Genomic DNA, 55,659 nt, shown 5'->3' on the forward strand with positions numbered 1-55,659 from the left:
GCCGGCACCGCGCCGGGCTGGCTCTGGGCTGGGCCGGCGGCGCCGCGCCGGGCTGGCTCTGGGCTGGGCCCGGCCAGCTCCGCGCCGGGTGCCCACCCCCTTCGCCGCGCCTTTGCTCTGCTTCAACCCACGCAACGGCCGGCGTCCGATATCCGGACACCGGGCGGTGCGTCCGTTGAAGCAGAGCAAAGGCGGCGAGGGAACCGCCCGACCCGGCCGCCTGACCACCACGGCCCGGCACGTCCGCGCCGGAAAGAGGAGTACGCGTGACACCCGAGGAGATCCTGGCCACCGACCGGGCGCACGTCTGGCACCCGTACGCCGCGCTGCCACCGGCGAACCCGCCGTACGTGGTGGAGAGCGCCGAGGGCGTACGGCTGACCCTGGCCGACGGGCGCGAGCTGGTGGACGGGATGTCGTCCTGGTGGGCGGCGATCCACGGCTACCGGCACCCGGTGCTGGACGCGGCCGTGACCGACCAGCTCGGCCGGATGAGCCACGTGATGTTCGGCGGACTCACCCACGAGCCGGCCGTGCGGCTCGCCCAGACCCTGGTGGAGCTGGCCCCGGAGGGTCTGGAGCACGTGTTTCTGGCCGACTCCGGCTCGGTGAGCGTCGAGGTGGCGGTGAAGATGTGCCTGCAGTACCAGCGGGCCGTCGGCCGGCCCCGGCGACGCCGGTTGGCGACGTGGCGGGGCGGCTACCACGGTGACACGTTCCACCCGATGAGCGTCTGCGACCCGGAGGGTGGGATGCACCACCTCTGGGGCGACGTGCTGCCCCGGCAGATCTTCGCCCCGGTGCCGCCCGGCGGCTTCACCGACCCGCCCGACGAGGCGTACGTGGCGGCGTTGGTGGAGACGGTGGAGCGGCACGCGGACGAGCTGGCCGCCGTGATCGTCGAGCCCGTCGTCCAGGGCGCCGGTGGGATGCGGTTCCACCATCCGGGTTACCTGCGGGTGCTGCGCGAGGTGACCCGCGCGCACGGGGTGCTGCTGATCTTCGACGAGATCGCGACCGGGTTCGGCCGTACCGGCGCGATGTTCGCCGCCGAGCACGCCGGGGTGGCCCCGGACGTGATGTGCGTGGGCAAGGCGCTCACCGGGGGCTACCTGACCCTGGCCGCGACGCTGTGCACCGCGGAGGTCGCCCGGGGCATCTCCGCCGACGGCGTGCTGGCGCACGGGCCCACGTTCATGGGCAACCCGCTGGCCTGCGCGGTCGCCAACGCCTCCATCGGGCTGTTGCGGGCCGGGGACTGGGCGACCCAGGTGTCCAGGGTCGGCGCCGGCCTGCGCGCCGGCCTGGAGCCGCTGCGCGCCGCCCCGGGCGTGGTCGACGTGCGGGTGCTCGGGGCGATCGGGGTGGTTCAGCTCGACCACGAGGTCGACCTCGGCGCGGCCACCGCGGCGGCCGTGGAGCGCGGCGTGTGGCTGCGGCCGTTCCGCGACCTGATCTACACGATGCCGCCGTACGTCACCGACGACGCCGACCTGGCCCGGATCGCGGCCGGGGTGGCGGCGGCGGTGGCGGCCGGCTGAACGGTTCCGGTCAACACGTACGCCGAGGCGGTCCGCCGCCCGGACGAGAAGAGGGGAAGTACGCCGATGGAGAGCTTCGGCAACCGACTGCACCGGGCCGTCGCGGAGCGTGGACCGCTCTGCGTGGGCATCGACCCGCATCCCGGTCTGCTGGCCCGCTGGGGCCTCGCGGACGACGTCGACGGCCTGGAGCGGTTCAGCCGCACGGTGGTGGACGCCCTCGGTGACCGGGTTGCGGTGGTCAAGCCTCAGTCGGCCTTTTTCGAGCGGTTCGGATCCCGCGGTGTGGCGATCCTTGAGTCAACTATCCGACAGTTACGAGAAGCCGGTTCGCTCGTTCTGCTGGACGTCAAGCGTGGCGACATCGGCTCAACGGTCAGCGCGTACGCCTCCGCGTACCTTGATCCATCCAGCCCGCTGTATGTCGACGCGGTCACGGCCAGTCCCTACCTGGGAGTAGGTTCGCTGGCGCCGATGTTCGAGTTGGCCGCGAAGCACGGCGGCGGGGTCTTCGTGCTGGCCCTCACCTCGAACCCCGAGGGCGCGGCCGTGCAGCGGGCCCGCACGGCCGACGGGCGGACCGTCGCGCAGACCGTGATCGACGAGATTTCCCAGCTCAACCGGGGTGCGGACCCCCTCGGAAGCTTCGGTCTGGTGGTCGGCGCGACCATCGGTGACACCGGTCATGACCTCTCCGGCGTGGGGGGTCCGCTGCTCGCTCCGGGGCTCGGCGCGCAGGGTGCGGGTGCCGCCGATCTGCGCACCGTCTTCGGTTCCAGTCTCGCCGCGGTGCTCCCGTCGTACTCCCGGGAGGTCCTGTCGGCGGGACCGGACGCCGACGCCCTGCGGGCCGCCGCGGACCGGGTGTCGGCCGAGTGTCGGGCCGTCCTGGCTGCGCGGTGACTGACTGACGGCTCGGTCACTTTGCGATGATCATCGCGCGCCCACGTTGCCGAAAGCTCCGTTGACCGCTAGTTTTCCCCGCGCTGGGAACCACGGACCCCTTGGTTCACAGCGACACCACGTTTCACAGATGCGGCGGTGCGCCCCGCCCGCCGCGATAGGGACCTGAGGAGAACTGGTGCCGCTCCCGTCACTGACCCCCGAACAGCGCGCTGCCGCGCTCGAGAAGGCCGCGGAGATCCGCAAGGCCCGTGCCGAGCTGAAGGAGCAGCTCAAGCAGGGCAAGACCACCCTCGGTGCCGTCCTCGAGCGGGCCGAGAGCGACGACGTCGTCGGCAAGCTCAAGGTTTCGGCCGTCCTGCAGGCGATGCCGGGCATCGGCAAGATCCGGGCTACCCAGATCATGGAGAAGCTCAAGATCGCTGACAGCCGTCGCCTGCGTGGCCTCGGCGAGCAGCAGCGCAAGGCACTGCTTGGAGAGTTCGCCGCCAACTGAACCTGGCAGCGTGTAGAAACAAGCAGTGAGCACGGATGACGAGGCGCGCCCGGCGGCTCGGCTCACTGTCCTGGCTGGACCTTCGGGTTCCGGCAGGGAGAGTGTCGTCGAGCTCGTTCGGGCGCGTTTCCCGTCCGTGTGGATCCCGGTGCCGGCAACGACCAGGCCGCGCCGGGAACCGGAGGTGGACGGAGAGCAGCGGGTGTTCCTCGCCCCGGCCGAGTTCGAGCGCCGGGTGGCCACCGGAGACCTGCTGGAGTGGTCCCGGATCGGCGCGTACCACCGGGGCACCCTCGACCCGCCGCTGCGCGCCCGGCTCGACGCCGGGCAGCCGGTCCTGCTGCCGCTGGACGTCGCCGGGGCCCGGCTGGTGCGGGCGCGAGTGCCCGCCGCCCGGCTGGTGCTGCTGATCCCACCCGGACATCGACCCGACGCCGCCGTGGCCGCCGCCTTCGGGCACACCCTGACGCACGACCACAGCGATCGGGTCGCCGACGAGCTGGTAGGCTTACTCGGTTCTTCTTATCCGGATCCGGCCTGGTCGCGTGTACGCGGCTGACGGCCGGCCGCCGTTGAGACTCAGCACCGCGTCCGCGCGGCTCGAAAGACGCAGAGGTTAATTCGTGGGATCCATCGCCAACCCCGAAGGCATCACCAACCCGCCGATCGACGAGCTCCTCGAGAAGACGACGTCGAAGTACGCGCTGGTCATCTTCGCCGCCAAGCGCGCGCGCCAGGTCAACGCCTACTACAGCCAGCTCGGTGAGGGCCTCCTGGAGTACGTCGGCCCGCTCGTCGAGACCACCCCGCAGGAGAAGCCCCTCTCCATCGCCATGCGCGAGATCAACGCGGGCCTGCTCACCGCCGAGCCGACCGACCAGCCGTAAGCCCGCACCCGTCGATGTCCGCCTCGATCGTCCTCGGGGTCGGCGGCGGCATCGCCGCCTACAAGGCGTGTGAGCTGCTGCGACTGTTCACCGAGTCGGGTCACCGGGTCCGTGTCGTGCCGACCGCGTCGGCGCTCCGGTTCGTCGGGGCGCCGACCTGGGCGGCGCTCTCCGGTCAACCGGTCGCCGACGACGTCTGGTCCGACGTGCACGAGGTGCCGCACGTCCGCCTCGGCCAGCAGGCCGACCTGGTGGTGGTCGCGCCGACCACCACCGACCTGCTCGCCAAGGCCGCCCACGGGCTCGCCGACGACCTGCTGACCAACACGCTGCTGACCGCCCGCTGCCCGGTGGTGCTGGCTCCGGCCATGCACACCGAGATGTGGGAGCATCCGGCCACCGTCGCCAACGTCGCCACGCTGCGGTCCCGGGGCGTCCGGGTCATCGAGCCGGCCGTCGGGCGGCTCACCGGCGCCGACAGCGGCAAGGGCCGACTGCCCGACCCGGCGGAGATCTTCGCGGTCGCCCGCCAGGTCCTCGCCCGGGGCGTCTCCGCCCCCGCCGACCTGACCGGCCGCCGGCTGGTGGTCACCGCCGGCGGGACCCGCGAGCCGCTGGACCCGGTCCGCTTCCTCGGCAACCGCTCCTCCGGCAAGCAGGGCTACGCCTTCGCCCGGTCGGCTGTCGCCCGGGGCGCGCGGGTCACGCTGATCACGGCCAACGTCTCCCTCGCCGACCCCGCCGGGGTCGACCTGGTCCGGGTGGGCACGACCGCCGAGCTGCGCGAGGCGACCCTCGAGGCCGCCGTCGAGGCCGACGCGGTGGTGATGGCGGCGGCTCCGGCCGATTTCCGACCGGCGACGTACGCGCCTGGCAAAATCAAGAAGTCGGACGACGGTGTGGCGCCCACCATCGAGCTCGTGACCAACCCGGACATCGCGGCGGAGCTGGGCCAACGCAAGCGACCGGAGCAGGTGCTTGTGGTGTTCGCCGCCGAGACCGGCGACGCGGAGGCCAACGGCCGGGCGAAACTCGCCCGGAAGCGGGCCGACCTCATCGTGGTCAACGAGGTCGGTCCGGACCGGGTCTTCGGCGCCGACACCAACACGGTGACGGTCATCGGCGCGGACGGCTCGGTGAGCCGTCTTCCGGAGCAGGCCAAGGAGGCTGTGGCCGACACCGTGTGGGACCTCGTCGTGGCGCGGTTGGCCAACCGCTCCTGACGGGTGGAACAGCGCGCGACCGACCCCGACACCGGCCGCAGCGGTGACTAGACTGCCGCGGAACGACCTCACACGCTTAGGAGTGCCGTGACACGCCGCCTCTTCACGTCCGAATCGGTCACGGAAGGCCACCCGGACAAGATCGCCGACCAGATCAGCGACGGCATCCTCGACGCGCTGCTCACCGAGGATCCGCACAGCCGGGTCGCGGTCGAGACCATGATCACCACCGGCCAGGTGCACATCGCCGGTGAGGTCACCACGAAGGCGTACGCCGACATCCCCACCATCGTCCGGCGCACCATCCTCGACATCGGCTACGACTCGTCGAAGAAGGGTTTCGACGGCGCGTCCTGCGGGGTCAGCGTCTCGATCGGCGCGCAGTCCGAGGACATCGCGCAGGGCGTGGACAACGCCTTCGAGCTGCGCACCGGTGCGTCGGAGAGCGCGCTGGACGCGCAGGGCGCCGGTGACCAGGGCATGATGTTCGGCTTCGCCTGCTCGGAGACTCCCGAGCTGATGCCGCTGCCGATCGCGCTCGCCCACCGGCTGGCCCGCCGCCTCGCCGCGGTGCGCAAGGACGGGACCATCCCGTACCTGCGTCCGGACGGCAAGACCCAGGTCACCATCGAGTACGAGGGGCTGCGCCCGGTCCGCCTCAACACCGTTGTGGTGTCCAGCCAGCACGCGGCGGACATCTCGCTGGAGTCGCTGCTCACCCCGGATGTGCGCGACTCCGTCATCGCTCCCGAGCTGGAGAGCCTCGGTCTGGACACCGACGGCTACCGGCTGCTGGTCAACCCGACCGGCCGGTTCGAGATCGGCGGCCCGATGGGTGACGCCGGCCTGACCGGTCGCAAGATCATCGTCGACACCTACGGCGGGTACGCCCGCCACGGCGGCGGCGCGTTCTCCGGCAAGGACCCGTCCAAGGTGGACCGCTCGGCCGCGTACGCGATGCGCTGGGTGGCCAAGAACGTGGTCGCCGCCGGCCTGGCCGAGCGGTGCGAGGCGCAGGTCGCCTACGCCATCGGCAAGGCGCACCCGGTGAGCCTTTTCATCGAGACGTTCGGCACCGAGACCGTGCCGGTGGCCTCGATCGAGAAGGCCGTCGCCGAGGTGTTCGACCTGCGCCCGGCCGCGATCATCCGGGACCTCAACCTGCTCCGCCCGATCTACCAGCAGACCGCCGCGTACGGCCACTTCGGCCGGGAGCTGCCGGACCTGGCCTGGGAGAGCACCGACCGGGCCGCCGACCTCAAGTCGGCCGCGGGAGCCTGACCGCCACCAGGCGTAGCGACCGGCGACCCGCGGAGGGGTCGCCGGTCGCGCGCGTCTGCGTGGATGTCCCGCTGGCGCACCTGGACCGGCCGTTCGACTACCTGGTGCCCGCCGAGCTGGACGACGTGGCGGTGCCCGGCACCCGCGTGAAGGTGCGCTTCGCGGGGCAGCTCGTCGACGGGTGGTTGCTGTCGCGCGCCGACGACTCCGGGCACACCGGCCGGCTGGCCTACCTGGAGAAGGTCGTCTCGCCCGAGCCCGTGCTGGCACCCGAGATCGCCCGGTTGGCCCGGGCGGTCGCCGACCGGTACGCGGGCAACCTCGCCGACGTGCTCCGCCTCGCCGTGCCACCCCGGCACGCCCGGGTCGAGAAGGAACCCCACACGACCGGCGCGTCCGTCCCACCGGACGCCACCGCCCTCGACGGGGTCGCCGCCAACCCGGCGACCGCCCGGGCGGGGTCCACCGCGCCCGGGCCCGCCGTGCCCGAGCCCGCCGAGCCGGCTGTCGGCGCCGAGCCGGCTGTCGCCGCCGGACCGGCTGTCGGCGCCGGACCGGCTGTCGGCGCCGGACCGGCTGTCGGCGCCGGACCGGCTGTCGCTGCCGGACCGACTGTCGGCGCCGAGCCGGTCGACCCGCGCGGCTGGCGGGACTACCCGACCGGGCCGGCGCTGTTGCGGGCGCTCACCGACGGCCGGGCGCCCCGCGCGGTCTGGTCCGCGCTGCCCGGCGAGGACTGGGCCGCCCGCTACGCCGACGCGGTGGCCGCCACCGTCGCCGGTGGGCGCGGCGCCGTGGTCGTGGTGGCCGACGCCCGCGACCTCGACCGTCTCGACGCCGCGCTGACCGGTGTGCTGGGTCCGGGGCGGCACGTCAGCCTCTCCGCCGCCCTCGGCCCGGCCCGGCGCTACCGGGCGTTCCTCGCCGCGCGGCGCGGACAGGTGCCGGTGGTCATCGGCACCCGCGCCGCGATGTTCGCCCCGGTGGAGCGGCTCGGCCTGGTCGCCGTCTGGGACGACGGGGACGACCTGCACTCCGAGCCCCGCGCGCCCTATCCGCACGCCCGCGACGTGCTGCTCACCCGGGCGCAGCTCGCCGAGGCCGGCGCGCTGGTCGGCGGGTACGCCCGCACGGCCGAGGCGCAGCTGCTGCTGGAGACCGGCTGGGCCCGGGAGGTGGTCGCGGACCGGGCGACGGTACGGGCCCGGATACCGGCAATCGCACCGACAGGTGACGACCCGCAGCTGGCCCGTGATCCCGGTGCGGCCACCGCCCGGCTGCCCAGCCTGGCCTGGACGGCTGCCCGCGACGCCCTCCGGGCGGACCTGCCGGTGCTCGTGCAGGTGCCCCGGCGCGGCTACCTGCCCTCGATCTCGTGCGCCGACTGCCGTACCCCGGCCCGCTGTGCGCACTGCGCGGGCCCGCTCGCGCTGCCGTCGGCCGGCGGCACCCCCGCCTGCCGGTGGTGCGCCCGGGTCGCCGCCGCGTACGCCTGCCCCGAGTGCGGCGGGCGGCGCCTGCGGGCCGCGGTGACCGGTGCCCGGCGTACCGCCGAGGAGCTGGGCCGGGCCTTTCCCGACGTGCCGGTGCGGACCTCGGGACGGGAGGAGGTGCTAACCGACGTGCCCGGCGGGGCCGCCCTGGTCGTCGCCACCCCTGGCGCCGAGCCGACCGCCGAGGGCGGTTACGGCGCGGTGCTGCTGCTCGACTCGTGGGCCCTGCTGACCCGGGCCGACCTGCGGGCCGGCGAGGAGGCGCTGCGCCGGTGGCTGGCCGCGCGCCTGGCCGCCGCGCCGGCGGCCGCGTGGTGGTGGTCGCCGACGGCGCGCTCGCCCCGGTGCAGGCGCTGCTGCGCTGGGACGCCGCCTGGTTCGCCGGCCGGGAACTGGCCGAGCGCCGCGAGCTGGGTTTTCCGCCGGCGGTACGGATGGCGAGCGTCACCGGCCCGGCCGAGGCGGTGGCCGACCTGCTCGCCGCGGCCCGGCTGCCCGGCGACGCCGAGGTGCTCGGGCCGGTGCCGGCCGACGAGGGGCGGGAGCGGATGCTGGTCCGGGTGCCCCGGGCGCGGGCCGCCGCGCTCGCCGAGGCCCTGCACTCGGCCGCCGGGGTGCGTGCCGCCCGCAAGGCCGCCGACCCGGTTCGTCTCCAGGTCGATCCGCTGAGCCTGTTCTGACCGTTTTACGGGTTGTGGAACCCGGCCCGGAAGACCCTGACCGCACACCGCGTCCGGCAGGGCGTTGGCGTCGAGGTGGTAGCATCGCCCGTCATGCTCGGGCGTACGACGGCCCCAGGTCACGGCACTGCCGGAACGGGCGGGCCGGGAACGCGTCGGTCGGACGCGATGTCGATGATGTCAGGAAGCCGGTTATCAGGGGTGGACCAGTCGTGACCGTTCGACAATCGATCGTCTTCAACGGCGACCTCGGCAGTGGCAAGAGCACCGTTTCGGTGGAGATCGCCAAGCGGCTCGGGATGCGCCGGGTCAGCGTGGGTGACCTCTACCGGGAGATGGCGCAGCAGCGGCAGATGACCGCCCTGCAGCTCAATCTGCACGCCGAGCTGGACCAGGCCGTCGACGGTTACGTCGACCAGCTCCAGCGCGACATCGCCGCCTCCGGCGAGCATCTGATCATGGACTCGCGGCTGGCCTGGCACTTCTTCACCGACGCGCTCAAGGTGCACATGATCACCGAGCCGGGTGAGGCGGCCCGCCGGGTGCTGGCCCGCCCGTCCGGGCCGGCGGAGAGCTACGCCTCGCTCCAGGAGGCCAAGGCCAAGCTCCGCGAGCGCAGCGAGAGCGAGCGCAGCCGGTTCATCGTCCGCTACGGGGTGGACAAGGCGCGGTTGCGCAACTATGACCTGATCTGCGACACGACCCGGGCCTCCGCCGCCGAGGTGGTCGAGCACATCATCGCCGCGTACGAGGGCACGCTCGGCGCGGACGTGCTGCGCGACGGCCAACCGCTGCTGCTGCTCGACCCGGCGCGGGTCTACCCGACCGAGGACATCGCGACCCTGCGCGGGCTGTGGGACAGCGAGTTCGTCGGCGACGTGGCCGAGGCCGGCGACGAGTCCCTCGAACCACTGAAGATCGGCTTCACCGGCGAGTACTTCTTCGTCGTCGACGGTCACCGTCGGCTCAGCGCCGCTATCCAGAACGGTTTCTCCCTGGTCCCCGCCCAGTTGGTCGCCGAGGTCGACGAGCCGGTGGTGGGCGGGATGAGCGCCGTGGACTACTTCGCCGCGCAGGTCCGTCACGGCCTGGTCTACGACTGGGAGGCGGCCCACAAGATCCAGCTGCCGCTGCCCGAGCCGGCGCTGCTCGGCGGCGACGCCGTGCTCGCCGCGGACCGGGGCGTCGGCGCCTGAGCCCAGCGCGGAGCCGGACCGGCGCGCGGGGTGCGCGCCGGCCCGGCCGTCGGATCGAACGACGGAACGCCCCGTGGTGTCAGCCCAGGACCACGCCCGAGGCGCCGACTCCGGCCAGGCCGGAGAAGATGTCCTCGTAGTAGATCCGCCAGGCGCACACCCGTCCGCTGGTGACGTAGCCGGTACAGGTGGTTGCGGTGTTGGTGTCGTCGATGGCGGTGTTGGTCCCGGTCGCCCAGACCTGGAGGGTGTTCGCCGCGTTCACGATCTCCACCGGGCCGCCGCTGTCACCCTGACCGATGGCGTTGGTGTGGGTGGTGTTCTCGGCCTGCACCTGACCGCAGACCGTGCCGAAGTTCCGCACGTTGATGCACAGGTTGCGGGCCTTCACCTGGATCGAGCACCGGGTGCCGGAGTACGCGCCGGAGGTGCACACCCAGTTACCGACCTGGCTGGCCTGTGCGCCGATCACCTGGTTGCTGAACTCGCTGACCACCGCGCCGGCGGCGTCGGTGCTGTTGTTGAAGACCCGGCCGCCCCCGCTGCCCGCGATGAGCAGGGTGTCGCTGCTGACGTTGCGGGTTCCGACGGTGCCGATCGTCTGCCCGGTCGGATCGGTGGCGAGGACGCCGAGGTTGGCGCAGTGCGCGGCGGAGAGCACCCGCGACACCCCGCCCTGGTAGACCCCGAAGCCGGTCGAGCAGCCGCCACCGTTGGCGGTGTTGCGCCACGCGGCGCCACCCCACCACGCCGGCGAGTCGTCCCACCGGGTGGCGGGCGCGGCGGCGACACCGGTCTGCACGGTCACCGGCACGCCGGCGAGAGCCGTCGCGCCGAGCAGTCCGCTCTGCGTACCGACGAGCAGGCCGGCGCCGTCGGCGCGCGGCCCCACCGTGGTGATCTTGTCGCCGGCCGAGGCGCGCAGCCGGTCGGCCGCGACCATCAGCTCCCGCTGCGAGTACGCGGCGGGAAGCACCGTCGTCGCGACGGTGGCCCGGGCGTTGGCCACCAGGCGCGCCGGCGGCTCGCCCTTCCAGTAGACCTGGAGGTGGCGGGTGGTGGGATCGGCGACGACACCGGCGAAGCCGGAGTTCGCGCTGCGCTGCGCCGCGTTCGTGATCTGGGCGGCGGCGGTGTTCATCCGCTGCTGCAACCGGAGCAGCTCGGACCAGGAGGCGAAGCCACCGGGCACGGGCTCGCTGTCGACGAACGATCCGGTGGTGGTGGCCTTACCTCCCGGCGCGGCGGTGGCCGGTGTGACGCTCACGCCCGCGACGAGCAGCGTGAGGCCGCACGCGGCGACGGCGATGCGACGCAGCATGGCCGCGGACCGTCGGGCGGTCGGGTGTGGACGGATCATCTGGTACCCCTTCCCCAGGGTTTCGTGGCGCGGGCCGGGCCCGCACCAGGACGGTGGCACGAGACGTCGGTTCAGCACGGCGATCCTGGACGGGACTGGACACCGCCGGACACCGCCGGACGGGGGAAACGTCTGATGTGGAACTGTCAGACATCGGCCGCCTCCTATCTAGCCGTGTGTGACCACAACTAACCTGCCCGTGTCGGCACCCGGGTCGCCCGGGTGACCGGTAGGGGGTGGGGGCCGCATGTCCGACCAACGGGTACCGTCCGGGTTTCGACCAGCACCACAGGGGCCGCCAGCGGAGTTCGACGTGGCCCGCGGCGGCGTCGAGGCGCAGACCCTGCAGGAGCTGGCCGGCCTGCTGCGCCAGCTGCGCCGCCGTGAAGCCCGGCAGCAGGGCGAGACCCGGTTGACGTACCGGCAGTTGGCGGCGAAGACCGGCTGGTCGCGCGGCATCATCGGGGAGTACTTCGCCGGCAACATCCTGCCCCCGCCGGAGCGGTTCGACGCGCTCATCCGGCTGCTCGGGGCGACCCCCACCGAGCAGGGGGTGCTGGCCACCGCGCGGGACCGGATCGAGGAGCGACGTCGACGCCCGACCCGAGACCACGCGGCCACCGGCCGGGCGGGCGCCGGGGCCGTACGGGCCAGGAGCGGCGGCGCCCGGGCCGCCACCGCCCCGACCCGCTTCCCCGTGCCCCGCCAACTACCCCCGGCGCTGCCCGGATTCGTCGGACGTGCCGCCCAGCTCGCCCAGCTCGACGCCGCCTGCGCCGGCCCGGACACCTCCGGCGACGACGACCGGGCACCGGCCACTGTGGTGACGCTGTCCGGCACGGCCGGGGTGGGCAAGACGACGCTCGCGGTGCACTGGGCGCACCGCGTCGCCGACCGCTTCCCGGACGGCCAGCTCTACGTCGACCTGCGCGGATTCGACTCCACCGGAACGGTGGTGACCGCCGTCGAGGCGGTCCGGGGCTTCCTGGAGGCCCTGGAGGTGCCGCCCGAACGGATTCCCACCCACCTGCCCGCGCAGGTGGGTCTCTACCGCAGCCTGCTCGCCGGTCGCCGGATGCTGGTACTGCTGGACAACGCCCGCGACGCCGACCAGGTTCGGCCGCTGCTGGTCGGCAGTCCGACCTGCCTGGTCCTGGTCACCAGCCGCAACCGGCTGGCCGGTCTGGTCGCCGCCGAGGGCGCCCGGCCGGTCGGCGTCGACCTGCTCAGCGCCGCCGAGGCCTGGCAGCTGTTGGCCCGGCGGCTCGGCGCCGACCGGCTGGCGGTCGAGCCGCAGGCCGTGGACGAGATGATCGAGCGGTGCGCGCGGCTGCCGCTGGCCCTGGCGGTGCTCGCCGCGCGGAGTGCGGCGCATCCCGCGTTCCCCCTGGCCACCCTCGCCGCCGAACTGCGCGGGGCGCCGCGCCCGTTGGACTCGTTCGACGCCGGGGACGCCGGCACCGACGTGCAGGCCGTCTTCTCCTGGTCGTACCGGAGCCTCACACCTCAGGCGGCGCGGCTGTTCCGGCTGTTCGGCTGCCACCCCGGCCCGGACATCGGGGTCGCCGCGGCGGCCAGCCTGGCCGGGCTGCCCCGGGAGCAGGTGCCCCGACTGCTGACGGAGCTGGCCCACGCGCACCTCGTCACCGAGCACGCCCCCGGCCGGTTCGGCGCGCACGACCTGCTCCGGGCGTACGCCGCCGAGCAGGCCGAACGACTCGATCCGGCCGAGGCCCGGCGGGCCGCGATCCGGCGCGGGCTGGACCACTACCTGCACACCGCGCACGCGGCCGCACTGCTGCTGCAACCGGGCCGGGATCCGGTCACCCTGGCGGCGGCCCCGCCGGGTGTGGCGCCCGAGGAGATCACCGACCACGCGCAGGCGCTCGCCTGGTTCACCGTCGAGTACCCGGTGCTGCTGGCGGCCGTCGCGCACGCGAGACGCGCCGGGTTCGACGGCCACGCCTGGCAGCTCGCGTGGACGCTTGTGGACTTCCTGCAACGCCGGGGACGGTGGCCGGACCTCGCCGTCGCCCAGCGGACCGCCCTGGCCGGGGCGCGGCGGGCGGGGGACCGGCTCGGGCAGGCGAACGCCCACCGCGACCTCGCCCGGGTGCTGTCCCGGCTGGGGCGGGTGGACGAGGCGGCGAGCAACTACCGGCAGGCCCTGGCGCTCTTCGGGGCGCTTGGTGACCACACCGGGCAGGCGCGTACCCACCGGGCGTTCGGCGCGATGCTCGACGGTCTCGGCCGGTACGCCGAGGCGCTGGACCACGTGCGGCGGGCTCTCGCGCTGTACCGGGACGCCGGCCACCTGGCCGGGGAGGCCAGCGCCCGCAACGCGGTGGGTTGGGCGCACGCGCAGCTCGGCCAGTACCGCCCGGCGCTCGCGCACTGTGAGCAGGCGTTGGCGCTGCTGCGTCGGACCGGTGACCGGCACGGTGAGGCGAACACCTGGGACAGCCTCGGCTTCATCCACGCGCGGCTGGGCGACCACCGGGAGGCGATCCGCTGTTACGGGCGGGCGCTGCGGCTGTACCGGCGGATCAGCGACCGCTACGACGAGGCGGACACGCTCTCCCGCCTCGGCGAGAGTCGGCACGCGGCGGGGGACCCGGCCGGCGCGGCGCGTACCTGGCGGCGCGCCCTGGGCATCCTCGACGACCTCGGCCACCCGGACAGCGAGCGGGTGCGCGACCTGCTGGCCCGGGCCTGATCGACGACGGGGATGCCGGCGACGGCGGCGTGGGCATGATGGAGCCTTCGACGCATCGACGGGGGAGGCCGGCCATGGAGGCTGCCGAGGCGCTCACACTGCTCATGTCGCCGCAGGGCCGCGTCGACCCGTACCCGACGTACGAGCGGTTGCGCGCGCACGGGCCGGTGGTGCAGGCGTTGCCCGGCCTGTACGTGGTGACCGGCTACCCGGAGGCCGACGAGCTGCTGCGCGACCCCCGGCTCGGGGTGCTCGACGACGCGCTGCGGGACCAGGTCTGGCCGAACTGGCGGCAGAGTCCGGCGATCTCGTCGATCGCCCGGTCCATGCTGCGCACCAACCCGCCCGACCACAGCCGGATGCGTCGACTCGCCGCCGGCGCGTTCAGCCCGCGTCGGATCGCCGGGATGCGCGACGTGGTGCGCGCCCAGGCCGAGGAGCTGCTCGACGCGATGGCGGGCCGCGCCGCCGACGGCAAGCCGGTCGACGTGCTGGCCGACTTCGCGTACCCGCTGCCGGTCGGGGTGATCTGTGCGCTGCTCGGTGTGCCGGCGCAGGACCGGCCGCTGTTCCGCCGCTGGGCCGGCGATCTGACCGGGGTGCTGGAGCCGGAGATCACCACCGAGGAGCTGGCCGTCGCCGACGCGGGTGCCGCCGAGCTGCGCGACTACTTCGTCGAGCTGGTCGTCGCCCGCCGCCGCGCGCCGGCCGACGACCTGACCACCGCTCTGGTCCAGGTGCACGACGCCGACGGCGACCGGCTCACCGGCGCCGAGCTGCTGGCCAACCTGGTCGTGCTGCTGGTCGCCGGCTTCGAGACCACCACGAACCTGCTCGGCAACGGCCTCGTGGTGCTGCTGCGCCACCCGGAGGCCGCCGCCGCGCTGCGCGCCGACCCCGGGCTCGCCCCGGCGTACGTCGAGGAGTTGCTGCGCTACGACTCCCCGGTGCAGTTGACCACCCGGACGAGCACCGCGCCGGTGCGCTGCGGCGGGCTCGACCTGCCGGCCGGCAGCACGACGCTGCTGCTGCTCGGCGCCGCCAACCGGGACCCGCGCCGGTTCTCCGACCCGCAGCGCTTCGATCCGACCCGCGACCAGGCGCACCCGCTCTCCTTCGGCGCCGGCCCGCACTACTGCCTCGGCGCCGGGCTGGCCCGGCTGGAGGCGCAGCTGGCCTTTCCGCTGCTGCTTCGGCGGCTGCCCGAGCTGGCCCTGGCCGGGACGCCCAGGCACCGCACCCGGCTGACCCTGCGCGGCTACGAGAGCCTGCCGGTGATGCTGGGCACACCGGCGGAGGCCGATCGAGGTACGCCGGCCGGGGCCCTCGGGAACACTCCGTAGACTGGTACGGCACCGCTCGCCCGCCTGATGAAGGAGCCGTCCCGCGTGACCGTCCAGCCCATCCGTCTGTTTGGGGATCCGGTGCTGCGCACGCCGGCCGATCCGGTGGTCGACTTCGATGTTGAGCTGCGTAGGCTCATCGCCGACCTCACGGACACGATGCGGGGGCAGAACGGCGCCGGCCTGGCCGCGCCGCAGCTCGGTGTGAGCCTGCGGGTGTTCGCCTTCGACGTCGACGACGTGCTCGGGCACCTGGTCAACCCGGTGCTGGAGTTCCCCGACGAGGAGGAGCAGGACGGCCCCGAGGGCTGTCTGTCCATCCCCGGGCTCTATTTCGACACGAAGCGCCGGCAGAACGTCATCGCCAAGGGCTTCAACGGCTACGGCGACCCGCTGCAGATCGTCGGCACCGGGCTGATGGCCCGCTGCGTGCAGCACGAGACCGACCACCTCGACGGTGTGCTCTTCCTCGACCGGCTCGACGCCGCCGGCCGCAAGGAGGCCATGAAGGCCATCCGCCAGGCCGAGTGGTACGACGCGGCCGCGCCGCCGGTGGTCAAGATCAACCCGCACGCCGGCGGCAGCCCCTTCGGCCTGGGTCGGTGACCCGGATGCGTGTGATCTTCGCCGGTACGCCGGCGGTGGCCGTGCCCGCCCTGGCCGCCGTCGCGGCCTCCCGGCACGAGCTGGTCGCCGTGGTCACCCGGCCCGACGCGCCCGCCGGGCGTGGGCGCGGCCTGTCCCGCTCCCCGGTCGGCGCGTGGGCCGACGAGCACGGCGTGGAGGTGCTCACGCCGGCCCGCCCCCGCGACCCGGAGTTCCTCGACCGGCTGCGCGAGCTGTCCCCGGACTGCGTGCCGGTGGTCGCCTACGGCGCGCTGGTGCCGCCGTCGGCGCTGGAGATCCCCCGGTACGGCTGGATCAACCTGCACTTCTCCCTGCTGCCCGCGTGGCGGGGCGCCGCGCCCGTGCAGCACGCCGTGCTGCACGGCGACGAGCTGACCGGCGCCAGCGTCTTCCAACTGGAGCAGGGCCTGGACACCGGCCCCGTGTTCGGCACCCTGACCGACGAGATCCGCCCCGGCGACACCTCCGGTGACCTGCTGGAGCGGCTCGCCGACTCCGGTGCCGGGCTACTGGTGGCGGTGCTCGACGCGATCGCCGACGGCACCGCGCGGGCCGAGCCGCAGCCCGCCGACGGGGTCTCGCTGGCGCCGAAGCTGACAGTGGAGGACGCCCGGGTGCGCTGGGGTGACCCGGCCTTCGCCGTGGACCGGCGGATCCGGGCCTGCACCCCGGCCCCCGGAGCGTGGACGACCTTCCGGGACGAGCGGGTGAAGCTCGGCGCGGTCGCACCGGTGCCCGACGGCCCGGACCTGAAACCGGGGGAGCTGCTGGTGGAGAAGACGCGGGTGCTGGCCGGCACGGCCACCGTGCCGGTGCGTCTCGGCGAGGTCCGCGCCGCGGGCAAGCGCGCCATGGCCGCCACCGACTGGGCGCGCGGCGTCCGCGTCAGCGCCGGCGAGGGTCTCGCGTGACCGCCCCGGAGGGGACACGTCCGTTCCGAGGTGGTTCGTCCGCCGGTCGCGGTGGCGACCGCCGGCCGACCCGGCCGCCACTGGACCGGCCACGACGCGCGGCGTACGAGGCGGTGGCCGCCGTGCACCGCGACGACGCCTTCGCCAACCTGGTGCTGCCGATCATCCTGCGCGAGGAGGGGCTGTACGGCCGCGACGCCGCCTTCGCCACCGAGCTGACCTACGGCACCCTGCGCCACCTCGGCACGCTCGACGCGATCCTCAGTGACGCGGCCGGCCGGGACGTGGAGCGCATCGACCCGCCGGCGCGCGACGCGCTGCGGATCGGGGCGTACCAGCTGCTGCACACCCGGGTGCCCCCGCACGCGGCCGTGTCGTCGACGGTGGACCTGGTCCGCTCCGTCGCGCCGGGCGCCGCCGGGTTCGCCAACGCGGTGCTGCGCGAGGTGTCCACCCGCGACATCGACGGTTGGGTGGCCAAGCTCGCCCCGCCGATCGAGACCGACCCCGTCGGGCATCTGGCGCTGGCGTACAGCCACCCGCAGTGGATCGTGCGGGCGTTCTCCGAGGCGCTCGACGGCGACCTGGGCGAGACCGCCCGGCTCCTGATCGAGGACAACGAACGTCCCCCGGTGCACCTGTGCGCCCGCCCCGGCCTGATCGACCCGATCGAGCTGGCCGACCAGGTCGGCGGCGCGCCCGGCGCCTTCTCGCCGTACGCCGTCTATCTGCCCGGCGGCGCGCCCGGCGACGTGCCGGCGGTGGTCGACGGTCGTGCCCACGTCCAGGACGAGGGCTCCCAACTCGTGGCCGCCGCGCTCGCCGACGCGCCGCTGGACGGCCCGGACGGACGCTGGCTGGACCTGTGCGCCGGCCCGGGCGGCAAGGCCGGCCTGCTCGGGGCGCTTGCCGCGCAGCGCGGCGCACGCCTGACGGCGGTGGAGGTGGCCGAGCACCGGGCCCGACTGGTGTCCCAGGCGACCCGGGGCCTGCCGGTGGCCGTGCTGGCCATGGATGGCCGTGAGGTCGGCGCGGACCCGAAGCTGCCCGAGGGGCACTTCGACCGGGTGCTGGTGGACGCCCCGTGCACCGGCCTGGGCTCGCTGCGTCGCCGACCCGAGTCGCGCTGGCGTCGCCAGCCCTCCGACCTGCCGCCGTTGACCCGGCTGCAGCGCGAGCTGCTGGGCGCGGCCCTGCGGGCGGTCCGGCCGGGCGGGCTGGTCGCCTACGTCACCTGCTCGCCGCACACCGTGGAGACGCACGTGACGGTCACCGAGGCGGCCCGCCGCAGCGGGGTGTCGGTGGACTTCGTCGACGCCCGACCGCTGCTGCCGGCCGGCATGCCCGGCCTGGGCGACGGCCCCACCGTGCAGCTCTGGCCGCACCGCCACGGCACCGACGCGATGTTCCTCGCCGTCCTGCGCAAGGGCTGACGGCCGACGCCCGCAGAGGCCGACAGCCGTTCCGCACAGGGCTGACAGCCGTCGGCCACAGGGGCTGAACGTGACACCGCACCCGGCCGATTCGGCCGGGTGCGGTCGTGTCGGCCGGCGTCAGGTGACCGGGAGGCCCTTGTTGCCGGCGTTGCGCAGCGAGCGGGTCAGGTTCCGGTCGCTGATCCACAGGAAGCACTGCACGCCGCGGTTGCCGTTGCGCCACTCCTGCTCGTACGGCTGGTAATAGATCGTTCCGGCGCGGAAGTCGAGCTGGGAGTTGTCCGGCACCTTGGCGTACTTGGCGGTCAGCGACTGGCACGCCCGGTGGGTGCGCTTGGTGGTGCGGCCGAACTCCGCGTAGCTGATGTCCGGCGCCTGCCAGATCCCCACGAACTCGGCGTGGTGCTTGGCGGTGCAGGACACCGCCACCATCTCCTCGACCTTGTCCTTGACCAGCTTGGGGTTGAAGCAGCGGTACGCCAGCGGGGCCGCGCCGGTCAGCGCACCCCGCAGGCTGCCGGTGCGCAGGTCGACGGCGGTGTCGTCGATGCTGGTGATCTCGGTGACGTCACAGCGGTACCAGCGGGCCCCGCCGGCCCAGGCGGGCGCCGACGGCAGCACGACTGTCAACCCGAGGCGCCCGGAGCGCCAGTCGGCGCCGACCGCCTTGCTGACCTCGGTCTGGCAGTTGGCCTGCGCGGCCCGCATGCCCTCCGAGCCGGGCGGCGGGGGCGTGCCGCGCTCCGTGCCGGGGCCGGTGAGCGTGCCGACGTGGATGGTCTCCACCCGGTGCGACTCGCCGCACTCCATGGGGTTGTAGCCGCTCAGGAAACCGACCTGCTGGGAGGAGTGGTGGCAGACGCCGGCGGCGGGGACGAACTGCTGCGCCGCCACGGGCGCCGGCCAGTCGTCGGTGAGGTCACGGTCGACTCCGGCGGGTGTGCCACAGCCGGCGAGCACCAGGGCCACCGCCGCGCCCCCGGCAACCGCCGTCAACCACCGTCGCATCTCCGACCTCCCGCCGCTGGTGACCTCCGGTCGGCCCCCAGCCGGTCGGTAGCGCCACGGCGCAGCAGCATACGGCACCGTGGCTCAGATGGCGGGCAGTCCCTCGGGGCCGGCGCCGCGCATCGAACGGGTGAGTTTGCGGTCGTCGCTCCACAGGAAACAGCGCACCCCACGGTCGCCCTCCTCCCATTCCCGCTGCGACGGTGGGTAGTAGATGGACCCGGCCCGGTACGGCAGGTCGCTGTTGTTCGGCACTGCCGCGTACGCGGCGATCAACGTCATGCAGCGCCGGTGCGCCTGCTCGCCGGCGCGGGTGAACTCGCCCCAGCTCATGTCCCGTTCCTCGTAGACGCCGACGAACTCGGCGCGGTGCGGCTCGGTGCAGAGCACCGGGGCCATGTAGTTGAGGTTGTCGCCGATCAGCTTGGGGTCGAAGCAGCCGTGGGTCAGCGGGGTGTCGCCGATCAACGCGCCGCGCAGGCTGCCGACGCGGTTCACCGGCCGGGTGTTGTCGATGCTGTCGGTCTCGCTGAGGTCGCAGCGGAACCAGCGGGCGCCGCCGGTCCAGGCCGGGCCGCTGGGCAGCGAGAGCGTCAGGGTGAGCCGGGCGGTGTGCCAGTCGCCGCCGAGCACCTCCCGGGCCCGCTGGTCGCACTCGGAGCGGGCCGCGCGCAGCGCGGTCGAGCCCGGGCCGGGTCGGGTGCCGGCCTGCGCGGCCGTGCCGGTGAACGTGCCGACGTGGATCGCCTCGGCGAGGTGGCTGCGGGCGCAGTCGACAGTCTCGTACGTGCTGGCCTGCACGACCGAGGTGATCCGGGGCAGGCAGGTGTCGGTGGCGGGAGTGAACGGTTTCGGAACCCGCAGCGTCGGCCAGTCGTCGGTGAGGTCACCGTCCGCGCCTCGCGCCGGCCCGCAGCCGGCCAGCAGCATCGTCGTGATGCCGACCAGCGCCAGCGCTGGAAGCCACCGTCGCATCGTCCGCCCTCCCGGGAGCTGGCGACCGGTCACCGCGCCCCGCGGCGCGACCCCGGCGGGCGTGCAGCCTACGGCACCGTCCCGCTTGGAGTGTCGTCGCGTTTGGGTCGATCGGCCAGCCACTGATGTCTGTTCGTCCGGAATCGGGGGTCCGGACCGGCTTATTCTGCACTACTGGTCACTGCTGGATCACAGCGTGTCGGAGTTGGTGCCGTGCTGCGGGCGGCGTGTGGCCACGTTCGTACACTGGCCCCGTGACCGTACCGCCGCCGATCGTCGCGCCGAGCATCCTGGCCGCCGATTTCGCCCGCCTCGCCGAAGAGGTCCGTGCCGTCGAGGACGCCGCGGACTGGTTGCACGTGGACGTGATGGACAACCATTTCGTGCCCAACCTGACCATCGGTCTGCCCGTGGTGCAGAGCCTGCGCGCCGCCACCACCATGCCGTTCGACGTGCACCTGATGATCGAGGATCCGCGCCGGTGGGCCCCCGGGTACGCCGACGCCGGGGCGTACAACGTCACGTTCCACGCCGAGGCGGCCGACGACCCGGTGGCGCTCGCGAAGGACCTGCGCTCGGCCGGCGCGAAGGCCGGGCTGGCCATCGACCGGGACACGCCGATCGAGCCGTACCTGGAGCTGCTGCCCAGCTTCGACACCCTGCTGATCATGACGATCAAGGCGGGCTTCGGCGGGCAGCGGTTCATCCCGCAACTGCTGGACAAGGTTCGCGCCGCCCGCCGGCACGTCGACGCCGGCCACCTGGAGCTGCGCATCGAGGTGGACGGCGGGATCGCCGCCGACACCATCGAGCAGGCGTCCGCCGCCGGGGCCGACGCGTTCGTGGCCGGGACCGCCGTCTACGGCGCCGCCGACCCGGCGGAGGCGGTCCGGCACCTGCGGGCACTGGCGGAGCGCGCGGCGCCCGGGGCCTGAGGTGGAGCCCGAGGCCGACCGCAAGGACATCATCCTCGTCGTCGACGACGACGAGGACATCGCCCGCTTCGTCGAGTTCAACCTGCGGCTGCACGGGTTCGAGGTGATCCACGCCAGCGACGGTCAGGAGGCCCTGGAGGTCATCGAGCGGCAGCGGCCGGACCTGGCCGTGGTCGACCTCATGATGCCCCGCGTCGACGGTCTGGAGCTGACCCGACGGCTGCGCGCCGACCCGATGACCTCCGCGCTGCCGGTGATCATGTTGACGGCGAAGGGGATGACCGTGGACAAGGTCCACGGGCTCAGCGCCGGCGCGGACGACTACCTGGTCAAGCCGTTCGACACCGCCGAGCTGGTGGCCCGGGTCTCCTCGACGCTGCGGCGCAACAAGGAGTTCCGGGAGGTCTCCCCGCTGACCGGGCTGCCCGGCAACAGCCGGATCCGTCGGGAGATCAGCGACCGGGTCCGGCACGGGGTGGACTACGCGGTCGGCTACATCGACATCGACCGCTTCAAGAGCGTCAACGACCGGTACGGCTTCGTCCGGGGCGACGACTTCATCTCCGCCCTGGCCCGCAGCCTGCACCGGGCGGTGGTGGCGGTGGGTCTGCCGCCGGCCTTCCTCGGTCACGTCGGCGGCGACGACTTCGTCATCGTCTGCGCGCCGGACCAGGTCCGCCCGCTGACCTCCCGGGCGGTGGTCGACTTCGAGAAGGCCGCCGACACGCTCTACGACCCGACCGACCGGGAGCGCGGGTTCGTCGAGTTGAAGGACCGGCGTGGCACCATCCGCCGAGCCGCCCTGGTCACGCTGTCGATCGGCGTCTCCCTCTCCGACGCCGGCAAGCGGTTCACCGACCCTCTCGAGGCGATCGCGGTGGCCTCGGAGATGAAGACGGTCGCGAAGAGCCAACCCGGCTCGTACGTGGCGGTGGATCGGCGGCGCGGCGTCACCTGACGCGTGACCCGGCTGTGAAGTAGCTCGCCTAGGAGGTGTCGGAGCCTCAGAAGCGTGTAAGACTGCGAAGTACCCACCACGCGCTGGCGGGACTCGGTGAAATTCCGAACCGGCGGTGATCCACGGTCCAACCGTGGTCAGCCCGCGACCCGGACGGCTTCGGCCGCCCGGTGGACCTGGTGAAAATCCGGGGCCGACGGTTGGGGGCGGTTCGTCCACCCCCAGACAGTCCGGATGGGAGACAGCGCGCGGGACGGACGGGTCTTCAGCCGGCCGCTGGCTTCAGCGTGCCGTGCCGCCCATCCGGGTCGGCTGTGCCGTACCCGGAATCCGCCGCCGCCTGCCCGCGGCCCATGCCGCCTCCCTGACCGCCCGCGCGCGGACCGGCGAGTGAGAGGGCAGGACAGGGCGATGGCCAGCGTCTCCGTCGATGAGGCGATGCGGCGTGCGATCGAGCTGGCGGCGCGCGGGCTGGGCACCACCAGCCCCAACCCCGTGGTCGGGTGCGTGCTGCTCGACGCCGACGGCGAGGTCGTGGGGGAGGGCTTCCACGCGTACGCCGGCGGGCCGCACGCCGAGATCGTCGCGCTGGCCCAGGCCGGCCCCCGCGCCGAGGGCGGCACCGCAGTCGTCACTCTGGAACCCTGCGACCACACCGGCCGCACCGGCCCCTGCAGCACCGCGCTCGTCCAGGCCGGGGTGGCCCGCGTCGTCATCGCCGTGCCCGACCCGAACCCGGTGGCCTCCGGCGGCGCCGCCACGTTGCGCTCCGCCGGGGTCCAGGTGGATCTGGGGGTACGCGGCGACGAGGCCGAGGCCGGCAACGTCGCGTGGTTGACCTCGATGCGCCGGGGCTGGCCGTACGTCATCTGGAAGTACGCCGCCACCGTCGACGGCCGGTCCGCCGCCGCGGACGGCACCAGCATGTGGATCACCTCGGAGGCGGCCCGGATCGACGTGCACGCGCTGCGCGGCACCGTCGACGCGGTCGTCGCCGGGGTGGGCACCGTGCTGGCCGACGACCCCCGGTTGACCGCCCGCAACCTGCGCGACGGCAGCCTGGCCATCCGGCAGCCGCTGCGGGTGGTGGTGGACAGCTCGGGGCGTACCCCCCTCGACGCCCAGGTCCGCGACGGCGCCGCGCGGACGTGGATCGCGACCGCGGCCGAGGTGGGCGCGGGCCCGGACGGCCGGGTCGACCTGCCGGCGCTGCTCGCGGCGCTGCACCAGCGCGGGATCCGCGCGGTGCTGCTGGAGGGCGGCCCCCGGCTGGCCGGCGCGTTCCTGGCCGCCGGTCTGGTCGACAAGATCGTCGGGTACGTCGCGCCGCGGCTGCTCGGCGCCGGACCCACCGCCCTGGTCGACGCGGGAGTGACGACCATCGCTGAGGCCATCGATCTGGAGTTCGTCGACGTTACGCAGGTCGGTCCGGATCTCCGGATCACCGCTTTGCCCCGCAAAAGGGAGGGCTGACATGTTCACCGGCATTGTCGAGGAGTTGGGGGAGATCGTCCGGGTCACGGCCACGGCGGGCGATTCGGCGCTTGTCGCCGTGCGCGGCCCGTTGGTCACCTCGGACGCCCGCCACGGTGATTCCATCGCCGTCAACGGCGTCTGCCTGACCGTGGTGGACGCGGCCGACGGCGTCTTCACCGCCGACGTCATGGGCGAGACCCTGCGCCGCTCCGCGCTGGGCGCGCTGCGCCCCGGCGACCCGGTCAACCTGGAGCGGGCCGCCGCGCTGGGCAGCCGCCTCGGCGGTCACCTCGTGCAGGGCCACGTCGACGGCGTCGGCGAACTGGTCGCCCGGGAACCGGCCGAGCAGTGGGAGACGGTGCGGTTCCGGCTGCCCGCCGCCCTGGCCCGGTACGTGGTGGAGAAGGGCTCGATCACCATCGACGGCGTGTCGCTGACCGTGGCCGAGGTGGGCGCGGACGAGTTCGCCGTCGGGCTGATCCCGACCACCCTGAAGCTGACCACCCTCGGCGCCAAGGGCGTCGGCGACCCGGTCAACCTGGAGGTCGACGTGCTGGCCAAGTACGTCGAGCGGCTGCTCGGCGCCCGGCTGACCGACGACGCGTCGCAGGCGACCCCGAGCACGGGCGGGGTGGCCTGATGGGCGCCCTCGGCTGGCTGCTCGACGCCCAGGTGCAGGTGTTCGGTTCGCCGGTGTTGGCCCGGGAGATCGTCGGCAACGTGTTCGGGCTGGTCTCGGCGCTGCTCGGGCTGCGCCGGCTGGTCTGGGCGTGGCCGGTCGGCATGATCGGCAACGCGCTGCTGTTCACCGTCTTCCTCGGCGGGGTGTTCGCCACCCCGCAGGCCCACGATCTGTACGGACAGGCCGGCCGGCAGGTGTTCTTCTTCGCGGTGAGCGTCTACGGCTGGTGGCGGTGGCGACGTAACAGCCGCGCCGACGCCGGTCACGCCGCGGTCCTGCCGCGCTGGGCCACCGGGCGGGAGCGACTGATGCTGCTGCTGGCCGGCGTGGTCGGCACCGCCGCCGCGTACCCGGTGCTCAAGGCGCTGGGTTCCTGGGGCCCGCTGCCGGACGCCTGGATCCTCACCGGCAGTCTGCTGGCCACCTACGGCATGGCCCGCGGCTGGGTCGAGTTCTGGCTGGTGTGGATCGCGGTGGACGCGGTAGGCGTGCCGCTGCTGCTGCGCGGCGGGTTCTACCCGTCGGCGGCCATGTACCTGGTCTACGGCGCCTTCTGCGTCTGGGGCTTCGCCGCCTGGTGGCGCACCTCGCGCGCCACCCGCCCGGCCGCCGCACTCCCGCCCACCTACACGGAGGCCGTCGCGTGACCAGTTTCGGAGATATCGAGGAGGCGATCGCCGAGATCGCCGCCGGGCGGCCGGTCATCGTGGTCGACGACGCCGACCGGGAGAACGAGGGCGACCTGATCTTCGCGGCCGAGCGGGCCACGCCGGAGCTGATGGCGTTCATGGTGCGCTACAGCTCCGGGTACGTCTGCGTGGCGTTGACCGAGAGCGAGGCCGACCGGCTCGACCTGCCGCCGATGCACCACACCAACCAGGATCGGCGCGGCACCGCGTACACGGTGACCGTGGACGCCCGGGAGGGGATCAGCACCGGCATCTCGGCGGCCGACCGCGCGCACACCAGCCGGCTGCTGGCCGGCGCGGCGACCGACCCGACCGACCTGGCCCGGCCCGGGCACGTGGTGCCGCTGCGCGCCCGCGAGGGCGGGGTGCTGCGTCGACCCGGGCACACCGAGGCGGCGATCGACCTGACCCGGCTCGCCGGGCTGCGCCCCGCCGGCGTGCTCTGCGAGCTGATCAACGACGACGGCACCATGATGCGGCTGCCGGACCTGGAGAAGTTCGCCGCCGAGCACGGCCTCACGCTGATCACCATCGCCGACCTGATCGCCTACCGGCGGCGGACCGAGAAGCAGGTCGAGTTGGTCGCCGACGCCCGGATGCCGACGCGACACGGGGTGTTCCGGGCGCTCGGCTACCGTGCCGAGCACGACCCGGCCGAGCACGTCGCGATGGTGCTCGGTGACCTCGGCGACGGCCAGGACGTGCTGGTCCGGGTCCACTCCGAGTGCCTGACCGGTGACGTGTTCGGCTCGCTGCGCTGCGACTGTGGGCCGCAGTTGGACGCCGCGCTGGCCCGGGTCGCCCGCGAGGGCCGGGGCGTGGTGCTCTACGTGCGCGGGCACGAGGGGCGCGGCATCGGCCTGCTGCACAAGCTGCAGGCGTACCAGTTGCAGGACCAGGGCCGGGACACCGTGGACGCCAACCTCGACCTGGGTCTGCCGGCCGACGCCCGCGACTACGGCACCGGCGCGCAGATCCTCTACGACCTGGGCGTGCGCTCCATGCGGCTGCTGACCAACAACCCGGCCAAGCGGGCCGGGCTGGAGGGCTACGGGCTCACCGTCACCGGCCGCGAGAGCCTGCCGGCCGGGGTGCACCCGGAGAACCTGCGCTACCTGCGCACCAAGCGGGACCGGATGGGTCACCTGCTGGACGAGTTGGACGAGGTGTCCGAGGCGCCGCTGGGGCGTCCGGTCGCCGACGACGAGATCGGAGCATGACGATGGCGGGTTTCGGCGAGCCGGGAGTCGAGGCGGTCGACGCCGCGGGGCTGACCGTCGGGGTGGTGGCCGCGCGCTGGCACGGCGACCTGACCGACCACATGCTGGAGCGCGCGGTCGCCGCCGCCGAGGCGTGCGGGGCCCGGTCCGTGGTGGCGCGCGTCGCCGGCTCCGTCGAGCTGCCGGTCGTCGCCCAGGCCCTCGCGCGCCGCTGCGACGTGGTGGTCGCGCTCGGCGTTGTCGTGCGGGGCGCCACCGCCCACTTCGACTACGTGTGCCGGTCGGTCACCGACGGGCTGACCCGGGTGGCGCTGGACGAGGGCAAGCCGGTGGCGCACGGGGTGCTCACCGTGGAGACCATCGAGCAGGCCCGGGACCGGGCCGGCCTGCCCGGCTCGGCGGAGGACAAGGGCTGGGCGGCGACCGTGGCGGCGCTCGACGCGGCGCTTGCCGTCCGGGCCGTGGCCGCCGGCAACGCGCAGCGGGTCGGCTTCGGCGGCTGACACCGCCCGCGACGCTGCTCGGCCTCAGAGTCGGCCGGCCTCGATGATCCGGCGCAGGAACTGGCGCGTGCGGGCCTGCGTCGGCTCGCCGAGCACCTGCTCCGGTGGACCGCTCTCGACGACGCGACCCGCGTCGAGGAAGCACACCTCGTCGGCCACCTCCCGGGCGAAGCCCATCTCGTGGGTGGCCAGCACCATTGTCATCCCGTCGGCCTTCAGGTCCCGGATCATCGTCAGCACCTCGCCGACGAGCTCCGGGTCCAGGGCCGAGGTGACCTCGTCGAGCAGCATCAGCCGGGGCGAGTTCGCCAGTGCCCGCACGATCGCCACCCGCTGCTGCTGCCCGCCGGAGAGCCCGTCCGGGAAGGCGTGCGCCTTCGCGCCCAGCCCCACCCGGTCGAGCAGGTCGCGGGCCTGCGCCTCGGCCTCGGCGCGGGCCCGCCGGTGCACCCGCCGGGGCGCGAGGGTGATGTTGTCCAGCACGCTCAGGTGCGGAAACAGGTTGTACGCCTGGAACACCATGCCGATGCGCCGGCGCACCCGGTCGGCGTCGACCCGCGGGTCGGAGATGTCCTCCCCGTCCAGCTCGATGGTGCCGTCGTCCACCTCCTCCAGCAGGTTCACGCACCGCAGCAGCGTGGACTTGCCCGACCCGGACGCGCCGATCAGGGCCACCACCCGGTGCTCGTCGACAGTCAGGTCGAGGCGGTCCAGCACGACCTGGCCGGCGAACTCCTTGCGCAGTCCCCGGCAGCGCAGCAGAGCCATGGTCAGCCTCCCGACTGGCGACGGGCCGAGCGCAGCGTCACCCAGTCGGTGACCGCGATCAGCGGAATCGCGAGCAGCACGAACAGCACCCCGGCCACGACGTACGGGGTGTAGTTGAACGACTGGGCGGTGGCGATCTGGGCGGCGCGGACCGCGTCGATCGGCCCGGCGAGCGAGACCAGCCCGACGTCCTTCTGCAGGGCCACCACGTCGTTGAGCAGCGGCGGCGCCACCCGGCGGACGGCCTGCGGCAACACCACGTGCCGCATCGTCTGCCGGTAGGTCAGGCCCAGCGAGCGGGCCGCGGCGAGCTGGCTGGGGTGCACCGACTCGATGCCGGCCCGGAACACCTCGGCCAGATAGCCGCCGTAGGTGAGCACCAGCGCGAGCCCACCGAGCACCAGCACCGACGGCATGCCCTGCAGGCGCAGCCCCGGCACGCCGAGGGTGAGCAGGTAGAGCACGATGATCAACGGCAGGCCCCGGAAGGTGTACGTGTAGCCGGCGGCCAGCGCCCGTACCGGAAAGAAGACCGGGCCCCGCAGTGTCCGCAGCACGGCGATCACCAGCCCGAGCAGCAGCGCGCCGGCCGCGCAGCAGACCAGCAGCCGGACGTTGAGCCAGAGCCCGTCCAGCACCGCCGGCAGCGCGTCGGCGCCGATCTCCGGGTCCAGGAACGAGCGCCGGACCCGGTCCCAGCCCGGCGCGCCCGTCACGGCGACGACAAGCAGCGTACCGAGCGCCGCCGTGGAGAAGGCCGCGATGAGCACGCTGTGGACGCTCTGCCGACGCCGGTACGCCGACCGCCGTAGCTGCGCCGCGGAGGGGGTGTGCTCCCGCGGCGTCACTTCAGCTCGGCCGCCCCCGCCACCTGCGCGAGCCACTTCTGCTCCAGCTCGGTGAGCGTGCCGGCCTCGCTGAGCTGACCGACCGCGCCGCTCACGCAGCGGGTCAGCGGCGAGTTCTTGTCCAGCAGCAGCCCGAACGCCTCGGGTACGCCCACCTGCGGCACCTGACCGACGATCGTCGCGTCGGTGATCTCCGCGCCGGTGATGTAGAACGCGGTCGGCAGGTCGACCACGAGCCCGTCGATCTGCCCGTTCTGCAGGGCCTTCTTGGCGTCGTCGTTGCTGTTGTAGACCTGCGGCTTCGCGGCCGGCTTGATGACGTCCGTGATCGCCTGGTAGCTGGTCGTGCCGACCTGGGCGCCGAGCTTCGCGCCGCGCAGGTCCGCCAGCGAGGTCTTACCGGCGATCTTCGAAGACTTCAGCGCGATGACGGTCTGGCGCACCAGGTAGTACGGCGCGGAGAAGTCGACCGCCTGCTTGCGCTCCTCGGTGACGGAGAACTGGTTGATGTCGAAGTCGAAGCTCTTCGGGCCGGGCGCGATCGCGGTGTCGAACTTGACCCGGGTCCAGGTGACGTCACCCCGGGCGTAGCCCAGCTTCTCGGCCACCGCGTACGCGACGGCGGCCTCGAAGCCCTCGCCGCTGTCCGGCTTGTCCTTGCGGAACCACGGCTCGTAGGCCGGCTGGTCGGTGGCGATGGTGAGCTTGCCCGGCGTACGGGTGGGCAGGCTGTCCTTGGCGCAGGGCGGCGGGGCGGTGACGGTGGGGGTCGGTGACTCCTTCTGGGGCGCGCATCCGGTGGCGGCGACGACGACACCGGCGAGGGTGAGCGCGAGGAGACGTGAGCGGCTGGCCATGGCGGACAGCGTAAAGCTCCATGGGCGTCGATCGAAGATTTTCCCACCATGCTGGTAGGGAATTGTCCGTCTGCTGGATCGCGGTGGACCCGGACTCGGGGCGCCGGGCCGGCGGCTGGAAGAATCGTTCCCCGTGAAGACGTTCGAGGAGTTGTTCGCCGAGCTGCAGGCCAAGGCCGCCGCCGGCACCCCGGGCTCGGGCACCGTCGCCGCGCTGGAGAAGGGCGTGCACTTCATCGGCAAGAAGGTCGTCGAGGAGGCGGCCGAGTCGTGGATGGCCGCCGAGCACGAGGGGCCGCAGCGCACCGCCGAGGAGATCTCGCAGCTGCTCTACCAGGTCCAGGTGCTGATGCTCGCCAGCGGTCTCGAGCTGAAGGACGTCTACCGACATCTGTGAGTGCGCCCCGTCGTTGATCAGATCCGATCGAAGGAGCACTCCGTCATGTTGCGTGTCGCCATCCCCAACAAGGGCACCCTGGCCGAGCCGGCCGCCCAGATGCTGCGTGAGGCGGGCTACCGCCAGCGCACCGACCCCAAGGATCTCGTCTGCCGCGACGAGGCCAACGACGTCGAATTCTTCTACCTGCGTCCCAAGGACATCGCGACCTACGTCGGGTCCGGTGACCTCGACCTCGGCATCACCGGCCGGGACCTGCTGATCGACTCGGCCGCACCCGCCGAGGAGGTCGTCGACCTCGCCTTCGGCCGGGCCACCTTCCGCTTCGCCGCCCGACCCGACGACATCGCCTCCGTGCAGGAGCTGGGCGGGCACCGGATCGCCACGGCCTATCCGGGGCTTGTCGAGCGGCACCTCGACGAGGCGGGCGTCAAGGCCGAGGTGATCCGCCTCGACGGCGCCGTGGAGAACGCCGTACGCCTCGGCGTCGCCGACGTGATCGCGGACGTGGTGGAGACCGGCGCGACCCTGCGTCAGGCGGGCCTCGTGGTGTTCGGCGAGCCGCTGCTGCGCTCGTCGGCGGTGCTGGTGCGCCGCGCCGGTGCGCCGCCGCACGCGCAGGCCGAGCAGTTGCTGCGCCGTCTGCACGGTGTGCTGGTGGCCCGCCGCTACGTGATGCTCGCCTACGACGTGCCGGCCGGTCTGCTGGACCGGGCCAGCGGGCTGACCCCCGGCATCGAGTCGCCCACCGTGTCGCCGCTGCACCGCGAGGGCTGGGTGGCCGTGCAGGCCATGGTGCTGCGCGACGACGTGCACCGGATCATGGACGAGCTGTACGACCTGGGCGCCCGCGCCATCCTGGTCACCAACATCCACGCCTGCCGCCTCTGACCCTGATTGATCACCTCGGGTTCGCTGAAACGGGGGTGTCCGCACGCCAGGGACACCCCCGTTTCGCTGATCTCGTGTGGATCATCCCCGTCTCTCCGGCAAGGGCGCTGAGTGGTGGCTCGGCGGGTGGTGCGGCTGTGGGGCGGGTGCGGATGGCAGACTGGTGGGGTGAGTGAAACCGAGCTGGTCCGCCTCAAGCCCCGCCGCATCCGGGTGGTGTGCTGGTCGGCGGCGGTCGCGCTGGTGGTGGTGTTCGCCCTGGTCGCCACGTCGCTGAGCGGCCCGACCGGCGACGGGTACGGCAGCTTCCAGCGCGGCGACCAGATCGCCATGATCGGCCTGGGCATCTTCGGCGCGCTGGGCTTCCTGTTGTTCACCCGCCCGCGCGTGGAGGCGGACGGGCGCGGCATCCGCGTCCGCAACGTCATCAGCTCGTACGAGCTGCCCTGGGAGGTTGTCCGGGGTGTCCGCTTCGACCGGGGCGCGCCGTGGGCCAGCCTGGAGCTGCACGACGACGACCTGTTGCCGATGGTCGCGTTGCAAGCCGCCGACAAGGAGTTGGCCGTCGACGGGGTCCGCGCGCTGCGCCGGCTGCACGAGGCCCACCTGACCCGCCTCGCCGAGCGCGCCGCCGGCGCCTGACGCGCCGCCCCGGACGCCGCAGGCGCCGCTGGTCGTGGCGCGGGGTGTCCGGTTTGGGGGCGAGCGAGGCGGGGGTGTAAGGTTGTCGAGTCGACCAGGCTGTCTCCGCATGCGAGCAGACAGCCTTGAAAGCGGAGCGCCTGCTCCCACCCGAGTCGCCGCCATGGTGGCCGGGTCCGGTCACCGGTTCCGGGCATGTCCCGGTCCCGGACGTGTGATCCTGTGATCGCGCTGACCGGTCGAGCGGGCCCTGGCATGCGCCGGGGCCTTCTGCTTTCCGGGTCGGTTCCCACCCGGGAGCCGCAGGGGTCGGCGAGAGAGCAGAAACGACTCGAGGAGGCCCCATCAGCGTCGAACCACGCGTGAACGAGCAGATCCGGGCACGTGAGGTCCGACTGGTCGGCCCCGAGGGTGAGCAGGTGGGCATCGTCCCGCTGGAGCGCGCCCTTCAGCTGGCCGCGGACGTCGATCTGGACCTGGTCGAGGTTGCGCCGATGGCGCGCCCGCCGGTGTGCAAGCTCATGGACTTCGGCAAGTTCAAGTACGAGAGCGCACTCAAGGCGCGCGAAGCGCGGCGTAATCAGCAGCAGACCGTCATCAAGGAAATGAAGCTCCGTCCGAAGATCGACCCGCACGACTACGAGACCAAGAAGGGTCACGTGGTGCGGTTCCTCAAGGCGGGCGACAAGGTCAAGGTGACGATCATGTTCCGCGGTCGCGAGCAGAGCCGTCCGGAGCTGGGTTACCGGCTCCTGCGCCGGCTCGAGTCCGAGATCACGGACCTGGGATACGTCGAGGCCGCTCCGAAGCAGGACGGTCGAAACATGATCATGGTTCTCGCTCCGCATCGGGCCGTCAAGGCCTCCGCGGTCGCCGCTACGGCGTCCCGCGGTGCACCTCGGGACCGGGGGGCGGACGAGTCCGCGCCGGTCACCGATGAGACCGCGGCGGCCGGCGAGACCGCAGCAGCCGTTGACGGTGGCACCGCCACCGACACCAGCGGCGAGTAACAGGGGAGAGACGTTCCACATGCCGAAGATGAAGAGCCACACGGGTATGGGTAAGCGGGTCAAGGTGACCGGCAAGGGCAAGATCGTTGCCCAGCAGGCCGGCCTCCGCCACAACCTGGAGAAGAAGCCCTCCACCCAGACCCGCCGGCTGACCGGCACGGTCGTGCTGGCCAAGGCCGACGTCAAGCGCATCAAGAAGCTGCTCGGCCGCTGACGCGCGCCACCTTTACGTAATAAGGAGTTGAGATGGCACGCGTCAAGCGGGCTGTGAACGCCCAGAAGAAGCGTCGTACCCTGCTGGAGACCGCGAGCGGTTACCGCGGTCAGCGCTCCCGGCTGTACCGCAAGGCCAAGGAGCAGGTGCTGCACTCGATGCAGTACGCCTACCGGGACCGTCGTGACCGCAAGGGCGACTTCCGGCAGCTGTGGATCCAGCGGATCAACGCGGGCGCCCGGGCCAACGGGATGACCTACAACCGTCTGATCCAGGGCCTGCGTCTGGCCGGCATCGAGGTGGACCGCAAGATCCTCGCCGACATGGCTGTCAACGACGCCGCCTCTTTCGCAGCGATCGTCGAGCTGGCCCGGGCCGCGGTCACGGCCGAGGGCACCGGCGGCGCGGCGGCCCAGGCCGCCTGATCCCCCCGCACCAGAGCGAGGCGTCTCCCGTGTCGGCACCGCCGTCCGGGGGGCGCCTCAATCGTGCCGGAGGAACACCCACCATGGCCTTCACCCCGCGTACCCCCAGGGTTGTCGCCGCCCGTCGGTTGCAACGCCGCCGGGACCGCGACGCCGCCGGCCGTTTCCTCGCCGAGGGCCCGCAGGCCGTCCGCGAGGCCCTCGCGCGGCCGGGGGTGGTCACCGAGCTGTTCGGTACGCCCACCGCCCTCGACAGGTACCCGGAGCTGGCCGCCACGGCGGCCCGCGCCGACGTGCCGATCTCCGAGGTGACCGACGACGCGCTCGCCGCGTTGGCCGAGACCGTCGCCCCGCAGGGGCTGGTCGCCGTCTGCCGGCACCTGGACGTGCCGCTGGAGCAGGCCCTCGCGGGCGGGCCCCGGCTGGTGGCGGTCCTCGCCGAGATTCGCGACCCGGGCAACGCCGGCACGGTGCTGCGCACCGCCGACGCGGCCGGCGCCGGCGTGGTGGTCTTCGCCGGGGACGCCGTCGATCCGTACAACGGCAAGTGCGTGCGGGCCTCGGCCGGCAGCCTCTTCCACGTCGACGTGGTGCGCGCCGCCGACCCGGTCGCGGTCGTCGACGCGCTGCGCGCCGCCGGGCTGTCGATCTTCGCCACCACTGGGTACGGCGACGACGACCTGGACGACATGATCGACTACGGTCGCCTCGTCGGGCCCACCGCCTGGCTGTTCGGCTCGGAGGCGCACGGCCTGCCCGAGGCGTTGAGCGCCGCCGCCGACGCCCGGGTGCGGGTGCCCCTGTACGGGCGCGCGGAGAGCCTCAACCTGGCTGCCGCGGCGGCGGTCTGCCTGTACGCTTCAGCGAGAGCACAGCGCTGACGGTGATCGTGCCCGGCGCGACTGACAGCAGGGGAGAGCGTCCGTCCATGAACGCGCCACGGCGTTCGTTTAGCCAGCCCGCCGGTGTCGGCGGGCGGCGGGCCTGACCTGCTCCCTGCGCAACTCCTACCGGCGGGCTGCGGCACAGCCGCGCGTCCGTAGACTCGCCTAGCCGCCCCGATGAGGGCTGGCGCCGCCGTGAGGGAGTGCCCGTACGCCATGACCTACCGCAACGATCCGTACGACCCGAAGCAGGTCGCCCTGCTCGACCCGGCCGCCCTGGCCGAGGCGGTCGCCGACGCCACGAAGGCGTTCACGGCGGCCGCCGACCCGGACGCGCTTACCGCGCTGCGCCCCGCGCACCTCGGTGACCGGTCCCCGGTCTCGCTCGCCCGCCGGGAGATCGGCGCGTTGCCGCCGGCCGCGAAGTCCGACGCCGGCAAGCGGGTCAACGAGGCCCGGCGGGCGATCGAGACCGCCTACGCCGACCGCGCCGAGGTGCTGGAGCGCGAGCAGGCCGAGCGGGTGCTCGTCGAGGAGCGGGTGGACGTCACCCTGCCCTTCAACAGGCGTCCCCGGGGCGCCCGGCACCCGCTGAGCGTCCTGATGGAGTCGATAAGCGACCTGTTCGTCGGGATGGGCTACGAGGTGGCCGAGGGGCCCGAGGTCGACCTGGAGTGGGTCAACTTCGACGCGTTGAACATCCCCGCCGACCACCCGGCGCGCGGGTTGATGGACACGTTCCACATCGCATCCGCCGACGGCTCAGCGGGCTCGGGTCTTGTTTTACGAACGCACACGTCGACGGTGCAGACCCGCACCATGCTCAGCCGCAAGCCGCCGATCTACGTGATCGTGCCCGGCCGCGTCTACCGCACCGACGAGATCGACGCCACCCACAGCCCGGTGTTCCACCAGGCGGAGGGCCTGGTGGTCGACAAGGGCATCACGATGGCGCACCTGCGGGGCACCCTCGACCACTTCGCCCGGGCCATGTTCGGTCCCGAGGCGAAGACCCGGTGGCGGCCGCACTACTTCCCGTTCACCGAGCCGTCGGCGGAGTTCGACGTGTGGTTCCCGGAGCACCGCGACGGCCCGCAGTGGGTCGAGTGGGGCGGCTGCGGGATGGTCAACCCGCGGGTGCTGCGCGCCTGCGGCGTCGACCCGGAGGTCTACTCCGGATTCGCCTTCGGCATGGGCATCGACCGGACCCTGATGGTCCGGCACGGGGTCAGCGACATCCGCCATCTCTTCGAGGGCGACGTGCGGTTCAGCCGCGCGCTCTCCACGGGGGCGTAGGCGATGCGGGTACGAGACACGGGAACGGTGGTCTGACGTCATGCGAGTTTCTGTCAGTTGGCTGCGGGAGTACGTCGACCTCCCCGCCGACCTGCCCACCGGTGACCTGGAGCAGGCACTCGTCGACCTCGGCATCGAGGTCGAGTCCGTGGTGGACCTGCGCGAGAGTGTCACCGGCCAGCTCGTCGTCGGTGAGGTCCGCGAGATCGAGGAGCTGACCGGCTTCAAGAAGCCGATCCGGTTCTGCCGGGTCGACGTGGGCGCCGCCAACGGCACCGGCGAGCCGCAGGAGATCGTCTGCGGGGCGCGCAACTTCGCCCCCGGTGACCGGGTGGTGGTGATCCTGCCCGGCGGTGTGCTGCCCGGCGGGTTCGCGATCGGCGCCCGCAAGACGTACGGGCACAACTCGGCCGGCATGATCTGCTCGGCGAAGGAGCTGGGTCTGGGCGACGACCACTCCGGCATCATCGTGCTGCCGCCGGACGTGTCGGCCAAGCCCGGTGACGACGCGCGGCCCGTCGTCGGCCTCGACGACGTCGTGTTCGAGCTGGAGATCACCCCGGACCGGGGGTACGCGCTGAGCCTGCGCGGCCTGGCCCGGGAGCTGTCGCACGCGTTCGACGTGCCGCTGCGCGACCCGGCCCTGGTGCCCGCGCCGGGTGGCACGCCGACGCCGCCGTACCCGGTGGAGGTCCGCGACACGGTCGGCTGCGACCGGTTCACCGCACGCCTGGTCCGCGGCGTCGACCCGACCGCGCCCACGCCGTCGTGGATGGCCCAGCGACTGGTCACCGCCGGCATCCGCAGCATCTCGCTGCCGGTGGACATCACCAACTACGTGATGTTGGAGCTGGGTCAGCCGATGCACGCCTTCGACGCCGACCGGATCGCCGGACCGCTTGTGGTCCGCCGCGCCGAGGCGGGGGAGAAGCTGACCACCCTCGACGGCGTCAACCGGGTGCTCACCGCCGACGACATGGTCATCTGCGACGACAGTGGTCCTATCTCGCTGGCCGCGGTGATGGGCGGCGAGACCAGCGAGGTCGTCGCCGGCACCACCACAGTGCTCTTCGAGGCCGCCCACTGGGACCCGGCGATGGTCGGGCGCACGGCACGCCGGCACAAGCTGTTCAGCGAGGCCGCGAAGCGCTGGGAGCGGGGCGTCGACCCGGCCGTGGCGCTTGTCGCGCTGGAGCGGGCCGTGCGGCTGCTCACCGAGCACGGCGGCGGCACCCCGAGCGCGGAGATCCTGGACATCGACCACGTCCGCCCGCGTACCCCGATCACCCTGCCGGCGGACCTGCCGACCCGGCGGGTCGGCGTCGAGTACCCGCCGGCGCGGGTCGTCGCCCTGCTGGAGCAGGTCGGCTGCACCGTCGCGCAGGGCGTCGACCGGCTGTCCGAGGACCCGGGCGCGGTGGGCGTGGCCAGCGGCGCGGGGACGGCGCTGAGCGTCACCCCGCCGACCTGGCGACCCGACCTGACCGACCCGGCCGACCTGGTCGAGGAGGTCGTCCGCCTCGACGGGTACGACAGGGTGCCGTCGGTGCTGCCGACCGCGCCGCCCGGTCGTGGGCTGACCCCGCGCCAGCGTCGGCGTCGGGCCGTCGCCGTGTCGCTGGCCGAGCGGGGGTACGTGGAGGTGCTCGCGCACCCCTTCGTGTCGCCGGAGCTGGCCGACCAGCTCGGTCTGCCGGCCGACGACAGCCGCCGCCCCGCGGTGCGGCTGGCCAACCCGCTGTCCGAGGAGGAGCCGCTGCTGCGTACCACGCTGCTCGGCCCGCTCCTCGGCATCCTCAAGCGCAACCTGGGTCGGGGTCACCGCGACCTCGCCCTCTACGAGATCGGGGCGGTCTTCCACCCGCGTCTCGGCGCGGGCAGCCCGCCGGCCATGGGGGTGGACCGCCGCCCGACCGACGCGGAGTTCGCCGCCGCCGACGCCGTGGTGCCGGCGCAGCCGGTGCACGTCGCGGCGGTGCTCGCCGGCGACCTCGACCCGGCCGGCTGGTGGGGCGCGGGTCGACCGGCCGGCTGGGCGGACGCGATCGAGTCGGCCCGTGACGTGCTGGCCGCCGCCGGGATCCCCGACGAGCGGGTCGAGGTGCGTGCCGCCGAGTACGCGCCGTGGCACCCCGGCCGTTGCGCCGAGCTGCGCGTCGACGGCGCGGTCGTCGGGCACGCCGGCGAGCTGCACCCGACGGTGGTGGCGGCGCTGGAGCTGCCGCGGCGTACCTGCGCGCTGGAGCTGGACCTCGACGCGCTGCCGTCGACGCCGGTGACGCCCGCGCCGACGGTGTCCGGCTTCCCGCCGGCGCTCATCGACGTGGCGTTGGTGCTTGACGACTCGGTGCCGGCCGAGCAGGTGCGCCGGGCGCTGGAGGCGGGCGCCGGCGAGCTGCTGGAGGACGTGCGACTGTTCGACGTGTACGCGGGCGCGCAGCTCGGTGCGGGTCGCCGGTCGCTGGCGTACAAGCTCACCTTCCGTGCGCCGGACCGGACGCTCACCGTCGAGGAGGCGCTGGCGGCCCGCGACGCTGCGGTAGCCGTGGCGGCGGAGCGTTTCGGCGCCACCCTGCGCGGCGCCTGAGCGATGCCGGTGCTGGGATGGCTCGCGGTGGCCGCCGTGCTCGCGGTGGCCACCGCCGGCCTGCTCTGGGCTCGCCGGCACCTGCTGCTGGTCGCCGTGGTGGGGCGCAGCATGGAGCCGACGCTGCGCTCCGGTGACCGGGTGCTGGCCCGGCGCGTGCCGCTGGCCCGGGTCCGGCCCGGTGACGTGGTCGTGGTGGTCGCCCCGGCGCAGATGACCGCCGGGCGACCCGCCCGCCCCGACGCTTCGGGCACGCCCGGCCTGCTGATCAAGCGGGCGTACGCGGTGCCGGGTGACCCGGTGCCGGTGGACCGGGTGCCGCTGCTGCGCGGTGGTGGCGAGCGGGTCGTGCCGGCCGGCCGGCTGGTGGTGCTCGGCGACAACCCGTCACAGAGCTACGACTCCCGCGAGTGCGGCTACATCCCGGAGCCGGACGTGCTCGGCGTGGCGGTCCGACCGCGACCGCGCCCGAGCTGAGCACGGCCCGGTGACCCGCAGAACGGTGTGCCGCCCGGCCCCGGGGCCGGGCGGCACACCGTCACCGCCTCAGCAGAGAGCGGACATCGTGCTCGCGCCCGCGCTGCAGTAGTAACCGCAGCTTCCGCAGGTCGTCTTGCAACCAAGGCTCGTGGTGCACCGCTTGAAGTAGCACGTCCCACAGAGCGCGCAGTACGGGTCCGGCGGACAGCCGGCGGCTGCCGTCACCTTGGGTACGAACACGCCGAGCATCCGCTCGCCCAGGTTCTCCAGTCGACGGAACATTCGTTCACCTCCCCTCGATACGGATCGTTGCCGGGACGCTACGGCGGGCCGGTACACCGCCGGTACAGTCGCCGATCCCGTCGACATTCATCGATGTATGTGTGATGTATCCGCCGCTCCTAGCGTGGGCCTCCCGGCAAGGAGGTGGCGCACGGATGCGAGCCCTGGAACTGACCGCACGGCTGCTGTTGGCCCTCGTGTTCCTCGCCGCGGTCGTCGGCAAGCTGCGGACCCGGGCGGGATTCGCCGAGTTCGTCGGCTCGGTGGGCCAGTTCGGCGTACCCACCCGCTGGGCGCCGCCGGTCGCCCGCCTCGCGGTCGCCGCCGAGGCCGCCGTGGTGGTGCTGCTCGCCCTCGGGCGGACGGCCCCCGCCGGGCTGGTGCTCGCCGCCGGGCTGCTCGGTGTGCTCACCGCCGCGATCGTCGGGGCGCTGCGCCGCGGCGCCCGACCCGCCTGCCGCTGCTTCGGCGTCGGTGCCGCGCCGATCGGCGCCCGGCACGTGACCCGCAACGTCGTCCTCGCCGTGGTGGCGCTGCTCGGTCTGCTCGGCTGGGCCACCGCGGCCGGGCCGCCGCCGTCCGCGCCGACCGTGCTGCTCGCCGTCGGCATCGCGGTCCCGCTCGCCGCCGTGGTGGTCCGCCTCGACGACCTGGTCGCCCTCTTCGCACCCACACCGTCGCGGCCGACCCGCCCGGCCGGGCGGCACTGACCCCGGTTCGCATCCCCGCACCCCGAAGGAGCCCCCATGGCGCTGTTGACCGTCGCCGTCGTCCTCGTCGCCGCCCTCGGCCTGCTCAACCTGGTCCTGATGCTGGGCGTGATCCGCCGCTTGCGCGAGCACTCCGACCTGCTCAGCGACCAGCAGGGCCAGCCACCGGCGGTCATGCTGGAGGTGGGCTCGATCCCCGGCGACTTCGTCTCCTCCACCCTGGACGGTCGGGTGCTCGCACGCGCCGACCTGCCGCCGATGACCCTCGTGGCGTTCCTCTCGCCGAGCTGTGAGCACTGCGAGGAGCAGTTGCCGGTGCTTGTCGACCGGGCGCGGGCGATGCCCGGCGGAGCCGAGCACGTCTGGATCGTCGTCGTCGGCAAGGGCCCGGAGACCCAGCCGTACGCCGAGCAGTTCGCCGGGCTGGCGACCGTCTTCGTCGAACCCGGCACCGGTGCGCTTCCGCTCGCGTTCGGCGTCAAGGGCTTTCCCGCGTTCGGCCTGCTCGACGAGCGCGGGATCGTCGCGTCGACGGCGTTCGGCATCGCCCGGTTGGACCTGCCGGTGGCGCGGTGACCGGGTTCCGGCTGGTACCGCGACGGGCCGCCCGGCACGCCCGGGCGGCCCTCGGCCTGACCTGGCGGGCGGCTCCGGCGGGCACCGCGGCGGACCTGGTGCTCGCGATCCTGGCCGGGTTGACCCCGGTGCTCGTGGCCGCCCTGACCAAGCTGCTGCTGGACCGACTCACCGGCGGGGGCACGGGCGGGGTCCCGCTGACCGCGCTCGCCGCCGGGCTGGCGGTCGCCGCCGCGCTCGGCACGGTCCTGCCGCACCTGCGCACGTACGTGGCGGCGGAGCGGACCCGGGCGGTGTCGCGGCTGGTGCGTCGCCGGCTGTACGACGCGGTGCAGCGCCTGATCGGGCTGGTCCGGCTGGAGGACCCGGAGTTCCAGGACCGGTTGCAGGCGGCCCAGCAGACCGGCCACATCGGCCCCACCCAGCTGACCGGCAACGCGTTCGGCGCGGTGCAGAGCGTGCTGGCGATGGCGGGGTTCCTCGGTGTGCTGCTGGTGCTCAACCCGCTGATCGGGGTGCTGGTGCTCCTCGCCGCGCTGCCCACCCTGTGGATGCAGCTACGGCTCAACCGGGCCCGCGCGGCGATGGTGCTGCGGCTGGAGCACTTCCAGCGGCGGGACCTGTTCTTCGCCCAGTTGCTGGTGGGTGTGCCGGCGGCGAAGGAGGTGCGGCTGTTCGGGCTGGGCCGGTTCTTCGGCGACCGGATGCTCGACGAGCTGCACGGCATGCATCGGGTGGAGCAACGACTCGACCGTCGGGAGGTACGCGCCCAGGCGGTGCTCGGCCTGCTCGGCGCGACAGTGGCCGGCATCGGGGTGATCTACACGATCTCGGTCGCCCGATCCGGCGGGCTGACCGCCGGCGACGTGGTGATCTACCTGGCCGCCGTGCCCGGGGTGCAGGGCGCGCTGGGCAGCCTGGTCGGCCAGCTCGGCGCGATCCACCAGGCGCTGCTGCTCTTCGACCACTACGACCAGGTGGCGCACGTCGAGTCGGACCTGCCCGTGCCGGCCACCCCCCGACCGGTGCGGCCGCTGAGCGAGGGCATCGAGCTGCGCGACGTCTGGTTCCGCTACTCACCGCAGCATCCGTGGGTGCTGCGCGGCGTGAACCTGCACCTGCCGGCCGGCGCCACCACCGCGCTGGTCGGGCTGAACGGCGCCGGCAAGAGCACCCTGGTCAAGCTGCTGTGCCGGTTCTACGACCCGGAGCGCGGCAACATCCTCTGGGACGGGGTCGACCTGCGCGAGCTGGACCCGGCGGCGCTGCGGGCGCGGTTGGGCGCGGTGTTCCAGGACTTCATGCCGTACGACCTCAGCGCCGCGGAGAACATCGCGCTTGGCGACCTGAGCGCGCGCGACGACCCGGAGCGGCTGCGCGCCGCCGCCCGGTACGCCGGCATCGACGACGCGTTGGCCGCGTTGCCGCGCGGCTACGACACCCTGCTGACCCGGATCTTCTTCGACGGCCCGGACCGGGACGACCCGCAGGCCGGGGTGGTGCTCTCCGGTGGCCAGTGGCAGCGGGTCGCGCTGGCGCGGGGGTTCCTGCGGGCCGACCGGGACCTGCTCATCCTCGACGAGCCCAGCTCGGGTCTGGACGCCGAGGCCGAGCACGACCTCAACCAGCGGCTGCGTGAGTTGCGCCGGGGCCGGACCAGCCTGCTCATCTCGCACCGGCTCAACGCGGTGCGGGACGCGGACGCCATCGTGGTGCTCGCCGACGGGCAGGTCGTCGAGCACGGTGACCACGACCGGTTGCTCGCCGCCGGTGGCGGGTACGCCCGGTTGTTCACCCTGCAGGCCCGTGGCTACCGCCAGGACGCGCCGGCCCCGGCCTGACCGGGGCGGTCCCGCCGGCCTCGGTGGCGGCGAGTTCGACGGCGTAGAGCCGGACGAGGTCGCCGATGTGGAACCGGCCCGGCCCGGCCGGCTCGGCGAGCTGCGCGGCGACCAGCCGGTCCAGCGCGCGCGCCGCGTCCTCCGGCGGCGCTCCGGTCAGCGCGGCGGTCAGCTCCGCGGTGACCGGCCCGGGGTGGGCCCGGCAGAGCCGGAGGAAGATCGGCGCCGCCGAGCCGAGTCGGCGGTAGCTGGCGCCGAGTCGAGGCCCCAGCCCGGTCTCGGCGAGCCGGTACCGCTCGTCGCGCAGCAGCCGCGCCAGCCGGCTCAGCGACCAGTGCGGCCCCTCGCTCAGCCGACGGGACGCGGTACGCAGCGCGAGCGGCAGCCGCTCGCAGAGGTTCACCACCGCCGACGCCGCTTCCGGCTCCTCGTCGACCGGGCGGTCTCCGGCGGTCGCCCGCAGCAGCGCCATCGCCTCGGCGGCCGGCAGCGGGTCGAGCCGCAGCGAGGGTGCGTCGCCGGTGGTCACCGGGGTGCGGCTGGTCACCAGCAGGGCGCATCCGCCGCGTACCGGCAGCAGGTCGTCGACCTGGGCGGCGTCGGCGGCGTTGTCGAGCACCAGCAGCACCCGGCGGTCGAACAGCAGGGACCGGACGCGGGCCCGGGCCTCCGCGAGGCCGGCCGGCTCGTCGGCGCCCGGGTGCAGGGCCCGCAGCACGCGCGTGGCGACCTGCAACGGCGGCGGCGGGCAGTCGGCGACCGACCCGCCGAGGTCGAGGTGGAGCTGGCCGTCGGGGAAGGCGTCCAGCACCTCGGCCGCGGCGCGCAGGGCGAGGGCCGACTTGCCGGTGCCGGCCATGCCGAAGACCGCGACGGTGACCGGCTGCCGCCGGGCAACGGCCAGGGCGTCGCGCAGCCGGGCCAGCTCGGTCCGCCGGCCCACGAACGGGGCCGCGGGGCAGGGCAGCTCGTGCGGTACGCGTGGCCCGCGCGGATCGACCGGACGGTCGCGGGTGTGCGGGGCGACGCGCCGCCGTTGCGGAACCGGCGACCGCGGCGCGTGCCGGCGAACCTCGCGATACAGGTCGGTCAGCTCCGGCCCGGGCGCGACACCCAGCTCGCCGTCGAGGGCCCGGCACGCCGCCCGGTAGCTCCGCACCGCGCCGGCCTGGTCTCCCGCGCGGTGCAGGGCGGTCATCAGCAGCGCCCACGCCGGCTCGCGCAGCGGATGCTCGCCGACGTGGTCCCGGAGCAGGGCCAGCAGCGCCGGCGTGCCGGGGTCGCCCAGGTCCAGCCGGCAGGCCGCGTACGTCTCCCGGGCGCCGGCCCGTCGCTCGCGCAGACGGTCGAAGGCCGCCGCGGTCGCCGGCCCGTACGCCGGGGGTGGGTCGGTCGGTGACCAGAGCGCCAGCGCGCGGCCCAGCAGGGTGGCGGCCAGCTCGGGCTCACCGCCGATGCGGGCCGCGTGTCCCTCGGTGGCGAGCCGTTCGAACTCGGCGGCGTCCAGCTCGCCCGGCTCGACCCGCAGCAGGTAACCGCCGTGCTCGGTGGGCAGCCGGGCCGGGTGGCCGGGGGAGTCGAGCAGGTGCCGTAGCCCGCTGGCGTGGCTGCGCAGGTTCGCCACGGCGGAGGCCGGTGGTCGTCGGCCCCACAGCTCCTCGCGGAGCCGCTCGACAGGCACCGACACGCCGGCATGCAGCAGCAGAGTGACCAGGAGAGCGGTGGGCCGGCCGGCGGGCACCCGCAGGGTCTGCTCGCCGTGACGCACCCGGACCGGACCGAGGATCTCGAACGACAGCGCCACGGCGTCCTCCGTCAGGTGCCCCCACGCGGACCGGACGAGCCGACCCACCACCGTCAGGAAATGATGCTAGTCGATTGAGTGGTCACTCAGTCGAGTCCTTTTCGACGGACCCTCATGCACATTCCCATGCAGTAGGCTGTATGAACTTGCAAGATAATCCCTCTCTTGTTACCGTTTCCTGCATAGTCATGCGGAGGTGAGTATGGGGATCCGAGTCGCGGTCGCCGGAGCGAGCGGGTACGCCGGGGGTGAGTTGCTGCGCCTGGTCGCCGGACACCCGGAGTTCGATCTGGTCGCCGCCACCGCGCACCGACAGGCCGGGCACCGCGTCGACGTGGTGCACCCTCAGCTCACCGGGCTCGACCTGGTGCTCGGCGAGACCGACCCGTCGACCCTGGCCGACGCCGACCTGGTCTTCCTGGCGCTGCCGCACGGCGAGTCGGCGGCCCTCGCGGCGCACCTGCCGTCCGAGGTGCGCATCGTCGACCTGGGCGCCGACCACCGGCTCGCCGACCCGTACGCCTGGGCGCAGTACTACGGCGGCACGCACGCCGGCCAGTGGACCTACGGGCTGCCCGAGCTGCCCGGCCAGCGGGAGCTGATCGCCGGGTCGACCCGGGTCGCCAACACCGGCTGCTACGCCGCCGCGATCACCCTGGCCCTCGCGCCGCTGATCGCCGACGGTGCGGCCAACCCCGCCGACGTGGTGGTGGTCGCCGCCTCCGGCACGTCCGGCGCGGGCCGGGCGGCGAAGCCCCACCTGCTCGCCAGCGAGGTGCTGGGGGACCTGTCGCCGTACCGGGTCGGCACCCACCAGCACGTGCCCGAGATCAAGCAGGCGACGGGGGCGACCGGCCTGTCGTTCACCCCGGTCCTCGCGCCGATGCCGCGCGGGATCCTGGCCACGGTCACCGCCGTGCCGGCGCGCGGGGTCGACCCGCAGCAGGTGCTGGCGCAGGCGTACGCGGACGCGCCGTTCGTGCACGTGCTGGCGGAGGGGCGTTGGCCGCACACCGCGGCGACGTTGGGTTCCAACTCGTGCCACCTGCAGGCCACCGTCGACGTCGACTCGGGTCGGTTGATCGTGCTCAGCGCCCTGGACAACCTGGGCAAGGGCGCCGCCGGTCAGGCCGTGCAGAACGCCAATCTGATGCTCGGCCTGCCGGAGACGACGGGCCTGTCGGTCTGGGGAGTCACACCATGAGCGTCACCACCCCTCGGGGTTTCCGGGCGGCCGGCGTGGCCGCCGGTCTGAAGGCCAGCGGCGGCGCGGACGTCGCGCTCGTCGTCAACGACGGCCCGGACGCCGGTGTCGCCGGTGTCTTCACCACCAACCGGGTCAAGGCCGCGCCGGTGCGCTGGACCCAGCAGGTCGTGCAGGGCGGCGTGGTCCGCGCGGTGGTGCTCAACTCCGGTGGCGCCAACGCCTGCACCGGCCCGGCCGGCTTCCAGGACACGCACGCCACGGCCGAGCACACGGCCACGGCGCTGAGCGCGGTCAGTCCGCGGCTGCTCCTCGGCGCCGGGGAGGTCGCGGTCTGCTCCACCGGCCTGATCGGTGAGCGGTTGCCGATGCCGAAGCTGCTTCCCGGGGTCCGTGCGGCGATCCGGGGGCTGTCGCGCGACGGCGGCCCGGCCGCCGCCGAGGCGATCATGACCACCGACACCCGACCGAAGACCACTGTGGCGCGGGGCAGCGGCTGGACGGTCGGCGGGATGGCCAAGGGCGCCGGGATGCTCGCGCCGGGGATGGCCACCATGCTGTGCGTGCTCACCACCGACGCGGTGGCCGGGCCGGCGGCGCTGGACGAGGCGCTGCGGGCGGCCACCCGGGTCACCTTCGACCGGGTCGACTCCGACGGCTGCATGTCCACGAACGACACCGTGCTGTTGCTGTCCAGCGGCGCGAGTGGCATCGAGCCGACCCCTGCCGAGTTGGCCGCAGCGGTGACCACGGCCTGCCACGACCTCGCCCAGCAGTTGGTGGCCGACGCCGAGGGCGCCACCAAGCAGGTCGCCATCGACGTGGTCGGGGCCGCCGACGAGGACGACGCGGTAGAGGTGGGCCGCTCGGTGGCCCGCAACAACCTGGTCAAGACCGCGCTGTTCGGCAACGACCCGAACTGGGGCCGCATCCTCGCCGCGGTCGGCACGACCGCCGCCGCGTTCGAGCCGGACGAGGTGGACGTGGCCGTCAACGGGGTGTGGGTGTGCCGGGGCGGCGCGGCCGCCGAGGACCGCTCGAAGGTCGACCTCACCGGCCGGGACGTGACGATCCGGATCGACCTGCACGCCGGCGACGCGGTGGCGACGATCTGGACCAACGACCTGTCCCACGCGTACGTGCACGAGAACTCGGCGTACTCCACGTGAGCGCGAGGAACGCAGCGCAGCGGAGTCCCGCAGTCGCGAACGAAGGGCAGGCACGGTGAGTCTCAGTGGCGATCTCACCCGCGCCCAGGTCAAGGCGGAGACGCTGATCGAGGCCCTGCCCTGGCTGGCGCGTTTCTCCGGCTCGACAGTGGTGGTCAAGTACGGCGGCAACGCCATGACCGAGCCTGCGTTGCAACGGGCGTTCGCGGCCGACATGGTGTTCCTGCGCTACGCCGGTCTGAAGCCGGTGGTGGTGCACGGCGGCGGTCCGCAGATCTCCGCCATGCTGGGCCGGCTCGGCATCGCCAGCGAGTTCCGGGGCGGCCTGCGGGTGACGACCGCCGAGGCGATGGACGTGGTCCGGATGGTGCTGGTCGGGCAGGTGGGCCGCGAGCTGGTCGGGCTGATCAACTCGCACGGTCCGTTCGCCGTCGGGCTCTCCGGCGAGGACGCCCGGCTGTTCACCGCGGTGCGCCGCCCCGCGTACGTGGACGGGGAGCCTGTCGACGTCGGCCAGGTCGGCGACGTCGAGTCGGTGGACACCTCGGCGGTGACCGACCTCATCGACGCCGGCCGGATCCCGGTGATCTCGACTGTCGCGCCGGACGCCGACGGGGTGCTGCACAACCTCAACGCGGACACCGCGGCCGCCGCGCTCGCCGTCGCGTTGCGGGCCCGCAAGCTGGTCGTGCTCACCGACGTGGCCGGCCTGTACGCGGACTGGCCGGACACCACGAGCCTGGTCTCCGAGATCACCGCGGACGACCTGGCCAAGCTGCTGCCCAGCCTGGAGTCGGGGATGGTGCCCAAGATGGAGGCGTGTCTGCGCGCGGTGCGCGGGGGTGTGCCCGCCGCGCACGTCGTCGACGGTCGGGTGGCGCACTCGACGTTGCTGGAGGTCTTCACCTCGGAAGGGTTCGGAACGATGGTGGTGCTTCAGGACGGGATGGTCGGGGCATGAGCAACCTGGTGCAGCGGTGGACGCAGTCCATGATGGACAACTACGGCACGCCGCCGCTGGCGCTGGTCTCCGGCGCGGGCGCCGTGGTGGTCGACGAGGCCGGCCGCGAATACCTCGACCTGGTCGGTGGGATCGCGGTGAACGCCCTCGGTCACGCCCATCCGGCGGTGGTGGCCGCGGTGTCCAAGCAGGTCGCGACGCTGGGGCACGTCTCCAATCTCTACGTCGCCGAGCCGCCGGTCGCCCTCGCGGAGCTGCTGCTGGCGCTCGCCGGCCGGCCCGGCCGGGTCTTCTTCGCCAACTCGGGTGCGGAGGCGAACGAGGCCGCGTTCAAGCTGTCCCGCCGCACCGGCCGCACGCACGTGGTAGCCACCAACGGCGCGTTCCACGGTCGCACCATGGGCGCCCTCGCCCTGACCGGGCAGCCCGCCAAGGCCGACCCGTTCCGGCCGCTGCCCGGCGAGGTGACCCACGTCGACTACGGCGACGTCGCCGCCCTGGAGGCGGCCGTCACCGACGCCACCGCCATGGTGATCCTGGAGCCGATCCAGGGCGAGAACGGCGTGGTCGTCCCGCCGGCCGGCTACCTGGCGGCGGCGCGGCGGATCACCGCCCGGCACGGGGCGCTGCTGGTGCTCGACGAGGTGCAGACCGGCATCGGCCGGACCGGGCACTGGTTCGCCCACCAGGCCGAGGGCGTGGAGCCCGATGTGGTGACCCTGGCCAAGGGGTTGGGTGGTGGTCTGCCGCTCGGCGCGACGGTGGCCTTCGGCCGGGCCGCGGACCTGCTCACCCCGGGCTCGCACGGCACCACCTTCGGCGGCAACCCGGTGAGCTGCGCCGCCGCGCTCGCCGTGGTGGCCACCATCGCCAACGAGGGGCTGCTCGACCACGTCAAGCGCGTCGGCGAACGGCTGCGCCGGGGCGTCGAGGCGCTGGGCCATCCGCTGATCGACGGCGTACGCGGGGCGGGGCTGCTGCTCGGCGTGACGCTCACCGCGCCGGTGGCGCCGGTTCTCGCCGAGGCGCTGCGGGACGCCGGCTTCCTGGTCAACGCGGTACAGCCGGGCGTGGTCCGGCTCGTCCCGCCGCTGATCCTCACCGCCGCCCAGGTCGACGCCTTCCTCGCCGCGCTTCCGGCGGCCCTGGACGCGACCGCTGCGGCGACCGCCGAAACCGACGCGACGCCGACCACCACCACGACGGGAACGACCGCATGATCCGGCACTTTCTGCGCGACGACGACCTCTCGCCCGCCGAGCAGTCCCGCGTGCTCGACCTGGCGGCGCGGATGAAGGCCGACCGCTTCGGCCACCAGCCGCTGGCCGGTCCCCGCTCGGTGGCGGTGCTCTTCGACAAGCAGAGCCTGCGCACCAGGATCTCGTTCGACGCCGGCATCGCCGAGCTGGGCGGACATCCCCTGGTCGTGGACACCCAGGTCACCCACTTCGGTCGGGGCGAGACGCTCGCGGACGCCGGACGGGTGCTGTCCCGCTACGTCGCGGCCGTCGTCCTGCGTACCCACGGCGACGACCGGATCGCCGAGGTGGCCAGCGGCGCGACGGTTCCGGTGATCAACGCGCTCACCGACGGCTTCCACCCCTGCCAGCTGCTGGCCGACCTGCTCACCATCCGGGAGCGCTGCGGCGGCACGGCCGGCCGCACCCTCACCTACGTGGGCGACAGCGCCAACAACATGGCGCAGTCGTACCTGCTGGCCGGGGCGACTGCCGGGATGCACGTGCGGATCGCCGGGCCGGACGGCTTCGCGCCGGACGCGGCGGTCGTCGACCGGGCCGCCGAGATCGCCGCCGGCACGGGCGGGTCGGTACGGGTGCTTACCGACCCGGCCCAGGCGGTCCGTGACGCCGACGTGCTGGCCACCGACACGTGGACGTCGATGGGGCAGGAGGCCGACGGGCTGGACCGGGTCACCCCGTTCCTGCCGTACCAGGTCAACAAGGAGCTGCTCGGCCACGCCGCGCCGGACGCGATAGTCCTGCACTGCCTGCCCGCCCACCGGGGTGAGGAGATCACCGACGAGGTGCTCGACGGTCCGCAGAGCGCGGTCTTCGACCAGGCGGAGAACCGGCTGCACGCCCAGAAGGCGCTGCTGACGTTCCTGCTCGGAGCCACGACGGGGGGCGCCGCGACCGGCGACGCCGCCACCGGGACGACGCGATGAGCGCTCCGCTGACCCGCGCCGCCCGGCACGCCCGGATCGTGGAGCTGATCCGGGACCGGCAGGTGCGGTCGCAGACCGAGCTGGCCGACCTGCTCGCCGCCGACGGCGTCGTCGTCACCCAGGCCACCCTCTCGCGGGACCTGGAGGAGCTGGGCGCGGTCAAGGTGCGCGGCGGCGACGGCCCGGCCGTCTACCTGATCCCGGAGGACGGCAAGCGGCCGCTGCGCGACGCCGAGGCCGCGCCGGCCCGGCTGGTGCGGCTGCTGCGTGAACTGCTCAACGGGGTCGACTCCAGCGGCAACATCGCCGTGCTGCGGACCCCGCCGGGCGCGGCCCAGTACCTGGCCAGCGCGTTGGACCGGGCGGGCCTGCCCGAGATCGTCGGCACCATCGCCGGCGACGACACCATCCTCGTCGTGGCCCGCGAGGCCGTCGGCGGGGCCGCGCTCGGCGACAAGCTCGCCGGCTGGGCCCGCCGGGACGACACCGTCGAAGGGAACACCACGTCATGACCGAGCGGGTCGTCCTCGCGTACTCCGGGGGATTGGACACCTCCGTGGCGATTCCCTACCTGGCCGAGCAGACCGGCGCCGAGGTGATCGCGGTGGCGGTCGACGTCGGGCAGGGCGGGGAGGACCTCGACGCCATCCGGCAGCGCGCGCTTGACTGCGGCGCCGCCGAGTCCGAGGTCGTCGACGCGCGCGACGAGTTCGCCGCCGACTACTGCGTGCCGGCCATCCGGGCGAACGCCCTCTACATGGACCGCTACCCGCTGGTGTCGGCGCTGTCCCGGCCGCTGATCGTCAAGCACCTGGTGGCGGCCGCGCGCACGCACGGCGGGACGATCGTGTCGCACGGCTGCACCGGCAAGGGCAACGACCAGGTCCGGTTCGAGGTGGGCCTGAACGCGCTCGCCCCCGACCTGAAGATCATCGCCCCGGCCCGGGACTTCGCCTGGACCCGGGACAAGGCGATCGCGTTCGCCGAGGAGAAGGGGCTGCCGATCGACGTGTCGGCGAAGTCCCCGTACTCGATCGACCAGAACCTGTGGGGTCGCGCCGTGGAGACGGGCTTCCTGGAGGACATCTGGAACGCGCCGGTCGAGGACCTCTACTCGTACACCGAGGACCCAGCGGAGCCCCGCGACCCCGACGAGGTGGTGATCACCTTCGACGGCGGCGTACCGGTCGCCATCGACGGCGAGACCGTCACCCCGTACCAGGCGATCCTGGAGCTGAACCGGCGTGCCGGCGCGCAGGGCGTCGGCCGGCTCGACATGGTCGAGGACCGCCTGGTCGGCATCAAGAGCCGTGAGGTGTACGAGGCGCCCGGCGCGATCGCGCTGATCACCGCCCACCAGGAGCTGGAGGCGGTGACAGTCGAGCGGGACCTGGCCCGGTTCAAGAGGAGCGTGGACCAGCGCTGGGGCGAACTGGTCTACGACGGCCTGTGGTTCTCGCCGTTGAAGGCCTCGCTGGACGCGTTCGTCGACGACGCGCAGCGGCACGTGAGCGGCGAGGTGCGGTTGACCCTGCACGGCGGGCGGGCCACCGTCACCGGCCGGCGCTCCGAGGAGAGCCTGTACGACTTCGGGCTGGCCACCTACGACACCGGGGACACCTTCGACCAGACCCTGGCGAAGGGTTTCGTACGACTGTGGGGCCTGCCGAGCGGGCTTGCCGCGGCGCGCGACGCCCGGCTGGGAGGGTGACGACCATGGGGACCACAATGGGCGGGGTGGACGACAAGAGCCTCACCGAGAACAGCGCTGGCACCAACCGGACGAGCCTGTGGGGTGGCCGGTTCGCCGGTGGCCCCGCGGAGGCGCTCGCCCGACTGTCGGTGAGCGTGCAGTTCGACTGGCGCCTGGCCCCGTACGACATCGCTGGTTCCCGGGCGCACGCCCGGGTCCTCGCCGGCGCCGGCCTGCTCGACCCGGAGGAGCTGGGCCGGATCCTGGCGGCCCTGGACGACCTGGAGGCGGCCTGTGCCTCGGGTGCGTTCCGGCCCACGGTCGACGACGAGGACGTGCACACGGCGCTGGAGCGGGGTCTCCTGGAGCGTCTGGGCAGCCTCGGCGGCAAGCTGCGCGCCGGCCGGTCCCGCAACGACCAGGTCGCCACCGACCTGCGGCTCTACCTGCGTGACCACGCGCGGGGCGTGGCCAGCCGCCTCGTCGAGCTGGCCGAGGCGCTGGTCGAGCAGGCCGAGCGGCACATCGACACCGCCGCGCCCGGTATGACCCACCTCCAGCACGCCCAGCCGGTCACCTTCGGGCACTGGCTGCTCGCCCACGTGCAGCCGCTGCTGCGCGACCTGGAGCGGCTGCGCGACTGGGACCACCGGGCGGCGATCAGCCCGCTCGGCGCGGGCGCGCTCGCCGGTTCCGGGCTTCCGCTGGACCCGGTGGCCGTGGCCAAGGAGCTGGGCTTCCGGACGTCGTTCGCCAACTCGATGGACGCGGTCGCCGACCGGGACTTCGTGGCCGAGTTCCTCTTCACCACCGCGCTGATCGGGGTGCACCTGTCCCGTCTCGGCGAGGAGGTGGTGCTCTGGACCTCGCACGAGTTCGGCTGGGTGGAGCTGGACGACGCCTTCGCGACCGGTTCGTCGATCATGCCGCAGAAGAAGAACGCGGACATCGCGGAGCTGGCCCGGGGCAAGTCCGGCCGGCTGGTCGGCGGCCTGATGACGGTGCTGACCATGCTCAAGGGCCTGCCGATGACGTACGACCGGGACATGCAGGAGGACAAGGAGCCCGCGTTCGACGCGGTCGACACCCTGGAGCTGCTGCTGCCGGCCCTGGCGGGGATGATCTCCACGATGACGGTCCGGGTGGACCGCCTGGTGGCCGCCGCGCCGGTCGGGTTCTCCCTGGCCACCGAGGTCGCCGACTGGCTGGTCCGGCGCAACGTGCCGTTCCGCGACGCGCACGAGATCACCGGCCGGCTGGTGGCGCTCTGCGCGGCCCGGGAGTGTGAGCTGGAGGAGGTCTCCGACGCCGACCTGGCCGCGGTCAGTGAGCACCTCGACCCGTCGGTGCGTGACGTGCTCTCGGTGCGGTCGGCCCTCGCGGCCCGGACCACCCCCGGCTCGACCGGCCCCGGCCCGGTGGCCGACCAGCTCGCCGCCGCGGCGGACCGGCTGGCCGGCTGGCGGGACTGGGCCACCGAGCGGGTCGTACCCCGCTGAGGTCACCGTGGCGTCGGCGCGAGCCGCCGGCGCCACTGTCGGCTCAGGCCGTCGGGCGCTCCCGCCTGGGGAGCTTCGCCACGACCATGTCGTACGACGCGTCGACCGCCTCGGTCAGCTCGTCGCCGTCGATCCCGCCGTCGAGGCGCAGCGTGTTCCACCCGGACCGGCCGATGTAGGCCATCACCCGGGCGTCGTCGGGGTGGCGGTGCAGCCACTCGTCGGCGATCTCCCGGGTCTGGCCGCACTTGATGCCGACAGTGGGCTTTCCGTCGCCGTTGCCGAGGAACGCGAAGATCCGGCTGCCCACCTTCACCACCTCGTCGCCCTCCCACGGTCGGTCCAGCCAGGCTCCCGGCTTGGCCAGGCAGTACGCCAGCATCTCCGCGCGCTCCATGGGTGCCTCCTCGTCGTGCGCACAGTCTGCCCGTCCGGCCGCCGATCCGCCGGTGCCCGGCCGATCCGTCCGCGACCAGCGGATCGCGTCGGTGCCCGCGGGGATCAGGCGGTCTGCTCGGCCGAGCGGGCCGCGACCCGCTCGTAGCGCTGCCGGGCGGCCTGCGCGCTGCCCAGCCCCAGCCCGTACGCGATGGACTGCCAGGTCAGCCCCCGGTCGCGGGCCAGTGTCAACAGTCCCGCCTCCAGGGCGTCCAGCTCGGCGCGGACGTGCGGCAGCAGGGTCAGCGCGGCGGTGAGGTCGGCGGCGTCCACCGGCTCCTCGGTGGGCTCCCGCTCCGCGCCACCGGCGGCGAGGGCGGTGACCAGGGCCACCGCCTCCCACGGGTCCAGCACGTACGGGTGGGCCCAGCGGGCCCGCCGCGCGTCGGAGCCGGCGTGCCGCTCGCTGATCCGTTGCAGCGCCTCGTGGGTGCGGTGGGCGCGAGCGCGGGCCGGGTCGGGCGCGGTGAACAGCTCCTCGGGCGTCATACCCCGAGCACACCCCATCAACGCCAGATTGTCAACAGATCGTTGAAGCGTGGCGGCACGGGTGTGCCGTGCCGCCACGCCACGACTCAGAGCGCCAGGTCGAAGCGGTGCTCGTCGGTGATCGAGTTGCACAGCGCGTCGCAGGAGTTCCCGGTGACCACGCCGAACGCCACGCCGGGAGCGAACGGGAGCTCGGTCGCGGTCACCGCGATCCGCACCTTCTGGGTGGTCGCGTCGCAGGGCACCTTCCGGGTGGTCGTGCCGGTCCGGACCGACTCCCCGATCGCCTGGGCGACCTTGACCGTCAGGTCGACCTGCGTCGGCTGCGAGCAGGTCAGGGTGACCGGGACGAAGACCGCCGCACCGTTGGCGTCGATCTTGCCGGTGCCCTGAAGTGCGACAGCGGTCAACGGGGCGCCGTCGGTCAGGGCAGCCGCCCGCAGCGGGGCGTTGGCGCTGGCGGACGGGGCGAAGGCGAGCGTGGCACCGGCCGCGATCAGGCCGATGGTGACCAGTGGCCGGCGGATGCTTCGTACGGTCATGATGGCTCCTCTTCGAATGTGCCGCCGCGCCGTGCGACGACACCCGATACACCCGCCGGTCGCCGCGCGGGTTTCGCCGGATCGGATGGCGAGAAGGTGAACCCTGGTGGGCCTCCCGGTGGCCGGCGGGACCGGTCGACAGGGTGATCGGGACGCGGTCTGGGTACCGTTCGGGTCATGGAACCCGCGCCGGACGACCGCAGCGCCGACGCCGACCGGGAGGCGCTGGCGAGCCTGCTCACCGGTCCACTGCTGCCGGCCGCGCGGGGCCTGCTGGGCTGCCGGCTGTCCGCCGGCGAGGTCACCGTCCGGATCACCGAGGTCGAGGCGTACGCCGGCACGGCCGGTGACCCGGCGTCGCACGCCCACCGTGGCCGCACCGCGCGCAATGTCGTCATGTTCGGCCCCGCCGGGCACGCCTACGTCTACTTCACCTACGGCATGCACTGGTGCATGAACGTGGTCACCGGCATCGAGGGGGAGGCCGCCGCCGTGTTGCTGCGCGCCGGCGAGGTGGTCGAGGGCGTGGACACCGCGCGGGCTCGCCGGCCGGCGGTACGGCGGGACGTGGACCTGGCCCGGGGGCCGGCCCGACTCTGCGCCACGCTCGGCATCGACCGCGCGACGTACGGCGCGTACCTGCTCGGCGACGGCCCGGTCCGGTTGCGTCCGCCGGTCCGGCCGGTGCCGGACGAGACGGTGGTCGCGGGGCCCCGGGTCGGCGTCACCGGCGCGCACGATCTGCCCTGGCGGTTCTGGCTCGACGGCGATCCGACGGTCAGCGCGTACCGGCGACACGTGCCCCGCGTCCGGCGCTGAGGGCGGCCCACGGCGTGGGACCGGCGGGCCTGTCGGGGGGTGTGGCCATAATCACCCCACCTGCCCACCGACGGTTCGGAGGACGTCCATGGCAACGCTGCTCGCGATCGGCACCGCGAAGGGGTTGTTCCTCGCCACCAGCGACGATGACCGGCGCACCTGGGAGGTCAGCGGCCCGCACCACCCGCAGACGAGCGTCTACGCGGTCGCGCTCGACACCCGCCGCGCCACCCCGCGACTGCTCGCCGGGGTGACCAGCTCGCACTTCGGCCCCAGCGTCGCGACGAGCGACGACCTGGGCGCCTCCTGGGACGAGCCGGACCACGCGCCGGTGGCGTTCCCCGCCGACACCGGTGCGAGCCTGGACCGGGTCTGGCAGCTGATGCCGGGCGGCGCCGACGAGCCGGACGTGGTCTGGGCCGGCACCCAGCCGTCGGCGCTGTTCCGCTCCACCGACGGTGGTCGCAGCTTCGAGCTGGTGCGCGCGCTCTGGGACCATCCGCACCGCCCGCACTGGCAGGCCGGATTCGGCGGTCAGGCCGTGCACACCGTGCTGCCCCACCCGCGCGACCCGGCCCGGGTGCTTGTCGCCATGTCCACCGGTGGGGTCTACCGCTCGCAGGACGCCGGCGCGAGCTGGGCCCCGGGCAACGTCGGCATCCGCGCCGCCGGCCTGGCCGACGAGTGGCCGGAGTTCGGCCAGTGCGTGCACAAGGTCGCGCGGGACGCCGGCAACCCCGAGCGGCTGTACGCGCAGAACCACTTCGGCGTCTACCGCTCCGACGACGACGGCCGCACCTGGTCGTCGATCGCCGACGGGCTGCCCAGCGACTTCGGCTTCCCGATGGTGGCGCACCCCGCTCGACCCGGGATGGTGTGGACGTTCCCGCTGGTGGCCGACGTCGAGCGGTTCCCCACCGACCACCGCTGCCGGGTGTTCCGCTCCGCCGACGCCGGAGGCAAGTGGGAGCCGTTGTCGGTGGGCCTGCCCGAGGGGCCGTTCTATCCGGCGGTGCTGCGTGACGCGATGTGCGCCGACGACGCCACTCCGGGCGGCGTCTACTTCGGCACCCGCTCCGGCGAGGTCTACGCCAGCCGGGACGAGGGCGACTCCTGGTCGCAGGTGGCCGCGCACCTGCCCGACGTGCTGTGCGTCCGGGCGGCGGTGGTCTGAGTGGTCACCGTGCTGTTGCCCGGCCCGCTGCGCGGCGAGGCCGGCGGCGCGAGCCGGCTCAGTGTCGACGCGGGCGGCACGCTGGGGGCGGTCCTCGACGAGCTGGCCGCCGACCACCCTCGGCTGGCTCGGCGGATCCGCGACGAGCGCGGCGAGCTGCGCCGCTACGTCAACGTCTACGTCGACGGGGAGGACTGCCGGCACTCCGGCGGACTGGCCACGCCGGTCGGCGAGGGCGCCCAGGTGCAGGTGCTCCCCTCGGTCGCCGGGGGCTGATTCCCGGGAGTGACCGGTGCCACTGCCGAATAGGCCGCCAGCGGAATAGTTGACTCGTCAAATAAGTTGTGGGCTGCGTCCGGGTACCACGACGGCACCCGGTTGACACGCGAGGAGCTGGTCATGCAGTTCGGAGTCTTCACCGTCGGTGACGTCACG

Annotated in this window: 57 protein-coding genes and 1 riboswitch (1 of these 58 only partly in view); of the genes, 46 read left to right on the forward strand and 11 right to left on the reverse strand. The window is 73.6% G+C overall.

Annotated features, from left to right (window positions below):
• The first annotated feature begins 266 nt into the window (after window positions 1–266).
• The 9 genes from MILUP08_RS13265 (at window position 267) to MILUP08_RS13305 (ending at window position 9,700) form a co-directional block, all read left to right on the forward strand.
• Window positions 267–1,541: an adenosylmethionine--8-amino-7-oxononanoate transaminase gene (locus MILUP08_RS13265; RefSeq protein ID WP_007458356.1), complete on the forward strand. Its 1,275-nt coding sequence runs from the start codon at window positions 267–269 to the stop codon at window positions 1,539–1,541.
• 66 nt (window positions 1,542–1,607) lie between these two features.
• Window positions 1,608–2,444 (forward strand): orotidine-5'-phosphate decarboxylase, encoded by an 837-nt coding sequence (pyrF, locus tag MILUP08_RS13270; protein ID WP_007458357.1) that lies wholly within the window; start codon window positions 1,608–1,610, stop codon window positions 2,442–2,444.
• A gap of 178 nt (window positions 2,445–2,622) precedes the next feature.
• Window positions 2,623–2,940, forward strand: a complete 318-nt coding sequence (gene mihF / locus MILUP08_RS13275) for an integration host factor, actinobacterial type (RefSeq protein WP_007458370.1) — start codon at window positions 2,623–2,625, stop codon at window positions 2,938–2,940.
• A gap of 25 nt (window positions 2,941–2,965) precedes the next feature.
• Window positions 2,966–3,499 carry a guanylate kinase gene (locus tag MILUP08_RS13280; protein ID WP_007458372.1) on the forward strand — a complete coding sequence of 178 codons (534 nt, stop codon included), beginning with the start codon at window positions 2,966–2,968 and terminating at the stop codon, window positions 3,497–3,499.
• A gap of 64 nt (window positions 3,500–3,563) precedes the next feature.
• Entirely contained in the window at window positions 3,564–3,827 is a 264-nt protein-coding gene (gene rpoZ, locus MILUP08_RS13285) for a DNA-directed RNA polymerase subunit omega (protein ID WP_007075826.1), read from the forward strand.
• 14 nt (window positions 3,828–3,841) lie between these two features.
• On the forward strand, window positions 3,842–5,050 hold the full coding sequence (coaBC, locus tag MILUP08_RS13290) for a bifunctional phosphopantothenoylcysteine decarboxylase/phosphopantothenate--cysteine ligase CoaBC (RefSeq protein ID WP_007458379.1): 1,209 nt from the start codon (window positions 3,842–3,844) through the stop codon (window positions 5,048–5,050).
• A gap of 87 nt (window positions 5,051–5,137) precedes the next feature.
• The gene (gene metK / locus MILUP08_RS13295; RefSeq protein WP_007458381.1) at window positions 5,138–6,331 is read left to right on the forward strand and encodes a methionine adenosyltransferase; all 1,194 of its coding nucleotides are present in this window, start codon (window positions 5,138–5,140) and stop codon (window positions 6,329–6,331) included.
• A 59-nt stretch (window positions 6,332–6,390) separates the two neighbouring features.
• Window positions 6,391–8,493 carry a primosomal protein N' family DNA-binding protein gene (locus tag MILUP08_RS13300; RefSeq protein ID WP_007458382.1) on the forward strand — a complete coding sequence of 701 codons (2,103 nt, stop codon included), beginning with the start codon at window positions 6,391–6,393 and terminating at the stop codon, window positions 8,491–8,493.
• Between the two features lie 223 nt (window positions 8,494–8,716).
• Window positions 8,717–9,700 (forward strand): AAA family ATPase, encoded by a 984-nt coding sequence (locus MILUP08_RS13305; RefSeq protein WP_007458384.1) that lies wholly within the window; start codon window positions 8,717–8,719, stop codon window positions 9,698–9,700.
• A gap of 79 nt (window positions 9,701–9,779) precedes the next feature.
• Here MILUP08_RS13305 and MILUP08_RS13310 read toward each other — a convergent pair whose 3' ends face one another.
• The gene (locus MILUP08_RS13310) at window positions 9,780–11,060 is read right to left on the reverse strand and encodes a chymotrypsin family serine protease (RefSeq protein WP_007458385.1); all 1,281 of its coding nucleotides are present in this window, start codon (window positions 11,058–11,060) and stop codon (window positions 9,780–9,782) included.
• Between the two features lie 313 nt (window positions 11,061–11,373).
• Between MILUP08_RS13310 and MILUP08_RS13315 the strand changes: the two genes are divergently transcribed.
• The 5 genes from MILUP08_RS13315 to MILUP08_RS13335 all read left to right on the forward strand — a co-directional run bounded on the left by MILUP08_RS13315 (window position 11,374) and on the right by MILUP08_RS13335 (window position 18,090).
• Entirely contained in the window at window positions 11,374–13,776 is a 2,403-nt protein-coding gene (locus tag MILUP08_RS13315; RefSeq protein WP_237747060.1) for an ATP-binding protein, read from the forward strand.
• Between the two features lie 74 nt (window positions 13,777–13,850).
• Entirely contained in the window at window positions 13,851–15,119 is a 1,269-nt protein-coding gene (locus MILUP08_RS13320) for a cytochrome P450 (protein ID WP_007458387.1), read from the forward strand.
• Between the two features lie 45 nt (window positions 15,120–15,164).
• Window positions 15,165–15,725, forward strand: a complete 561-nt coding sequence (gene def, locus MILUP08_RS13325) for a peptide deformylase (RefSeq protein ID WP_007458388.1) — start codon at window positions 15,165–15,167, stop codon at window positions 15,723–15,725.
• A gap of 5 nt (window positions 15,726–15,730) precedes the next feature.
• The gene (fmt, locus tag MILUP08_RS13330; protein WP_007458389.1) at window positions 15,731–16,657 is read left to right on the forward strand and encodes a methionyl-tRNA formyltransferase; all 927 of its coding nucleotides are present in this window, start codon (window positions 15,731–15,733) and stop codon (window positions 16,655–16,657) included.
• The gene (locus MILUP08_RS13335) at window positions 16,612–18,090 is read left to right on the forward strand and encodes an RsmB/NOP family class I SAM-dependent RNA methyltransferase (protein ID WP_051065942.1); all 1,479 of its coding nucleotides are present in this window, start codon (window positions 16,612–16,614) and stop codon (window positions 18,088–18,090) included. Before fmt ends, MILUP08_RS13335 begins: the two co-directional genes overlap by 46 nt.
• A 120-nt stretch (window positions 18,091–18,210) precedes the next feature.
• Here the strand turns inward: MILUP08_RS13335 and MILUP08_RS13340 are convergent, their stop codons facing one another.
• Both MILUP08_RS13340 and MILUP08_RS13345 read right to left on the reverse strand, forming a co-directional pair.
• Window positions 18,211–19,101 carry a septum formation family protein gene (locus MILUP08_RS13340; protein ID WP_007458391.1) on the reverse strand — a complete coding sequence of 297 codons (891 nt, stop codon included), beginning with the start codon at window positions 19,099–19,101 and terminating at the stop codon, window positions 18,211–18,213.
• A gap of 84 nt (window positions 19,102–19,185) precedes the next feature.
• A complete protein-coding gene (locus tag MILUP08_RS13345) occupies window positions 19,186–20,076 on the reverse strand; it encodes a septum formation family protein (RefSeq protein WP_007458393.1) in 891 nt (296 codons plus the stop codon).
• A 254-nt stretch (window positions 20,077–20,330) separates the two neighbouring features.
• Here MILUP08_RS13345 and rpe point away from each other — a divergent pair, with 254 nt between their 5' ends.
• The 7 genes from rpe (at window position 20,331) to ribH (ending at window position 26,539) form a co-directional block, all read left to right on the forward strand.
• Window positions 20,331–21,011 (forward strand): ribulose-phosphate 3-epimerase, encoded by a 681-nt coding sequence (gene rpe, locus MILUP08_RS13350; RefSeq protein WP_007458394.1) that lies wholly within the window; start codon window positions 20,331–20,333, stop codon window positions 21,009–21,011.
• Between the two features lies 1 nt (window position 21,012).
• Entirely contained in the window at window positions 21,013–21,969 is a 957-nt protein-coding gene (locus tag MILUP08_RS13355) for a response regulator (RefSeq protein ID WP_007458395.1), read from the forward strand.
• A gap of 78 nt (window positions 21,970–22,047) precedes the next feature.
• A riboswitch (FMN riboswitch) is annotated at window positions 22,048–22,219 on the forward strand.
• A gap of 161 nt (window positions 22,220–22,380) precedes the next feature.
• Window positions 22,381–23,442, forward strand: coding sequence for a bifunctional diaminohydroxyphosphoribosylaminopyrimidine deaminase/5-amino-6-(5-phosphoribosylamino)uracil reductase RibD (gene ribD, locus MILUP08_RS13360; protein ID WP_007458396.1), 1,062 nt, complete (start codon window positions 22,381–22,383; stop codon window positions 23,440–23,442).
• A 1-nt stretch (window position 23,443) separates the two neighbouring features.
• Entirely contained in the window at window positions 23,444–24,085 is a 642-nt protein-coding gene (locus tag MILUP08_RS13365) for a riboflavin synthase (RefSeq protein WP_007458397.1), read from the forward strand.
• Window positions 24,085–24,774 carry a nicotinamide riboside transporter PnuC gene (pnuC, locus tag MILUP08_RS13370; protein WP_007458398.1) on the forward strand — a complete coding sequence of 230 codons (690 nt, stop codon included), beginning with the start codon at window positions 24,085–24,087 and terminating at the stop codon, window positions 24,772–24,774. The genes MILUP08_RS13365 and pnuC overlap by 1 nt, the downstream gene beginning before the upstream one ends.
• Complete coding sequence (locus MILUP08_RS13375; protein WP_007458399.1) at window positions 24,771–26,036, forward strand: bifunctional 3,4-dihydroxy-2-butanone-4-phosphate synthase/GTP cyclohydrolase II; 1,266 nt, start codon at window positions 24,771–24,773, stop codon at window positions 26,034–26,036. Before pnuC ends, MILUP08_RS13375 begins: the two co-directional genes overlap by 4 nt.
• A gap of 2 nt (window positions 26,037–26,038) precedes the next feature.
• The gene (gene ribH / locus MILUP08_RS13380; RefSeq protein ID WP_039905935.1) at window positions 26,039–26,539 is read left to right on the forward strand and encodes a 6,7-dimethyl-8-ribityllumazine synthase; all 501 of its coding nucleotides are present in this window, start codon (window positions 26,039–26,041) and stop codon (window positions 26,537–26,539) included.
• A gap of 24 nt (window positions 26,540–26,563) precedes the next feature.
• Here ribH and MILUP08_RS13385 read toward each other — a convergent pair whose 3' ends face one another.
• The 3 genes from MILUP08_RS13385 to MILUP08_RS13395 are packed head-to-tail and all read right to left on the reverse strand — an operon-like array spanning window position 26,564 to window position 29,012.
• Window positions 26,564–27,307: an amino acid ABC transporter ATP-binding protein gene (locus tag MILUP08_RS13385; RefSeq protein WP_007458401.1), complete on the reverse strand. Its 744-nt coding sequence runs from the start codon at window positions 27,305–27,307 to the stop codon at window positions 26,564–26,566.
• 2 nt (window positions 27,308–27,309) lie between these two features.
• Window positions 27,310–28,155, reverse strand: coding sequence for an amino acid ABC transporter permease (locus tag MILUP08_RS13390; protein ID WP_007458403.1), 846 nt, complete (start codon window positions 28,153–28,155; stop codon window positions 27,310–27,312).
• Window positions 28,152–29,012 carry an ABC transporter substrate-binding protein gene (locus MILUP08_RS13395; RefSeq protein WP_007458405.1) on the reverse strand — a complete coding sequence of 287 codons (861 nt, stop codon included), beginning with the start codon at window positions 29,010–29,012 and terminating at the stop codon, window positions 28,152–28,154. Before MILUP08_RS13395 ends, MILUP08_RS13390 begins: the two co-directional genes overlap by 4 nt.
• Window positions 29,013–29,145: 133 nt before the next feature.
• On the opposite strand from MILUP08_RS13395, the gene MILUP08_RS13400 reads away from it, so the two are divergent.
• From MILUP08_RS13400 to MILUP08_RS13445, 10 genes are all read left to right on the forward strand, one after another.
• A complete protein-coding gene (locus MILUP08_RS13400; RefSeq protein ID WP_007458408.1) occupies window positions 29,146–29,409 on the forward strand; it encodes a phosphoribosyl-ATP diphosphatase in 264 nt (87 codons plus the stop codon).
• 45 nt (window positions 29,410–29,454) lie between these two features.
• The gene (gene hisG, locus MILUP08_RS13405; protein WP_007458410.1) at window positions 29,455–30,300 is read left to right on the forward strand and encodes an ATP phosphoribosyltransferase; all 846 of its coding nucleotides are present in this window, start codon (window positions 29,455–29,457) and stop codon (window positions 30,298–30,300) included.
• Window positions 30,301–30,468: 168 nt separating this feature from the next.
• Window positions 30,469–30,942 (forward strand): PH domain-containing protein, encoded by a 474-nt coding sequence (locus MILUP08_RS13410; RefSeq protein ID WP_063827218.1) that lies wholly within the window; start codon window positions 30,469–30,471, stop codon window positions 30,940–30,942.
• 362 nt (window positions 30,943–31,304) lie between these two features.
• Complete coding sequence (gene infC / locus MILUP08_RS13415) at window positions 31,305–31,952, forward strand: translation initiation factor IF-3 (protein WP_007458413.1); 648 nt, start codon at window positions 31,305–31,307, stop codon at window positions 31,950–31,952.
• Window positions 31,953–31,971: 19 nt separating this feature from the next.
• A complete protein-coding gene (gene rpmI / locus MILUP08_RS13420) occupies window positions 31,972–32,166 on the forward strand; it encodes a 50S ribosomal protein L35 (RefSeq protein WP_007458415.1) in 195 nt (64 codons plus the stop codon).
• Between the two features lie 32 nt (window positions 32,167–32,198).
• Entirely contained in the window at window positions 32,199–32,591 is a 393-nt protein-coding gene (gene rplT, locus MILUP08_RS13425; RefSeq protein ID WP_007458417.1) for a 50S ribosomal protein L20, read from the forward strand.
• An 83-nt stretch (window positions 32,592–32,674) separates the two neighbouring features.
• Complete coding sequence (locus MILUP08_RS13430) at window positions 32,675–33,472, forward strand: TrmH family RNA methyltransferase (RefSeq protein WP_007458419.1); 798 nt, start codon at window positions 32,675–32,677, stop codon at window positions 33,470–33,472.
• A gap of 219 nt (window positions 33,473–33,691) precedes the next feature.
• Entirely contained in the window at window positions 33,692–34,771 is a 1,080-nt protein-coding gene (gene pheS / locus MILUP08_RS13435) for a phenylalanine--tRNA ligase subunit alpha (RefSeq protein ID WP_007458421.1), read from the forward strand.
• Window positions 34,772–34,811: 40 nt separating this feature from the next.
• Window positions 34,812–37,358 (forward strand): phenylalanine--tRNA ligase subunit beta, encoded by a 2,547-nt coding sequence (gene pheT, locus MILUP08_RS13440; protein WP_007458422.1) that lies wholly within the window; start codon window positions 34,812–34,814, stop codon window positions 37,356–37,358.
• A 9-nt stretch (window positions 37,359–37,367) separates the two neighbouring features.
• Window positions 37,368–37,835, forward strand: a complete 468-nt coding sequence (locus MILUP08_RS13445) for a S26 family signal peptidase (protein ID WP_237747061.1) — start codon at window positions 37,368–37,370, stop codon at window positions 37,833–37,835.
• Window positions 37,836–37,904: 69 nt separating this feature from the next.
• On the opposite strand, the gene MILUP08_RS13450 is transcribed toward MILUP08_RS13445, so the two are convergent.
• Window positions 37,905–38,120, reverse strand: a complete 216-nt coding sequence (locus tag MILUP08_RS13450; protein WP_007458426.1) for a hypothetical protein — start codon at window positions 38,118–38,120, stop codon at window positions 37,905–37,907.
• Between the two features lie 155 nt (window positions 38,121–38,275).
• On the opposite strand from MILUP08_RS13450, the gene MILUP08_RS13455 reads away from it, so the two are divergent.
• Genes MILUP08_RS13455 through MILUP08_RS13465 form a run of 3 tightly spaced genes read left to right on the forward strand, consistent with a single transcriptional unit; the run spans window position 38,276 to window position 41,247 of the window.
• On the forward strand, window positions 38,276–38,830 hold the full coding sequence (locus MILUP08_RS13455) for a MauE/DoxX family redox-associated membrane protein (RefSeq protein ID WP_007458428.1): 555 nt from the start codon (window positions 38,276–38,278) through the stop codon (window positions 38,828–38,830).
• 36 nt (window positions 38,831–38,866) lie between these two features.
• A complete protein-coding gene (locus tag MILUP08_RS13460) occupies window positions 38,867–39,406 on the forward strand; it encodes a TlpA family protein disulfide reductase (protein WP_007458430.1) in 540 nt (179 codons plus the stop codon).
• Window positions 39,403–41,247 (forward strand): ABC transporter ATP-binding protein, encoded by a 1,845-nt coding sequence (locus MILUP08_RS13465; RefSeq protein ID WP_007458432.1) that lies wholly within the window; start codon window positions 39,403–39,405, stop codon window positions 41,245–41,247. Before MILUP08_RS13460 ends, MILUP08_RS13465 begins: the two co-directional genes overlap by 4 nt.
• Here MILUP08_RS13465 and MILUP08_RS13470 read toward each other — a convergent pair.
• The gene (locus MILUP08_RS13470) at window positions 41,198–43,051 is read right to left on the reverse strand and encodes an AfsR/SARP family transcriptional regulator (RefSeq protein ID WP_007458433.1); all 1,854 of its coding nucleotides are present in this window, start codon (window positions 43,049–43,051) and stop codon (window positions 41,198–41,200) included. The two genes, MILUP08_RS13465 and MILUP08_RS13470, sit on opposite strands and share 50 nt — an antisense overlap.
• Before the next feature lie 202 nt (window positions 43,052–43,253).
• On the opposite strand from MILUP08_RS13470, the gene argC reads away from it, so the two are divergent.
• Genes argC through argH form a run of 8 tightly spaced genes read left to right on the forward strand, consistent with a single transcriptional unit; the run spans window position 43,254 to window position 51,762 of the window.
• Window positions 43,254–44,255, forward strand: coding sequence for an N-acetyl-gamma-glutamyl-phosphate reductase (gene argC, locus MILUP08_RS13475; RefSeq protein ID WP_007458435.1), 1,002 nt, complete (start codon window positions 43,254–43,256; stop codon window positions 44,253–44,255).
• Window positions 44,252–45,424, forward strand: a complete 1,173-nt coding sequence (gene argJ, locus MILUP08_RS13480; protein ID WP_007458437.1) for a bifunctional glutamate N-acetyltransferase/amino-acid acetyltransferase ArgJ — start codon at window positions 44,252–44,254, stop codon at window positions 45,422–45,424. Before argC ends, argJ begins: the two co-directional genes overlap by 4 nt.
• A 55-nt stretch (window positions 45,425–45,479) precedes the next feature.
• Window positions 45,480–46,385, forward strand: a complete 906-nt coding sequence (gene argB / locus MILUP08_RS13485) for an acetylglutamate kinase (RefSeq protein WP_007458439.1) — start codon at window positions 45,480–45,482, stop codon at window positions 46,383–46,385.
• Entirely contained in the window at window positions 46,382–47,605 is a 1,224-nt protein-coding gene (locus tag MILUP08_RS13490; RefSeq protein WP_007458441.1) for an acetylornithine transaminase, read from the forward strand. The genes argB and MILUP08_RS13490 overlap by 4 nt, the downstream gene beginning before the upstream one ends.
• The gene (gene argF / locus MILUP08_RS13495; protein ID WP_007458445.1) at window positions 47,602–48,570 is read left to right on the forward strand and encodes an ornithine carbamoyltransferase; all 969 of its coding nucleotides are present in this window, start codon (window positions 47,602–47,604) and stop codon (window positions 48,568–48,570) included. Before MILUP08_RS13490 ends, argF begins: the two co-directional genes overlap by 4 nt.
• Window positions 48,567–49,082, forward strand: coding sequence for an arginine repressor (locus MILUP08_RS13500; protein WP_007458448.1), 516 nt, complete (start codon window positions 48,567–48,569; stop codon window positions 49,080–49,082). Before argF ends, MILUP08_RS13500 begins: the two co-directional genes overlap by 4 nt.
• A complete protein-coding gene (locus MILUP08_RS13505) occupies window positions 49,079–50,281 on the forward strand; it encodes an argininosuccinate synthase (RefSeq protein ID WP_007458450.1) in 1,203 nt (400 codons plus the stop codon). The genes MILUP08_RS13500 and MILUP08_RS13505 overlap by 4 nt, the downstream gene beginning before the upstream one ends.
• A 17-nt stretch (window positions 50,282–50,298) precedes the next feature.
• Window positions 50,299–51,762 carry an argininosuccinate lyase gene (argH, locus tag MILUP08_RS13510; protein WP_039905944.1) on the forward strand — a complete coding sequence of 488 codons (1,464 nt, stop codon included), beginning with the start codon at window positions 50,299–50,301 and terminating at the stop codon, window positions 51,760–51,762.
• A 43-nt stretch (window positions 51,763–51,805) separates the two neighbouring features.
• On the opposite strand, the gene MILUP08_RS13515 is transcribed toward argH, so the two are convergent.
• From MILUP08_RS13515 to MILUP08_RS13525, 3 genes are all read right to left on the reverse strand, one after another.
• Entirely contained in the window at window positions 51,806–52,159 is a 354-nt protein-coding gene (locus MILUP08_RS13515) for an MmcQ/YjbR family DNA-binding protein (RefSeq protein ID WP_007458455.1), read from the reverse strand.
• A gap of 104 nt (window positions 52,160–52,263) precedes the next feature.
• Window positions 52,264–52,689 carry a hypothetical protein gene (locus tag MILUP08_RS13520; RefSeq protein ID WP_007458457.1) on the reverse strand — a complete coding sequence of 142 codons (426 nt, stop codon included), beginning with the start codon at window positions 52,687–52,689 and terminating at the stop codon, window positions 52,264–52,266.
• Between the two features lie 86 nt (window positions 52,690–52,775).
• Entirely contained in the window at window positions 52,776–53,231 is a 456-nt protein-coding gene (locus MILUP08_RS13525; RefSeq protein WP_007458458.1) for a hypothetical protein, read from the reverse strand.
• Window positions 53,232–53,408: 177 nt separating this feature from the next.
• Between MILUP08_RS13525 and MILUP08_RS13530 the strand changes: the two genes are divergently transcribed.
• The 4 genes from MILUP08_RS13530 to MILUP08_RS13545 all read left to right on the forward strand — a co-directional run.
• On the forward strand, window positions 53,409–54,050 hold the full coding sequence (locus MILUP08_RS13530; protein WP_007458460.1) for a DNA-3-methyladenine glycosylase: 642 nt from the start codon (window positions 53,409–53,411) through the stop codon (window positions 54,048–54,050).
• 88 nt (window positions 54,051–54,138) lie between these two features.
• The gene (locus MILUP08_RS13535; protein ID WP_007458461.1) at window positions 54,139–55,224 is read left to right on the forward strand and encodes a WD40/YVTN/BNR-like repeat-containing protein; all 1,086 of its coding nucleotides are present in this window, start codon (window positions 54,139–54,141) and stop codon (window positions 55,222–55,224) included.
• A complete protein-coding gene (locus MILUP08_RS13540; protein ID WP_007458463.1) occupies window positions 55,225–55,500 on the forward strand; it encodes a ubiquitin-like small modifier protein 1 in 276 nt (91 codons plus the stop codon).
• 123 nt (window positions 55,501–55,623) lie between these two features.
• Window positions 55,624–55,659: the beginning of an LLM class flavin-dependent oxidoreductase gene (locus MILUP08_RS13545; protein WP_007458465.1), read on the forward strand. It continues 1,107 nt past the right edge of the window; the window shows 36 of its 1,143 coding nt (coding positions 1–36); the start codon lies at window positions 55,624–55,626; the stop codon falls past the right edge of the window.

This window comes from Micromonospora lupini str. Lupac 08, from assembly GCF_000297395.2.
GTDB lineage: Bacteria > Actinomycetota > Actinomycetes > Mycobacteriales > Micromonosporaceae > Micromonospora > Micromonospora lupini.

Excerpts from the sequence above, each read along its gene's own strand:
- pyrF (WP_007458357.1), top strand. The coding sequence starts at position 1,608 with ATGGAGAGCTTCGGCAACCGACTGCACCGGGCCGTCGCGGAGCGTGGA.
- coaBC (WP_007458379.1), top strand. The coding sequence starts at position 3,842 with ATGTCCGCCTCGATCGTCCTCGGGGTCGGCGGCGGCATCGCCGCCTAC.
- MILUP08_RS13310 (WP_007458385.1), bottom strand. The coding sequence starts at position 11,060 with ATGATCCGTCCACACCCGACCGCCCGACGGTCCGCGGCCATGCTGCGT.
- MILUP08_RS13320 (WP_007458387.1), top strand. The coding sequence starts at position 13,851 with ATGGAGGCTGCCGAGGCGCTCACACTGCTCATGTCGCCGCAGGGCCGC.
- fmt (WP_007458389.1), top strand. The coding sequence starts at position 15,731 with ATGCGTGTGATCTTCGCCGGTACGCCGGCGGTGGCCGTGCCCGCCCTG.
- MILUP08_RS13340 (WP_007458391.1), bottom strand. The coding sequence starts at position 19,101 with ATGCGACGGTGGTTGACGGCGGTTGCCGGGGGCGCGGCGGTGGCCCTG.
- MILUP08_RS13345 (WP_007458393.1), bottom strand. The coding sequence starts at position 20,076 with ATGCGACGGTGGCTTCCAGCGCTGGCGCTGGTCGGCATCACGACGATG.
- ribD (WP_007458396.1), top strand. The coding sequence starts at position 22,381 with ATGGCCAGCGTCTCCGTCGATGAGGCGATGCGGCGTGCGATCGAGCTG.
- MILUP08_RS13365 (WP_007458397.1), top strand. The coding sequence starts at position 23,444 with ATGTTCACCGGCATTGTCGAGGAGTTGGGGGAGATCGTCCGGGTCACG.
- pnuC (WP_007458398.1), top strand. The coding sequence starts at position 24,085 with ATGGGCGCCCTCGGCTGGCTGCTCGACGCCCAGGTGCAGGTGTTCGGT.
- ribH (WP_039905935.1), top strand. The coding sequence starts at position 26,039 with ATGGCGGGTTTCGGCGAGCCGGGAGTCGAGGCGGTCGACGCCGCGGGG.
- MILUP08_RS13385 (WP_007458401.1), bottom strand. The coding sequence starts at position 27,307 with ATGGCTCTGCTGCGCTGCCGGGGACTGCGCAAGGAGTTCGCCGGCCAG.
- MILUP08_RS13395 (WP_007458405.1), bottom strand. The coding sequence starts at position 29,012 with ATGGCCAGCCGCTCACGTCTCCTCGCGCTCACCCTCGCCGGTGTCGTC.
- hisG (WP_007458410.1), top strand. The coding sequence starts at position 29,455 with ATGTTGCGTGTCGCCATCCCCAACAAGGGCACCCTGGCCGAGCCGGCC.
- rpmI (WP_007458415.1), top strand. The coding sequence starts at position 31,972 with ATGCCGAAGATGAAGAGCCACACGGGTATGGGTAAGCGGGTCAAGGTG.
- rplT (WP_007458417.1), top strand. The coding sequence starts at position 32,199 with ATGGCACGCGTCAAGCGGGCTGTGAACGCCCAGAAGAAGCGTCGTACC.
- MILUP08_RS13430 (WP_007458419.1), top strand. The coding sequence starts at position 32,675 with ATGGCCTTCACCCCGCGTACCCCCAGGGTTGTCGCCGCCCGTCGGTTG.
- pheS (WP_007458421.1), top strand. The coding sequence starts at position 33,692 with ATGACCTACCGCAACGATCCGTACGACCCGAAGCAGGTCGCCCTGCTC.
- pheT (WP_007458422.1), top strand. The coding sequence starts at position 34,812 with ATGCGAGTTTCTGTCAGTTGGCTGCGGGAGTACGTCGACCTCCCCGCC.
- MILUP08_RS13450 (WP_007458426.1), bottom strand. The coding sequence starts at position 38,120 with ATGTTCCGTCGACTGGAGAACCTGGGCGAGCGGATGCTCGGCGTGTTC.
- MILUP08_RS13455 (WP_007458428.1), top strand. The coding sequence starts at position 38,276 with ATGCGAGCCCTGGAACTGACCGCACGGCTGCTGTTGGCCCTCGTGTTC.
- MILUP08_RS13460 (WP_007458430.1), top strand. The coding sequence starts at position 38,867 with ATGGCGCTGTTGACCGTCGCCGTCGTCCTCGTCGCCGCCCTCGGCCTG.
- argC (WP_007458435.1), top strand. The coding sequence starts at position 43,254 with ATGGGGATCCGAGTCGCGGTCGCCGGAGCGAGCGGGTACGCCGGGGGT.
- argJ (WP_007458437.1), top strand. The coding sequence starts at position 44,252 with ATGAGCGTCACCACCCCTCGGGGTTTCCGGGCGGCCGGCGTGGCCGCC.
- MILUP08_RS13490 (WP_007458441.1), top strand. The coding sequence starts at position 46,382 with ATGAGCAACCTGGTGCAGCGGTGGACGCAGTCCATGATGGACAACTAC.
- argF (WP_007458445.1), top strand. The coding sequence starts at position 47,602 with ATGATCCGGCACTTTCTGCGCGACGACGACCTCTCGCCCGCCGAGCAG.
- MILUP08_RS13500 (WP_007458448.1), top strand. The coding sequence starts at position 48,567 with ATGAGCGCTCCGCTGACCCGCGCCGCCCGGCACGCCCGGATCGTGGAG.
- MILUP08_RS13505 (WP_007458450.1), top strand. The coding sequence starts at position 49,079 with ATGACCGAGCGGGTCGTCCTCGCGTACTCCGGGGGATTGGACACCTCC.
- argH (WP_039905944.1), top strand. The coding sequence starts at position 50,299 with ATGGGCGGGGTGGACGACAAGAGCCTCACCGAGAACAGCGCTGGCACC.
- MILUP08_RS13515 (WP_007458455.1), bottom strand. The coding sequence starts at position 52,159 with ATGGAGCGCGCGGAGATGCTGGCGTACTGCCTGGCCAAGCCGGGAGCC.
- MILUP08_RS13520 (WP_007458457.1), bottom strand. The coding sequence starts at position 52,689 with ATGACGCCCGAGGAGCTGTTCACCGCGCCCGACCCGGCCCGCGCTCGC.
- MILUP08_RS13525 (WP_007458458.1), bottom strand. The coding sequence starts at position 53,231 with ATGACCGTACGAAGCATCCGCCGGCCACTGGTCACCATCGGCCTGATC.
- MILUP08_RS13530 (WP_007458460.1), top strand. The coding sequence starts at position 53,409 with ATGGAACCCGCGCCGGACGACCGCAGCGCCGACGCCGACCGGGAGGCG.
- MILUP08_RS13535 (WP_007458461.1), top strand. The coding sequence starts at position 54,139 with ATGGCAACGCTGCTCGCGATCGGCACCGCGAAGGGGTTGTTCCTCGCC.